52 protein-coding genes (2 of these 52 only partly in view) are annotated in these 55,521 nt (G+C 71.0%); 25 read left to right on the top strand and 27 right to left on the bottom strand.

The window, feature by feature from the left end; genetic code table 11:
• Positions 1–714 carry the 3' portion of a hypothetical protein gene (locus ICW72_RS21060; RefSeq protein ID WP_191082701.1) on the top strand. 480 nt of this gene lie to the left of the window's left edge, so the window shows 714 of its 1,194 coding nt (coding positions 481–1,194); the start codon falls outside the window, past its left edge; it ends in the stop codon at positions 712–714.
• A gap of 82 nt (positions 715–796) precedes the next feature.
• Here ICW72_RS21060 and ICW72_RS10725 read toward each other — a convergent pair whose 3' ends face one another.
• The 6 genes from ICW72_RS10725 to ICW72_RS10705 all read right to left on the bottom strand — a co-directional run bounded on the left by ICW72_RS10725 (position 797) and on the right by ICW72_RS10705 (position 6,746).
• Positions 797–1,594, bottom strand: a complete 798-nt coding sequence (locus ICW72_RS10725) for a sulfotransferase family protein (RefSeq protein ID WP_191082700.1) — start codon at positions 1,592–1,594, stop codon at positions 797–799.
• Entirely contained in the window at positions 1,594–2,526 is a 933-nt protein-coding gene (locus tag ICW72_RS10720) for a sulfotransferase family protein (protein WP_191082699.1), read from the bottom strand. Before ICW72_RS10720 ends, ICW72_RS10725 begins: the two co-directional genes overlap by 1 nt.
• Before the next feature lie 41 nt (positions 2,527–2,567).
• Positions 2,568–2,690, bottom strand: coding sequence for a hypothetical protein (locus ICW72_RS21055; protein WP_269749813.1), 123 nt, complete (start codon positions 2,688–2,690; stop codon positions 2,568–2,570).
• A gap of 693 nt (positions 2,691–3,383) precedes the next feature.
• Entirely contained in the window at positions 3,384–4,139 is a 756-nt protein-coding gene (locus ICW72_RS10715; RefSeq protein WP_191082698.1) for an ABC transporter ATP-binding protein, read from the bottom strand.
• Positions 4,140–4,156: 17 nt separating this feature from the next.
• A complete protein-coding gene (locus ICW72_RS10710) occupies positions 4,157–4,942 on the bottom strand; it encodes an ABC transporter permease (RefSeq protein ID WP_191082697.1) in 786 nt (261 codons plus the stop codon).
• 250 nt (positions 4,943–5,192) lie between these two features.
• A complete protein-coding gene (locus ICW72_RS10705; RefSeq protein ID WP_191082696.1) occupies positions 5,193–6,746 on the bottom strand; it encodes an ABC transporter substrate-binding protein in 1,554 nt (517 codons plus the stop codon).
• An 81-nt stretch (positions 6,747–6,827) separates the two neighbouring features.
• Here ICW72_RS10705 and ICW72_RS10700 point away from each other — a divergent pair, with 81 nt between their 5' ends.
• The 9 genes from ICW72_RS10700 (at position 6,828) to ICW72_RS10660 (ending at position 16,759) form a co-directional block, all read left to right on the top strand.
• Complete coding sequence (locus ICW72_RS10700) at positions 6,828–9,116, top strand: penicillin acylase family protein (RefSeq protein ID WP_191082695.1); 2,289 nt, start codon at positions 6,828–6,830, stop codon at positions 9,114–9,116.
• Positions 9,117–9,121: 5 nt separating this feature from the next.
• Positions 9,122–9,799: a GntR family transcriptional regulator gene (locus ICW72_RS10695; protein WP_191086226.1), complete on the top strand. Its 678-nt coding sequence runs from the start codon at positions 9,122–9,124 to the stop codon at positions 9,797–9,799.
• Positions 9,800–9,845: 46 nt separating this feature from the next.
• The gene (locus ICW72_RS10690) at positions 9,846–11,075 is read left to right on the top strand and encodes an aminotransferase class III-fold pyridoxal phosphate-dependent enzyme (protein ID WP_191082694.1); all 1,230 of its coding nucleotides are present in this window, start codon (positions 9,846–9,848) and stop codon (positions 11,073–11,075) included.
• A gap of 25 nt (positions 11,076–11,100) precedes the next feature.
• Positions 11,101–12,693 carry an ABC transporter substrate-binding protein gene (locus tag ICW72_RS10685; RefSeq protein ID WP_223880526.1) on the top strand — a complete coding sequence of 531 codons (1,593 nt, stop codon included), beginning with the start codon at positions 11,101–11,103 and terminating at the stop codon, positions 12,691–12,693.
• A gap of 1 nt (position 12,694) precedes the next feature.
• Positions 12,695–13,702 (top strand): ABC transporter permease, encoded by a 1,008-nt coding sequence (locus tag ICW72_RS10680; RefSeq protein WP_223880525.1) that lies wholly within the window; start codon positions 12,695–12,697, stop codon positions 13,700–13,702.
• A gap of 3 nt (positions 13,703–13,705) precedes the next feature.
• Complete coding sequence (locus tag ICW72_RS10675; protein ID WP_191082693.1) at positions 13,706–14,509, top strand: ABC transporter permease; 804 nt, start codon at positions 13,706–13,708, stop codon at positions 14,507–14,509.
• A gap of 46 nt (positions 14,510–14,555) precedes the next feature.
• Positions 14,556–15,242 carry an extensin-like domain-containing protein gene (locus ICW72_RS10670; protein ID WP_191082692.1) on the top strand — a complete coding sequence of 229 codons (687 nt, stop codon included), beginning with the start codon at positions 14,556–14,558 and terminating at the stop codon, positions 15,240–15,242.
• Between the two features lie 73 nt (positions 15,243–15,315).
• Positions 15,316–16,182, top strand: coding sequence for an isocitrate lyase/PEP mutase family protein (locus tag ICW72_RS10665; protein ID WP_191082691.1), 867 nt, complete (start codon positions 15,316–15,318; stop codon positions 16,180–16,182).
• A gap of 88 nt (positions 16,183–16,270) precedes the next feature.
• A complete protein-coding gene (locus ICW72_RS10660) occupies positions 16,271–16,759 on the top strand; it encodes a DUF6525 family protein (RefSeq protein ID WP_191082690.1) in 489 nt (162 codons plus the stop codon).
• Positions 16,760–16,804: 45 nt separating this feature from the next.
• Here the strand turns inward: ICW72_RS10660 and ICW72_RS10655 are convergent, their stop codons facing one another.
• Positions 16,805–18,418 carry an ABC transporter substrate-binding protein gene (locus ICW72_RS10655; protein ID WP_191082689.1) on the bottom strand — a complete coding sequence of 538 codons (1,614 nt, stop codon included), beginning with the start codon at positions 18,416–18,418 and terminating at the stop codon, positions 16,805–16,807.
• 228 nt (positions 18,419–18,646) lie between these two features.
• Between ICW72_RS10655 and ICW72_RS10650 the strand changes: the two genes are divergently transcribed.
• The gene (locus ICW72_RS10650) at positions 18,647–20,236 is read left to right on the top strand and encodes a Na/Pi cotransporter family protein (protein WP_191082688.1); all 1,590 of its coding nucleotides are present in this window, start codon (positions 18,647–18,649) and stop codon (positions 20,234–20,236) included.
• 44 nt (positions 20,237–20,280) lie between these two features.
• Entirely contained in the window at positions 20,281–20,523 is a 243-nt protein-coding gene (locus ICW72_RS10645) for a DUF1289 domain-containing protein (protein ID WP_223880524.1), read from the top strand.
• Positions 20,524–20,577: 54 nt separating this feature from the next.
• Here the strand turns inward: ICW72_RS10645 and ICW72_RS10640 are convergent, their stop codons facing one another.
• The 4 genes from ICW72_RS10640 to ICW72_RS10625 all read right to left on the bottom strand — a co-directional run bounded on the left by ICW72_RS10640 (position 20,578) and on the right by ICW72_RS10625 (position 23,273).
• A complete protein-coding gene (locus tag ICW72_RS10640; RefSeq protein WP_191082687.1) occupies positions 20,578–21,369 on the bottom strand; it encodes an efflux RND transporter permease subunit in 792 nt (263 codons plus the stop codon).
• Positions 21,366–22,007: a TetR/AcrR family transcriptional regulator gene (locus tag ICW72_RS10635; protein WP_191082686.1), complete on the bottom strand. Its 642-nt coding sequence runs from the start codon at positions 22,005–22,007 to the stop codon at positions 21,366–21,368. The genes ICW72_RS10640 and ICW72_RS10635 overlap by 4 nt, the downstream gene beginning before the upstream one ends.
• A gap of 64 nt (positions 22,008–22,071) precedes the next feature.
• Entirely contained in the window at positions 22,072–22,860 is a 789-nt protein-coding gene (locus ICW72_RS10630) for an SDR family NAD(P)-dependent oxidoreductase (RefSeq protein ID WP_191082685.1), read from the bottom strand.
• The gene (locus tag ICW72_RS10625; protein WP_191082684.1) at positions 22,857–23,273 is read right to left on the bottom strand and encodes a DUF2141 domain-containing protein; all 417 of its coding nucleotides are present in this window, start codon (positions 23,271–23,273) and stop codon (positions 22,857–22,859) included. Before ICW72_RS10625 ends, ICW72_RS10630 begins: the two co-directional genes overlap by 4 nt.
• Positions 23,274–23,431: 158 nt before the next feature.
• Here ICW72_RS10625 and ICW72_RS10620 point away from each other — a divergent pair, with 158 nt between their 5' ends.
• The 4 genes from ICW72_RS10620 to egtD all read left to right on the top strand — a co-directional run bounded on the left by ICW72_RS10620 (position 23,432) and on the right by egtD (position 26,851).
• Positions 23,432–24,352 (top strand): MBL fold metallo-hydrolase, encoded by a 921-nt coding sequence (locus ICW72_RS10620; RefSeq protein ID WP_191082683.1) that lies wholly within the window; start codon positions 23,432–23,434, stop codon positions 24,350–24,352.
• Positions 24,353–24,445: 93 nt separating this feature from the next.
• The gene (locus tag ICW72_RS10615) at positions 24,446–24,577 is read left to right on the top strand and encodes a CDGSH iron-sulfur domain-containing protein (RefSeq protein ID WP_191082682.1); all 132 of its coding nucleotides are present in this window, start codon (positions 24,446–24,448) and stop codon (positions 24,575–24,577) included.
• Positions 24,578–24,680: 103 nt separating this feature from the next.
• Positions 24,681–25,880, top strand: coding sequence for an ergothioneine biosynthesis protein EgtB (egtB, locus tag ICW72_RS10610; RefSeq protein ID WP_191082681.1), 1,200 nt, complete (start codon positions 24,681–24,683; stop codon positions 25,878–25,880).
• Positions 25,877–26,851, top strand: a complete 975-nt coding sequence (gene egtD / locus ICW72_RS10605) for an L-histidine N(alpha)-methyltransferase (RefSeq protein ID WP_191082680.1) — start codon at positions 25,877–25,879, stop codon at positions 26,849–26,851. Before egtB ends, egtD begins: the two co-directional genes overlap by 4 nt.
• A 66-nt stretch (positions 26,852–26,917) precedes the next feature.
• Here the strand turns inward: egtD and ICW72_RS10600 are convergent, their stop codons facing one another.
• From ICW72_RS10600 to katG, 3 genes are all read right to left on the bottom strand, one after another.
• On the bottom strand, positions 26,918–29,338 hold the full coding sequence (locus ICW72_RS10600) for a pyrroloquinoline quinone-dependent dehydrogenase (RefSeq protein WP_191082679.1): 2,421 nt from the start codon (positions 29,336–29,338) through the stop codon (positions 26,918–26,920).
• Between the two features lie 57 nt (positions 29,339–29,395).
• A complete protein-coding gene (locus ICW72_RS10595) occupies positions 29,396–29,833 on the bottom strand; it encodes a helix-turn-helix domain-containing protein (RefSeq protein ID WP_191082678.1) in 438 nt (145 codons plus the stop codon).
• Between the two features lie 134 nt (positions 29,834–29,967).
• Complete coding sequence (gene katG, locus ICW72_RS10590; RefSeq protein ID WP_191082677.1) at positions 29,968–32,172, bottom strand: catalase/peroxidase HPI; 2,205 nt, start codon at positions 32,170–32,172, stop codon at positions 29,968–29,970.
• 189 nt (positions 32,173–32,361) lie between these two features.
• On the opposite strand from katG, the gene ICW72_RS10585 reads away from it, so the two are divergent.
• The 3 genes from ICW72_RS10585 to ICW72_RS10575 are packed head-to-tail and all read left to right on the top strand — an operon-like array spanning position 32,362 to position 35,722.
• Entirely contained in the window at positions 32,362–33,267 is a 906-nt protein-coding gene (locus ICW72_RS10585) for a LysR substrate-binding domain-containing protein (protein ID WP_191082676.1), read from the top strand.
• Positions 33,268–33,302: 35 nt separating this feature from the next.
• Positions 33,303–34,871, top strand: a complete 1,569-nt coding sequence (locus tag ICW72_RS10580; RefSeq protein WP_191082675.1) for a GMC family oxidoreductase — start codon at positions 33,303–33,305, stop codon at positions 34,869–34,871.
• Entirely contained in the window at positions 34,868–35,722 is an 855-nt protein-coding gene (locus ICW72_RS10575) for an alpha/beta fold hydrolase (RefSeq protein ID WP_191082674.1), read from the top strand. Before ICW72_RS10580 ends, ICW72_RS10575 begins: the two co-directional genes overlap by 4 nt.
• A 7-nt stretch (positions 35,723–35,729) precedes the next feature.
• Here the strand turns inward: ICW72_RS10575 and ICW72_RS10570 are convergent, their stop codons facing one another.
• The 5 genes from ICW72_RS10570 to ICW72_RS10550 form a co-directional block, all read right to left on the bottom strand.
• On the bottom strand, positions 35,730–37,349 hold the full coding sequence (locus ICW72_RS10570; RefSeq protein WP_191082673.1) for an ABC-F family ATP-binding cassette domain-containing protein: 1,620 nt from the start codon (positions 37,347–37,349) through the stop codon (positions 35,730–35,732).
• A gap of 54 nt (positions 37,350–37,403) precedes the next feature.
• On the bottom strand, positions 37,404–40,247 hold the full coding sequence (locus ICW72_RS10565) for a PAS domain S-box protein (RefSeq protein WP_223880523.1): 2,844 nt from the start codon (positions 40,245–40,247) through the stop codon (positions 37,404–37,406).
• Positions 40,244–40,633, bottom strand: a complete 390-nt coding sequence (locus ICW72_RS10560) for a hypothetical protein (protein WP_191082671.1) — start codon at positions 40,631–40,633, stop codon at positions 40,244–40,246. Before ICW72_RS10560 ends, ICW72_RS10565 begins: the two co-directional genes overlap by 4 nt.
• 271 nt (positions 40,634–40,904) lie before the next feature.
• The gene (locus ICW72_RS10555) at positions 40,905–41,615 is read right to left on the bottom strand and encodes a response regulator (protein WP_191082670.1); all 711 of its coding nucleotides are present in this window, start codon (positions 41,613–41,615) and stop codon (positions 40,905–40,907) included.
• Positions 41,612–42,631, bottom strand: a complete 1,020-nt coding sequence (locus tag ICW72_RS10550) for a PAS domain S-box protein (RefSeq protein ID WP_191082669.1) — start codon at positions 42,629–42,631, stop codon at positions 41,612–41,614. Before ICW72_RS10550 ends, ICW72_RS10555 begins: the two co-directional genes overlap by 4 nt.
• Positions 42,632–42,760: 129 nt before the next feature.
• Here ICW72_RS10550 and ICW72_RS10545 point away from each other — a divergent pair, with 129 nt between their 5' ends.
• Positions 42,761–43,717 carry an allantoinase PuuE gene (locus ICW72_RS10545; protein WP_191082668.1) on the top strand — a complete coding sequence of 319 codons (957 nt, stop codon included), beginning with the start codon at positions 42,761–42,763 and terminating at the stop codon, positions 43,715–43,717.
• Here the strand turns inward: ICW72_RS10545 and ureG are convergent.
• From ureG to ICW72_RS10510, 7 genes are read right to left on the bottom strand one after another with little or no spacing between them, the layout of a single operon-like run.
• The gene (gene ureG, locus ICW72_RS10540) at positions 43,704–44,330 is read right to left on the bottom strand and encodes an urease accessory protein UreG (protein ID WP_191082667.1); all 627 of its coding nucleotides are present in this window, start codon (positions 44,328–44,330) and stop codon (positions 43,704–43,706) included. The genes ICW72_RS10545 and ureG overlap by 14 nt on opposite strands.
• A complete protein-coding gene (locus tag ICW72_RS10535) occupies positions 44,327–45,067 on the bottom strand; it encodes an urease accessory protein UreF (RefSeq protein WP_191082666.1) in 741 nt (246 codons plus the stop codon). Before ICW72_RS10535 ends, ureG begins: the two co-directional genes overlap by 4 nt.
• Positions 45,012–45,536, bottom strand: a complete 525-nt coding sequence (locus ICW72_RS10530; protein WP_191082665.1) for an urease accessory protein UreE — start codon at positions 45,534–45,536, stop codon at positions 45,012–45,014. Before ICW72_RS10530 ends, ICW72_RS10535 begins: the two co-directional genes overlap by 56 nt.
• Positions 45,537–45,547: 11 nt before the next feature.
• Positions 45,548–47,257 carry an urease subunit alpha gene (gene ureC, locus ICW72_RS10525; RefSeq protein WP_191082664.1) on the bottom strand — a complete coding sequence of 570 codons (1,710 nt, stop codon included), beginning with the start codon at positions 47,255–47,257 and terminating at the stop codon, positions 45,548–45,550.
• Positions 47,254–47,559: an urease subunit beta gene (locus ICW72_RS10520; RefSeq protein WP_191082663.1), complete on the bottom strand. Its 306-nt coding sequence runs from the start codon at positions 47,557–47,559 to the stop codon at positions 47,254–47,256. Before ICW72_RS10520 ends, ureC begins: the two co-directional genes overlap by 4 nt.
• Before the next feature lie 11 nt (positions 47,560–47,570).
• Positions 47,571–47,873: an urease subunit gamma gene (locus ICW72_RS10515; protein ID WP_191082662.1), complete on the bottom strand. Its 303-nt coding sequence runs from the start codon at positions 47,871–47,873 to the stop codon at positions 47,571–47,573.
• Positions 47,874–47,897: 24 nt separating this feature from the next.
• Positions 47,898–48,701, bottom strand: a complete 804-nt coding sequence (locus tag ICW72_RS10510) for an urease accessory protein UreD (RefSeq protein WP_191082661.1) — start codon at positions 48,699–48,701, stop codon at positions 47,898–47,900.
• Positions 48,702–48,746: 45 nt separating this feature from the next.
• On the opposite strand from ICW72_RS10510, the gene ICW72_RS10505 reads away from it, so the two are divergent.
• Positions 48,747–49,580, top strand: a complete 834-nt coding sequence (locus ICW72_RS10505) for an NHL repeat-containing protein (protein WP_191082660.1) — start codon at positions 48,747–48,749, stop codon at positions 49,578–49,580.
• Between the two features lie 13 nt (positions 49,581–49,593).
• On the opposite strand, the gene ICW72_RS10500 is transcribed toward ICW72_RS10505, so the two are convergent.
• Complete coding sequence (locus tag ICW72_RS10500) at positions 49,594–50,334, bottom strand: hypothetical protein (RefSeq protein WP_191082659.1); 741 nt, start codon at positions 50,332–50,334, stop codon at positions 49,594–49,596.
• 265 nt (positions 50,335–50,599) lie between these two features.
• Here ICW72_RS10500 and typA point away from each other — a divergent pair, with 265 nt between their 5' ends.
• The 4 genes from typA to ICW72_RS10480 form a co-directional block, all read left to right on the top strand.
• The gene (typA, locus tag ICW72_RS10495) at positions 50,600–52,447 is read left to right on the top strand and encodes a translational GTPase TypA (RefSeq protein WP_191082658.1); all 1,848 of its coding nucleotides are present in this window, start codon (positions 50,600–50,602) and stop codon (positions 52,445–52,447) included.
• Positions 52,448–52,549: 102 nt separating this feature from the next.
• The gene (locus ICW72_RS10490) at positions 52,550–53,527 is read left to right on the top strand and encodes a Bug family tripartite tricarboxylate transporter substrate binding protein (RefSeq protein ID WP_191082657.1); all 978 of its coding nucleotides are present in this window, start codon (positions 52,550–52,552) and stop codon (positions 53,525–53,527) included.
• A gap of 126 nt (positions 53,528–53,653) precedes the next feature.
• The gene (locus ICW72_RS10485; RefSeq protein ID WP_191082656.1) at positions 53,654–54,712 is read left to right on the top strand and encodes a patatin-like phospholipase family protein; all 1,059 of its coding nucleotides are present in this window, start codon (positions 53,654–53,656) and stop codon (positions 54,710–54,712) included.
• Positions 54,709–55,521: the 5' portion of a GntP family permease gene (locus ICW72_RS10480; protein ID WP_191082655.1), read on the top strand. Its footprint extends 633 nt past the window's final position; 813 of the gene's 1,446 nt are visible here — the first part of the coding sequence; its start codon is at positions 54,709–54,711; the stop codon falls past the right edge of the window. The genes ICW72_RS10485 and ICW72_RS10480 overlap by 4 nt, the downstream gene beginning before the upstream one ends.

Here is a 55,521-nt window from a genome sequence, read left to right as displayed (position 1 = left end):
GCGGGCATCCGCCTCGCGGCGACGCAGCCCCTGGGAAACGGCGTCACCTTCGCCCTGACGGCGCTGCGGCAGTATGACATGGTGGGGATGGTCGCCCATGGCGCGCCGCCCTTCAGGGGCGCGGAGGCCGATACGCCGGAGGCGGCGCGGGTGGCCGCCGATTTCCGCCGGCTCTACGAGGCGAGCCGGCTCGACCGGGTGAAGGCGGCGCCGGAGGTCATCGCCTATTTCGCCCAGGCCGGCGGTGACAGCGGGCAATGGTGGCAGATGGTGCGGGACAATCCCGGCGCATGGCTCGCCCATCGGGCGGCGGTGTTCCGCTGGATGGTGCTGCCGCCCGACATCCGTGAATGCCTGCCGGTCTGGATCGGCGTGGAGGGGCCCGCCGGGCCGATCACCTCCTTGGGCCTCACCCGCGGTTCCCGCCCGCAGGACAGCGCGCTCTATGCCTATGCGACCCGATGGTTCGGCACGCCCCTGTTCCTGAACGGCGCCTGGGCGCTTCTGGCCGTGGGGCTCGGCGCCCTGCTGCTGCGGCGCCGCGCGACGGGCGATGCGACGATGGTCGGGCTTCTCGCGGCCGCGCTCGCCTTCGCCGGCAGCTTCGCCCTCATCGGCATCGCCTGCGATGTGCGCTACCTTTTCCTGCTGCCTGTCGCCTGCTGCGGCGCCCTCGCCCATCTCGCCGCGGCGCCGAAGCGGGCTGTCGCCTAGAGCATGCCGCGTTCACATGCGTTCACGCAGCCTGCTCCAACCTTTGTGGAGCGCGGGATTCAGCGTGTTCGGTGATTCCACCTCAACGCATCCCGCTCCAGGACATAGTGCTGCTTTCAAGGGTCGGTCCGTCCTGCAAGGTGGGCCAGTGGCTGGCCTCGATGCCGGCGAGTTGCACCGCCTCTCGCGCATCCTCGGCGAACACTCCCCGCAAATAGGCGATGTCGGCCGGCGACGGCCCGTCCTGCGGATAGGGGTTGGAATTGGCCCGGATGTGGGGCACCCGCGGGAAGGGGGCGATATTGGCGAAATCGGCGATCCGTCGCAGCGCGCCCGCCACATCGCGGAACAGGGTCGCGTGGTCGAGCAGCAGCACCTGCTTGTCGGAGAACAGCATCAGCGCCCGGCGGAGCTGGGCCGCGTACATGCCCCGTTCCACATAGGAGAACAGGCGCCAGGCGGATTCCGGCGCGCCGGCTTCCAGGCGCCGCCGGCCCTCCCTGATCGCCTCCGCGAAGGCCAGGGGCTCCGTCCCATGGTGCCGCTGCATGCACCATTGGGACCAGGCCCGCTCAATGGGATCCCGCAGGATGATGACGATCCGCGCGTGTGGATTGTAGCGCCGGACCCGTGCCAGGGCGGGGGGCCAGAAACTGGTGATGGGGGTTGCCTCGAACCGGAGTTCATCCCGCCGCGCGGGCGGATAGAAGGCATGCAGCCGCTCATCCGGCGGCTGGCTCCAGTCCAGCGTCTCGTCGTCGAAGACGTGGGTTTCCTTGACCGAGGGGCCGATGAGGCCGGGGTGGAGGCGCAGATAGGCGTCGAGGCTGGTGGTGCCCGCCTTCTGCACGCCGGCGATGAACAGGCCGACCCGTTCCATCACACGCCGAGGCCCCCGGGCAGCGACCTGTTGAGGCGCTCGAAAAGCGCCGCCAGCGCCGCGCCGTCCCGCAGGGGATCATCGGATTTCCAGGCCGGATGCTCCGCCGTGAGGCGGTGATGGAGGAATTCCATCTCGGTGGAGAGCGAAAATCCCGCCGCGCAGGAGAGGACCGCCTCCGCCGCCGCATCCACCTCCGCCTGCCCGGCCGCGTCATCCGTCTCCGCAAGGCGCGAGAGAGTGGCATGGAGGCGGTCGAGCCGCGTGCCGATGGCAGGACCGAACACGTCGCTGGACCGAAGCGCGTGATGGTGGCGCAGCGACGGCTTCACGGGCGCCACCTCCGGGTCTTCGGCGTGCCAGGGGCCTGGCAGGGTGCGAATGCGGGCAGCGGTTCCCCGCCAGTCCGCAAGCATGTCTTCATAGCGCACGGTGATGCGCGGCAGGTCGCGGCTGTCCCGTTCCGCGGCGATCATGTGCCGCGCCCAGAGCAGGCCGGCATAGCTGGCCGACATCTGGTTCCGCACCGCGAGCGAAGTGGCCACTTCCGCCGGATGGCGCAGGGCCATCACCACGCAGGCCTCCCGCCCCGCCAACCCGAGGATCCGCCGGAACAGGGGAAAGAAGCGGCACATCCTCGGGTCCTTGATGACCGGCAGCGCGGCATCGGAAAACTCCGCGGCCACGGCCTCCACCAACTCGCCGATCAGGGCCTCGGCAACCTCGGGTGGCGCCGCGGCGAGGGAAAATGGCCTTACATCGAACCAGACGGAGCCCGCGGCGGACAGCAGGCGCTCGTGCAGGACCACCAGCGCGGACGGTTCGAAATAACCTTCGGGATTGTCCGGCCCCGGAGGGCTCAGCCGCAGCGGCAGGTTCGCCCCGAGGCAGGCGAGCAGATGGGTGAGCGCGGATGTGCCGCTGCGATGCATGCCAAGGACGATACAGGCATGCCCGGACAAGGGGGGTGGCGTCATCGGTCCAGACCGCCGCCGACAGGCGGCATGCCGCCCTGGCCATCGGCGATGCCCCGAAGGAAATTGCCGTCTGCGGCTTTTGCGGGCAGGTCGTTCAATGACACGTTATCGTCCAACATGGAGTCCTGGATCGGTCAGAGTTGGGGCTTCGTCGCTCCATGCCCACCATCAGGTCGGCCGGCCAAGCAAGCCCTGCACGCCCGTCGAAGCCGGCGTGTCCGCCACCTTCGCCGACGCCACCCGATCCCAGGCGGAGAGGAGATCAATGGAGGGGGGCGCTGGATGGCCTATCGCATTTATCACCTGCCCCGCAATCCAGTTCCATAGGCCTGCTGGCGCGGACGCCGCAGGATGCACGATAGGTGGCGCGCTCCGATCAGGATGATGTCTGGCTGCCCCCAAAGCCGGAGCGCATATGCGCCGCGTTGTCCAGGGTGGCAGAAGGCGTTCCCGCACTCTCCTGCCCTCGCCAACGGATCGTTGACCGAAACCTCAAACCTGTCGGGTTGAGTGCCGAGACCCTTGCATGGGGCGAAGGCCATGCAGCCGCGAGTTCGCGCCTGAGGCGGTGACGCTGGTCGGGGATCGCGGGGCTGCCGTGCCTCAGGCCTGTCGCGCCCGCTGTCCTGCCGATGCTCGGCGCTGGATGTATCGCGCGCCGGTTTCCATGTCCGGCTGGCCCGAAAGGCGCGTCCGCCCCGATGGCCGCCATGCTTTCTAGAGCATGCCGCGTTCACATGCGGTCACGCAGCCTGCTCTCACCTTTGTGGAGAGCGGGATTCAGCGTTCTCAGTGATTCCACCGCATCCCGCTCAGGGCGCCGCGCGTCTGGCGGCATACCACTCGAGGGCATCCTGCACGGCGCCGTCGAACATCAGCCTGCCGTGCTCCATCACGATGCCGCGTGTGCAAAACCGAATAACGGCCTCCGCGGAATGCGACGCGAGGACAAGTATACCGGATCTCGCAACGAGTTCGTCCAATCGCCGCGCGGCGCGCTCCATGAAGGCGGCATCTCCGGCGGCGATCTGCTCATCCAGCAGGAGGATGTCCGGTTGGATGCTGGTGGACACGGCGAAGGCCAGCCTGGCCCGCATGCCCTCCGAATATGTTCGGAGCGGCATGGACAGGAAGGAGCCCAGTCCTGCAAAGGCCTCGATGTCGGGCAGACGTGCTTCAACCTCCCGCTTGGTCATGCCGAGGTAAAGGCTGCGGAGGCGTATGTTCTCATAGCCGGTCGCATCAGGGTCCATCCCGAAACCGGTGTCGAACAGTGGCGCCACGCTTCCGGACAGCCTCACATCCCCCGTCTGCGGGATGTAGATTCCGGCAATTACACGAAGCAGCGTGGTCTTGCCGGCGCCATTATGGCCGATCAGCGCAACGCGTTCGCCATGTCCGATATGGAGCGACAGATTATCAATGGCGCTGATCACGATACGCCCGTTGCTTGCGGGTTTCACACGACCACCGGTGCCCGCCTCAAGCACACGATATTTGAGGGAGCGGTTCGCGCCATCGTAGATCGGAAAGCTGACGCAGATGTCTTTCAAGAAAATGTCTGACAAGCTCCGGTCCTTTGCCGTCAGAGCCAATACGCGATGCGCGCCCTGAAGCGTGCAAACAAGAAAAACGCGCCGAGGATGGCCAATAAGGTGCAGCTCAAGGCAAATACCCAATAGAGCAAGGGTGGCGGCGTTCCGAGAAGCGGGTCCCGGAATGTTGAAAGGATGTAGTGAAGCGGATTGAGGTAGGCTACGAGCGCACGCGTCGGAGGTAAGTCATCAGCGCGCCATATAATGGGTGTCACAAAGAAGACAAGCGTCACCAAATTCGTTATCATCAGTGGAATATCGCGGAAGCGGGCGCTGAGTATGCCAAATCCGAACGAAAGGGCCGCGCCAAATATTGCTAAATTAACGAGGGCAGGTATGACGAGAAGTGTACTCACTCCAATCGGAACGCCAAAGGCTATGATAAGAAGCAAAATAACGACGCCATGATGCGCCGATATGATGAGGTTTCGCCATACTGTTCTAAAAACATGAACGCTCAGCGGTATCGCTACTTGCTTTATTGCGCCCTCAGCTGAAGTAAATGCCATGCAGCCCTCATTGATGAGTGCGGCGATGAGCATCCATCCAATCAGCCCAATTCCCACATACGGCAAATATTCTGACAGCGGCTGTCCAAAAAGGCTGCCATAAACCAGTCCGAGTCCAAGCACAAATGCCGCAACACTCAAGGTGATCCAAAATGGACCCAGAACAGACCGGCGATATCGTTGCTTCACATCGAGCCACCCGATCGCCATCCAAAGACCTGGGTGACGTAGGGCCTTCAGCAGGTCCGTTGCGGCCGCGCGTGCCATGCCGGGGTCAACGCCGAAGGCGCGCAAAGGGGCTGTATTGGGCCGGCCCATGTTCTCAACTCAAAAAGGGTGAAAAGGCAAACCCAAGCCAGCGCCTTGCCGAACCTGATGAAAGCGGTCGGACCATGGGTGGCGCGCAAGTTACGCCCCTGGGTGGGGTTGGGCAACCGCACGGCCCGCGGCCATGGGCGCGCGAGGTTCGGCGCCCGGACGCTCGATCATGTGATGCGGCGGAAGCCGCCCCCGCGTCTCAGATCCGCGCGCCCCAGAACATCGGGTAGGCCGCGCGCGGCAGGTCGCGCAGCCGGTCACGGTAGCCGGCCGGGATGGTGAACTGGCCCCACATCAGCGAAGGCACATGCTCCACCACCCGCGCCTGGATGCGCGCCGCGATGGCGCGCCGCCCGGCCGGGTCGGCGGTGGCGGCGAATTCGCGCAGCGCGGCCTCGATCTCGCGGTCGCAATCCCAGCCCGTGAAGTCGGCGCAGGTGTTGGACACGTAGAAATGCGTGAGCGGCGAGAACATGTCCGTGCCGTTCGCGTAGACGGAGAACATGTGCCACCCCTCGCGCCGCGCCCGCCGCGCCAGCAGGGTGCCCCAGTCCATCACCTGCTCCTCGACGCGGAAACCCGCCTGCTGCATGGCCTGGATGGTCACCTGCGCCGCCGTCTGGCTGATGCCGCCTGCCACCGTCAGGAAGGTCAGCGGCTGGCCGCGGTAATTCGTCGCCGCCAGCATCCGCCGCGCCTCCGCCACGTCGAAGCCCATGCGTTCCGCGCCCAGCCGGCTTTCCATCGGGCCTTCGCACAGGAAGGCCGAGGGGCAGGGGGGCGAGCGGTAGCGTTCCGGCACGCCGATGGCGGTGAGGATCGCGGTCTGGTCCACGCAGCGCCAGAGCACCTGGCGGATGGCCGGGTCGTTGAAGGGCTCGGCCGCGTGGTTGATGCGGAAATTGCCCTGGAACTGGTGGATGCCGCCGAAGCCCTGGGTGCGGACGCCGCGCGCGCGCTCGATGCGCGGCAGCAGGTCGAAGGGCAGGTACTGCATGTAGTCGATCTCGCCCTGGATGAGGGCGGAGGCGCCGGTCGCCTGGTCGGGCATCACGCGCAGGTTCAGCCGGTCGATATGGGCGCGCTTGCTGCCGGCCAGGAAGTCCTGCGGTTCCTCGCGCGGGACATAGCCCTCGAAGCGCTCCAGCACCATGAGGTCGCCGGGCCGCCAGTCGGCGGCGCGGAAGCGGAAGGGGCCGCTGCCCAGCGGCTCGCGCAGGCGCTGCTCCACCGGCACGGCGGCGAGGCGCGCGGGCATCATGACGGGCAGGGGCGCGTTGGGCTTGCCCAGCACGTCCAGCACCAGCGGGAAGGGGCGGCTGAGGGTCAGGCGGAAGCTGCGCGCATCGGTGGCCACGAGTTCCGCCTTGGCGGCCCAGAGCATGCGGCCCAGCGCGTCCCGCGGCGCCCAGCGCTCCAGGCTCGCCACGCAATCGGCGGCGGTGACGGGCGTGTTGTCATGCCACATGAGGCCGGGGCGCAGGCGGAAGCTCCAGGTCAGGCCGTCGCCGCTGGTCTCCCAGGCCTCCACCATCTGCGGGCGGATGACGCCTTCTCCGTCCATGGCGAAGAGCGTGTCGAAGACATGGGTGGCGAAGCTGCGGGTGATGGCGGCGGTGGTCGCGTGCGGGTCGAGGATGACCACCTCGCTCTCCAGGACGATGTTCGCCACCGTGCTGGCGCGGGCCGTGCCCGCCAGCATCGGAAGGGCAAGCCCGGCCCCCAGCACGCCGCGTCGCGAGAGACTGCCCATTCCCCGTTCCTCCTGATGATATATTCTCCACAGGCTAGGTGGCCGCCGGAAGCGCGGTCAAGCGAAACGGTTGGGGGATGCATGGACGCGGAAGAGTTGCGGGCGGCGGCACGGGCGGCGCTGCCGCCGCTGGAGGGCAGCGTCACGGTCGCCGGCCTGCATGGCCCCGCCACCATCCGGCGCGACGCCGATGGCGTGCCCCATGTGCGGGCCGGGACGGCGCGAGACGCCTTCTTCGCCCAGGGCTTCGCCCATGCCCAGGACCGGCTGTTCCAGCTGGAACTGAACCGCCGCCGCGCGCTGGGGCGCAGCGCGGAATGGCTGGGGCCCGCCGCCTTCGCGGCGGATGCGCTGGCGCGGCGCCTGGGCATCGAGGCCGCGAGCCGGCGCGACGCGGCGGCGCTGGACGCGCCTGCGCGGGACATGATCGCCGCCTATGCCGCGGGGGTGAACGCCTTCCTGGCCAGCGGCGCCCCGCTGCCCATCGAATATACCCTGCTGGGCGCCACGCCCGAGCCCTGGGAGGGCTGGCAATGCATCGCGGTGATGCGCCGCCTCGGGCTGCTGATGGGCTCGGTCTGGTTCAAGCTCTGGCGCGCCGCGGCGCTGCCGGTGGCGGGCGAGGCCACCACCAGCCTGCGCTATGATGATGGCGGCGCGGACGCCTTCATCCTGCCCCCGGGCGCGGAGGGGGAGCGCTGGCGCGCGGCCCTGTCGGACCTCGCCCCCGCCGTGGCTTCCCTGCTGGAGGCGGCCGAGGCCGACGCCACCGGCGGCGGCAGCAACAACTGGGTGGTGTCGGGCCGCCTGACGGACACCGGCCGCCCCGTCCTGGCGGGCGATCCGCACCGCGTCTTCGAACTCCCCAACATGTATGTGCAGACGGGGCTGAGCTGCCCGGAATTCGACGTGATCGGCCTGACGGTGCCGGGCGTGCCGGGCTTCCCGCACTTCGCGCACAATGGCCAGGTGGCCTGGTGCGTGACGCATACCTTCGCGGACATCCACGACCTCTATCTGGAACGCTTCGACGCCGAGGGCGCGCGCACGGAATTCCGCGGCGGGTGGCTGCCCGTGCGCCGCCGCGTCGAGATTGTGGCGGTGCGGGGCGAGGCGCCGCGCGAGGTGGAGATCATCGAGACCCATCACGGCCCCGTGATCTGCGGCGAGCCCTCGCGCGGCACCGCGCTCGCGCTGAAATCCGTGCAGTTCGCCGAGACCGACCGCAGCTTCGACTGCCTGCCGCGCCTGCTGACGGCGCCGAGCGTGGCCGCGCTGTTCGAGGCCACGCGCGGCTGGGGGCTGATCGACCACAATCTGGTGGCCGCCGATACGGCAGGCGGCACCGGCTTCCTGCTGCGCGCCCGCGTGCCACGCCGCAGCCGCGAGAATGGCTGGCTGCCCGTGCCCGGCTGGACCGGCGCGCATGAGTGGCAGGGCTGGATCGCGCATGAGGAGATGCCCCAGGTTCTGGACCCCGCGCCGGGCCTGCTCGTCACCGCGAACAACCGCGTCGTGCCCGACGACCACCCGGATTACCTCTGCACCGACTGCCACCCACCCTATCGCGCCGCCCGCATCCAGGAACTTTTGCAGGACCCCGCGCGGCGCAGCGTGGAGGGCGCGGCCGGCGTCCATGCCGACACGCTCTCGCCCATCGCGCGCCTGTTCCAGGAGCGGCTGGCGCGGCTGCCAACGCCATCGCCCGCCGCCGCCCGGCTGCGCGAGGCGCTGCTGGCCTGGGATGGGCGCATGGAGGCCGGTTCGGAAGCCGCCAGCGCCTATATCGCGCTGCGCCTGGCGCTCACGCGGCGCCTCGCCGAGGCCAGCGGGCTGGGCGGCCTGGCCGGGCATGCATGGTTGAGCCCCGCCCCGGGCGTCGCGCCGCTGACCCAGCTCTGGTGGTGCCTGCCGCGCCTGCTGCGGGAGGATGATGCGCGGCTGCTGGGCGGCCTCTCCTGGGAGGCGGCGCTGGCCGAGGCGCTGGAACAGGTGGCGGCCGCCCCGCCCGCCGCGAACTGGGGCGAGGCGCACCGCCCGCGCTTCACCCACCCGCTCTCGCCGGCCTTTCCCTGGGCGGCGGCGGTGCTGGACCCGCCGGCGCAGCCGCTCGCCGGCGATGGGGACACGGTGCAGGCCAATGGGCTGGTCGCGCCGCTCGGCCCGGCGGCCGCCTATGGGGCGCTGGCGCGCTATGCCTTCGATGTGGGCGATTGGGAGAACAGCCGCTGGGTGGTGTTCCTCGGCGCCTCGGGCCATCCGGCCAGCCCGCATTACGCCGACCAGCACGCCGACTGGGCGGCCTGCCGGATGCGGCCCATGCGCCGCCACCCGCAGGCGGGCCCCTGCACGACCCTGCTGCCGGCGTGAACAGGATGGCCCCCGACCCCCGCGACAGCCTGACCAGCCGCGTCCATGCGGAGCTGCGCGCGGGGCTGCTGCACGGAAGGCTGCGGCCCGGCCAGCGCCTCAAGATCCGGGAGCTGGCTTCCGCCATGGGCGTGAGCGAGACGCCCGTGCGCGAGGCGGTGATGCAGCTGGTCCGCGAGGGCGGGCTGGAGCTGCGCCCCGCCTCCGCCATCCGCGTGGTGCGCCTCAGCCTGTCCGACTACCTGGAGCTACGGCGCATCCGCATGCTGCTGGAGGGCCTGGCGGCCGAGGAGGCGGCCCGCCGCGCCACGCCCCCCGCCGTGGCGGCCCTGGCCGAGGACCATGCGGCGCTGGAGGCGGCCGAGGCATCCGGCGAATGGCAGCCGGCCATCGAGGCCAATTTCCGCTTCCACCACGGGCTGTGGCGGCTGGCGGGGATGCCCAATTTGCTGGGCATCCTGGAGGGGATCTGGCTGCGGAACGGGCCGCTGCTGAACCTGCTCTACCCGGATGCGAAGCCCAGCTACCTCGGGCGGCACCGCCATCTCGACATCCTGGACGGGCTGCGCGCGCGCGATGCCGAGCACACGCGGGCCGCCATGCACGCGGACCTGGTGGAGGGCGGGCGCGGCCTGCTGCGGCGGCTGGAGGAGTTGGAGGCCACCGAATCCCGTTGCGCGTGAGTTTTCGGGGTGTTTTGATATATCCTCCATAATTGGAAGGCCCTCCATGCCCCGCGCCCCCGCCTCCGACGCCACCCTGCGCGAACGGGCGCTGCGCGTGGTGCCGGGCGGCATGTGGGGCCATCTGCACGCGCAGCGCCTGCCGCAGGGCTACCCGCAATTCTTCGCCCGCGCGGAGGCCGGCCATATCTGGGACGCGGATGGCCGCGAATATGTGGATTTGATGTGCAGCTGGGGGCCCATCGTGCTGGGCCACCACGACCCGGTGGTGGACGCCGCCGCCGCCCGCCAGGCCGCGCTGGGCGACTGCCTGAACGGCCCTGCCCCCGTGATGGTGGAGCTGGCCGAACGCCTGGTGGACCGCATCCCGCACGCGGACTGGGCCATGTTCCAGAAGAACGGCACCGACGCGACCACCGCCTGCGTCACCATCGCCCGCGCCGCCACGGGCAGGCGCGTGATCCTGGTGGCACAGGGCAGCTATCACGGCGCGGCGCCCTGGTGCACGCCCGTCCCCGCCGGCACCACCGACACGGACCGCGCCCACCAGCTGCGCTTCCGCTACAATGACGTGGCGAGCCTGGAGGCGGCGGCCGATGCGGCGGGCGATGACCTGGCCGCCGTCATCGTCACCGCCTTCCGCCACGACAATGTGGTGGACCAGGAAATGCCCACGCCCGAATTCGCCCTGGCCATGCGCCGCCTCTGCGACCGGCGGGGCGCGGCGCTGATCCTGGACGATGTGCGCGCCGGCTTCCGGCTGCACCGCGGCGGCAGCTGGGAGGGGCTGGGCGTGCGGCCCGACCTCTCGGCCTGGAGCAAGGCCATCGCGAACGGCCATGCGCTGGCCGCCGTGACCGGCAGCGACGCGCTGCGCGAGGCGGCTTCGCGCGTCTTCGTCACCGGCAGCTTCTGGTGCGCTGCCGTGCCGATGGCGGCGGCGCTGGCCACGCTGCAACGCCTCGATGAACTCGACGCGGTGGCGCACATGGAACGCCTGGGCCGGCGGCTGCGCGAGGGGCTCGCCGCGCTGGCCGCGCAGCACCGCGTGGGGCTGCGCCAGTCGGGGCCGGTGCAGATGCCGCTCTTCCTCTTCGACGGCGATGCGGAGTTCCGACAGGGCTCGGCCTTCTGCCGCGCCGCGCTGGAGGCGGGCGCCTATCTCCACCCGCGCCACAACATGTTCCTCTGCGCCGCCCACACCGATTCCGACATGGACCGGGTGCTGGACGCGGCCGATGCGGGTTTCCGCGCCGTGCGCCGGCTCGCGGCATGAACCATCACCATCCAGGAGCAGTGCAATGGGTAGCATGACGGGTTTCGCGCGCCGCTCGGTCGTGGCGGCGCTCATGGCGCTCGGCCTCGGCGGCCCGGCGCTCGCGCAGCAGGCGCCGTCCACGCTGGTGGTGGCGCGGAACATGGACGTGAACTCGCTCGATCCGCATCGCGGCTTCTGCGACACCTGCCAGATCGTCTTCGACGCGCTCTACGACACGCTCGTCACCATCGGGCCGGACAACCGCACGCCGGTGCCGCGGCTCGCCACGCGCTGGGAGGCCTCGTCCGACCTCACGCGCTGGACCTTCCACCTCGACCCGCGCGCGCGCTTCGCCTCGGGCCGCGCGGTGGAGGCGGCGGATGTCGCCTGGTCCTTCCGGCGGCTGGCCGCGACGCGCGCCAGCAGCAGCTTCCTGGCGGGCGACATCGAGCGCATCGAGACGCCCGATGCGCACACGGTCGTCGTCCACCTGAAGGCGGCGAATTCCGAGTTCATCGGCATCGCGGCCGCGCCCTACATGGCCGTGGTGGACCGCGTGGTGGCCGAGGCGGCGGGCATCCGCGCCGAGGGCGAGGTGGCGCAGGATGGCGGCGACCGCTGGTTCGGCGAGAACTCCGCCGGCAGCGGCCCCTTCACCCTGGCCCGCTACCGCCCGAATGACGAGCTGCGCCTCGCGCGCAACGCGAATTACTGGCGCGACGCCCCCGCCTTCGCCGAGGTCGTGATCCGCCAGGCGGCGGGCGCCGCGGTGCAGGGGCAGCTGCTGGCCTCGGGCGGGGCCGACATCGCGCTGCAGCTCGACACCGAGACGGCGCGTGCCCTGCCGCGCGACCGGGCCACGGTGCAGGTGCTGCCCTCGCCCAACTTCATCTACCTCGCCATCGCGCCCGGGGCGCCGGCGGCGCAGGGGCGCTTCACGCCGGAGGTGCGCGAGGCCATCTCGCTCGCTGTGGACCGCGCGGCGATGATCGAGTTCGTGCTGGGCGGCGCGGGCAAGCCGCAGGCCAGCCCCATCCCCAACGGCTTCCCCGGTAGCGCGGGGCTGGAGGTGCCGGGCACCGACCTGGCGCGGGCGCGGCAGATGCTCGCCGCCGCCGGCCATGGGCGCGGCTTCGACGTGGATTTCACCTTCCCCGCCATCAACAGCTATGGCGCGGACATGTCGCTGGTCGCGCAGCGGCTCCAGCAGGATCTGGGCCGGGTGGGCATCCGGCTGCGGCTGCAGCCCGCCACCTTCCCGGTCTGGGTGCAGCAGATGCGCGCCGCCCAGCTGCCCATGACCATCGGCTACTACGCGCCCGACTATTTCGGCTCGGCGCAATATGTGAACTTCTTCGGCATCATGGAGGGCACGCCCTGGTTCACGCGCGCAGGCGGCGGCAACCTGCCCTCCATCGCGAACGGGGAATTGCGCGGCCTGCTGACCCGCGCCCTCGCCGCGCCGGAAGCGGAGCGCGAGTCCGCCTTCCAGGCCGTCGCGCGGTCCATGATGGGGGACCGGATCATCCTGCCGCTGCTCTCGCCGGACCTTGTCATCGCGCACCGTCCGGGCTTGCAGGGCGTGCGCTACAGCACCTGCTGCAACCTGCCGCTGGCCGAGATCCGCCCCCGCTGACGTGGTCCTGATCCAGCGCCTGCTGCTGCTGCCCGTCCTGCTGCTGGGCATCGCGGCGGTCAGCTTCGGCCTGTCGCGCGCCACCGGCGTGGACCCCGTGATCGCCATCGTGGGCGAGCGTGCCATGGAGGACCCCGCCGTGGTCGCCGCCGCCCGCGCGCAATGGGGGCTGGACCGGCCGGTGGTGGTGCAGTTCCTGCGCCATGTGGCCAATGCGGCGCAGGGCGATTTCGGCACCTCCTTCCGCACCCGCCGGCCGGTGGGCACGGATCTGGCGGAGCGCCTGCCGGCCACGCTCGAACTGGTGCTGGCGGCCACGCTGCTGGGCACGCTGCTGGGTGGCGCCCTGGCGCTGCTGAGCGCGCGCTGGCCGCATGGGCTGCTGGACCAAGCGGTGCGCGGCTTCGCCTCGGCCGGCGTGTCCATTCCGGTCTTCCTGGCGGGGCTGCTGTTCCTATGGCTGTTCGCCACCTGGCTCGACTGGCTGCCGGGGCCGGGGCGGCTGGATGCGCGGCTGACGCCGCCGCCCGTGTGGACGGGGCTGCTGCTGGTGGACGCGGCCTGGGCGATGGACTGGGCGGTGTGGCGGGATGCCGCGCGGCGCCTGGTGCTGCCGGCCGCCGCCCTGGGCTGGGGCATCGCGGCGCTGGTCGCGCGGCTGCTGCGCGCGACCCTGATCGAGGAGCTCGCGCGCTTCCACATCGTCGCCGCGCGCTCCCGCGGGTTGAGTGAGGGGCGGCTGCTGCTGGACCACGCTCTGCCCAACGCGATGGTGCCGGCGCTGACCTTGATCAGCCTTTCCTTCGCCACGCTGGTGGCCGGGGCGGTGCTGACCGAGACGGTCTTCGCATGGCCCGGCGTCGGCGCCTATGCGCTGGAATCCGCGCGCACCCTGGACTACCCGGCGATCATGGCGGTGACCATGCTGGGCGGCGTGGCGCTGGCGCTCAGCGGCGTGGTGGCCGATGCGGGCCAGGCCTGGCTCGACCCGCGCCTGCGGGACCGTTGAGGGGTGTGGCGCCGCGCCCTGGCCTCGCCGGCCGCCATCCTTGCCCTGGTGGTGCTGGGCTTCTGGGTGGTGACGGCCATCACCGTGCCCTGGTGGGGCCTGCCCGACCCGACCGAGAGCGTGGGCCGCCGCTTCCAGCCGCCCGGCGGCGCCTTCCCGCTGGGCACGGACGCGCTGGGCCGCTGCGTGTTCTCGCGCACCCTGCACGGCGCGCGGCTGTCGCTGCCGCTGGCCTTCTGCGTGGTGCTGGGGGCCGCGGCGCTCGGCGTGCTGCTGGGCGCCATCGCGGGCTTCCTGGGCGGGGCGGCGGACTGGCTGCTGTCGCGGGCCGCCGACATCGCGCTTGCCTTCCCGCCCGTGCTGCTGGCGCTGGCGGTGGCGGCCACGCTGGGGCCGGGGCTGCTCAATGCGGGGCTGGCGATGCTGGCGGTATGGTGGCCCATCTACCTGCGGCTCATGCGGGCGCAGGTGCGGGGCGTGATGCGGATGGAGCATGTCCAGGCGGCGGTGACGGTGGGCTCCACGCCGGCCGCCATCCTGCGCCGGCATGTGGTGCCGCTGTGCACGACGCCCATCCTGGTCGCGCTGCCGCTGGACCTCGGGCAGGTGATCCTGCTGGGGGCGGGGCTGAGCTTCGTGGGCCTGGGCGCGCCGCCGCCCGCGCCGGAATGGGGGCTGATGGTGGCCGAGGGGGCGACGGCGCTGCACCGCTGGTGGCTGGTGGCCGGGCCGGGGGGCGCCATCCTTTCCGTCGTGCTGGCCTGCACCCTGCTGGGCGACCGGCTTCGGGAGCAAGGGCGGGGCTGAGGCGCGGGGGTGTGCGGTCGCCCCGCGCGTTCCCACATGCCGGTGAATGCGCCTGTTGCTTGCCCTTCTTTTTCTCGCCGCCCTTGCCGGGGCCGTCTTCCTGGCGCTCCGGCATCTTCCGCCCGAATGGGACCCGCGCGAGCCGCTGGACCTGCGCGCCGCGCCAGGCTGGATGACCGACCTGAAGCTGCGGCGCCTTGCGCGGGAGCCGGAGGCCTGCTTCGCCGCCTTCGCCGCCTCCGGCATGACGCCGCGGCGCGTGCCCGACCGCCCCTCCGACACCGGCTGCGCGATCGAGAACGCCATGCTGCTGCCCGGCGAAGCGCGGCTGCAGCCGGCCAACCCGGTGGTGACCTGCCGCATGGCCGCCGCCTGGGTGCTGTTCGAGCGGCACAGCCTGCAACCCGCCGCCCGCGCGCATCTGGGCACGGAGGTCAGCGGCGTGCGTCACCTCGGCACCTACAATTGCCGCAACGTGAACCATGCCCGGGCCGGCCGGCGCAGCCAGCACGCGACGGCGAACGCGATCGACATCGCCGCCTTCACGCTGCGCGACGGGCGAGAGGTGCGGCTGCTGCGCGACTGGGGCGGCGCGGGGCCGGAAGCCGCCTTCCTGCGCGGCGTGCGTGATGGCGCCTGCCGCTGGTTCCGCGCCGTGCTCGGCCCGGACTACAACGCCGCGCATGCCGACCACTTCCACTTCGACATGGGGCCCTGGCGCAGTTGCCGCTGAGCGGCGCCGCGGGGGGCCTCTTCCAAGCCGGGCCGGTCTCTGTCTCCATGACCGCACCGCACAGGAGGAACACATGCCCCGAACGCCACTGAAGCCCCTTCTCGCCCGGGGCAAATGCCTCATCGCCCCCGGCGTCTTCGACCTGATCTCGACGCACATGCTGAACCAGCACGGCGCGGAAGCCACCTACATGACCGGCTTCGGCGTGGTGGCCTCGGCGCTGGGCCTGCCCGATGCGGGGCTCGCGACCTATACCGAGATGCTGGACCGCGCGCAGAAGATCGCCGCCTTCTCGAAGGCGCCGGTCATCGCCGATGCGGACACCGGCTATGGCGGGCTGCTGAACGTGCGCCACACGGTGCGCGGCTATGAGGCGGCCGGCATCGCGGCCATCCAGCTCGAGGACCAGGAATTCCCGAAGAAGTGCGGCCACACGCCCGGCCGGCGCGTGATCCCGCTGGCGGACATGGTCCGCAAGATCGAGGTGGCGGCGGACAGCCGTTCCTCGGCGGATTTCCTCATCATCGCGCGCACCGATGCGCGCACCTCGCTGGGCCTGGATGAGGCGCTGCGCCGCGCGGAGGCCTTCGCGAAGGCCGGCGCCGACATCCTTTTCGTGGAAAGCCCCGAGAGCGAGGCGGAGATGGAGGCCATCGGCCGCGCCTTCCACCAGCCGCTGCTCGCCAACATCGTGGAGGGGGGCAAGACGCCGGTGCTGCCGCGCGCGCGCCTGGCGGAGCTGGGCTTCCAGGTCGCGATCTATCCGGCCGCGGGCTTCCTCTCCACCGCCGCGGTGCTGGACGGGATGTACCGCCACCTGACCACGACGGGCAGCAGCCTCGACGCGCCGGTGCCCGTGTTCGACTTCAAGAAGTTGACGGAGATCATGGGCTTCCCCGACGTTCATGCCTTCGAGCGGCGCTGGGCGGAGACGGGCTGAACCGCGCCGCAGGGGTGCCGCGCGGCGCGCGGCTGATCCACGCCTTCGGCGCTTCCACCCGGGCCGGATGCTGCTCTAGAAGCCGGCCATGGACAACAGCATGGCCACCAAGCCCTACAGCAAGCTGAAGGGCGACCCCTACCGGGCCTATGAGGAGCTGCCCCGCGAGGTGCGCCGTGCCTTGCAGGAAGCCCTGGTGGACTGGTGCCCGTTGCGCGCGCGCGAATGGCACCTGCACCTGCTGCGCCAGCAGCGGTTGAAGCCCGCGCAGGCGGTGTCGCTGCTGGTCCAGACCATCCGTCGCCAGGACCAGGCCGAGGTCACCTCCTTCGCGCGGACATGGCCGAAGGGTGCCAGTGCCTATCCGCACCTCGCCGCCGGCGCGACGCTCCAGCGCTATGCCGGGCCGGAGGGCATGCCCGCGCTGCTGCCTCTTCCGCCCGCCGCGTCCCCGCAGCGGGCCAAGGCCCCGCCGCCCCAGCGGCCGGAGGCCCCGCCGCCGCGGCGGTCCAAGGCCCCGACCAAGCGGGCCAAGGCCCCGGCCAAGCGCAAGGCGGCCCGCCGCGCCCGGCGCTGAACCGGGACGCCCGCCCTTGGTGAGGCCACCAAGGGCGGTCAACCGCTACGCCCGCCGGATATTCCAGAACAGCGGCGGCTGGCCCTTCAGCATGCCCGTCAGGCTGCGGCGGAAGGCCGTGGGCTGGTAGTACATGCCGGTCGGCACATAGGGCACCTCGTCGAAGGCGATGCGCTGCATCTCCGTCGTCGCCGCCAGCGCCGCCGCGTCATTGGGCGCGTCGAACCAGGCGTCGCGCTGCGCCTCCATGGCGGGGATCTCCGGCCAGCCCGGCCAGGCATTGGCGCCATGCCCGCGGATGGAGGCGTGGCTCGCGGGGTTCCAATGGTCCACGCCGGACCAGAAGGTGAAGAAGCCGCTCCAGCCGCCCTGGTCCAGCGGGTTGCGGCTGGCGCGGCGGGCCACCAGCGTGCCCCAGTCGGTGGAGACGAGATCCACGTTGAAGCCCATCCGCCGGAACAGGTCCGCGCCCACCAGCGTGGCGGCGTTGATGGAGGAAAGGTCCGTCGCGTTCAGCAGCACGAGGCGCGCGCCCATGGCGCCGGCCGCCTGCAACTCGGTGCGCGCGGCCTCCACGCTCTTGCGCAGGCGGTCGAGGCCGACCGTGGAGGCGGAGGGGGATTCCGGCGCGAAATAGCCGATGCCCTCGCGCCGCAGGTCCGGCCGGCCCTCGATGCCCGTCTGGCCGATCACCGCCGTCATGAAGTCCATCTGGTTGATGGCGGTCAGCACCGCGCGGCGCACGGCGGGGTTGTTGAAAGGCTCGGTCGCGTGGTTGGGGCGGAAGATGCCGATGAGGCCCGTGTTGTTGATGATGTCCACGCCGATGTTGCGGGCCGCGGCGCCGCGCAGGAAGAGCGGGAATAGGTCGGCGGTCGGCTGCTCCCACCAATCAATTTCGCCCGATTGCAGGGCGGCGGCGGCGGTGGAGTGGTCGGGGATGATGCGCCATTCCACCCGGTCGAAATGCGCCACCTTGGGCCCGGCCGTCATGGACGGCGTGCCGTTGGGCACGGGCACATAATCCGGGTTGCGCGTGTAGGCGAGCGAGGAGCCCGGCACCCATTCATTCTGCACGAAGCGATAGGGGCCGCTGCCCACCGCCTCGGTGATGTTGGTGAAGGGGTCCACATTCGCCAGCCGCTCGGGCAGGACGAAGAGGCAGCTCGTCGTCACCTTGGAGAAGGCTTCGAGCATCTTGGGGAAGGGCTTTTCCAGCCGGATGGAGAAGACGCGGTCGCTCTCCTCCGTCATCTCGGCCACGCGGGACATCAGCACCTGGCCGAAGGCGTCGCGGCGGCCCCAGCGGCGGATGGAGGCGATGCAGTCGCGCCCGCGCACGGCGGAACCGTCATGGAACTTCAGCCCCTCGCGCAGGGTGAAGCGCCAGAGCAGGCCGTCATTTTCGACCACATGGCCCTGGACCATCTGCGGCTGCGGGCGGAACTGCTCGTCCATGCCGTAGAGCTGGTCATAGACCAGCATGGCGTGGTCGCGCGCCACGAAGGCGGTGTTGGTGAAGGGGTCTATGTTGCCGGGGTTGGCGTGGGGCACATAGCGCAGCACGCGGTTGCGGGCCGGCTGGGCGATGGCGAAGCGCGGGAGGGCGGCAGCGGCCGCCAGGCCAGCGCCGCCCGCCAGGATGTCGCGACGAAGCATTCTTGGAGTCTCCAGGGGTGAATTGCCGCGAGGCTAGCGGGCCGGGGCCGCGCCGCTCAAGTCTCTGTTTCGGGACGAGGATGGGGGTGGCCGGTGAATGAGCCCGGCCAGCCCATCCCTGTTCCCCGGCCTCCCGCGCGGCCATAATCGCGGCCATAACGAGGCGTCTGCATGTTCCATGCCGGCGCAATCCATCGGGGACGGGGCCCAGCCACAGTGATCTTCGCCTTGCTTGCGGGCCTCGGCCTGATCTTCGTCGGCACCCACTTCCTCACCGTCAACATGAAGGAACTGGCCGGGCCCCGGCTGCGCCGCCTGGTGCGCGCGGTCACGCGCCACCCCGTCCAGGCGGCGATGGTGGGGGTGGGGTCCGGCGCGCTGGTGCAGAGCACCAATGCCGTCACCTTCATCGTGGTGGGGCTGGTCTCCGCGGGCGCCATCACGGTGCAGGCCGGAATGCCCATCGTCACCTGGGCCTATGCCGGGACCACGCTGCGCCTGCTGCTGATCTCGCTCGACAGCAGCACCCTGACCTATGCGCTGCTGAGCCTGGTGGGCGCGGCCTATCTGTTCGAGATGCACAAATCCCCCCGCCACGGCTTCCTGGTGAACGCGGCGATGGGCCTTGGTCTTCTGATGCTGGGCGTGCAGCTCACGGTCATGGGCGCGCGGCCGCTGGGGGATTCCGCCACGGTCCGCGCGGTGATGGCCTTCGCCAGCCAGTTCTACTTCTGGGGCTTCATCGTCGGCACCCTGCTCGCGACGGTGATGCAGGGCATGACCGTCTCCGTCATCGCCATCGCGCTGGTCAGCGGCGGGCTGCTCGGCCTCGACCAGACCATGCTCATCGTGGTGGGGGCCAATCTCGGCTCGGGGCTGATGAGCTGGATCCAGGCCAGCACCTTGAAGGGCACGGAACGGCAACTCTCGGTCTATCAGGTCATCCTGAAGGTGATCGGCTGCCTGGTGCTGCTGCCGCTGCTCTCGCTTGAGCACTTTTTCGGCGTTCCCACCATCGTGGCGCTGACAGGTGCCATCACCACCGATGTCGCGCTGCAGGTCACGCTGGTGCATTGGCTGTTCCAGCTGGTGGCGGCGCTGGTGGCGAGCCCGCTGAACGGCCCGATCTACCGGCTTGTGGCCCGCCTCAGCCCGCCCTCGGCCGAGGAGGTGCTGGAGCGGCCCGCCCATCTCTACAACCCGCGCCCGACGGGTGCGGCCGAAGCCATCCGCCAGGTGGAGCAGGAGCAGGACCGGCTGATGCTGCGCCTTCCCCTCTTCCTGCACGGCGTCCGCCCCGGGGAGGAGGGGCCCAAGCCCCCCAGCCTCGCGGTGCTGCAACGCTCCGGCCGGGCGCTGGGCGCCACCATCCGCGAATTCACGCTGGACGCGGTGGCGCAGGCCGGGCCAGGCGCCGAAAGCGACCGCCTGCTGCGGCTGGCGGACGCGAACCAGGTGCTGGCGGAATTGCAGGCCAATGTCGCGCAATTCGTGGCCGCCGCCGCGACGCGCGGCGAGGGCGGCGCCACGGATGGCATGACGCGCAGCTTGGTCGAGGGGCTGCACGCGCTGCTCGAGATCGTGGCCGCCGACCTCGGCGATGCGGAGAGCGACCCGGAATTCCTGGTCAAGCTCGTGGCCGATCGCAGCGTGGCGCTGCTGGCGGTGCGGGAGCGCGTCTCCGGCGACGCGGCGCCCACCAGGCCGGAGGAGCGCCTGGCCCTGTGGCGCTCCATTGACCTGTTCGAACAGATCATCCTGCTGCTGCGGCAATATGTCTGGAGCCGCAGCGCGATTCCGGCCATGGCCATCCGCTGAGGCTGGCAGCGAGCTGAAAGGGCAGGTGGGTTGCGTTTTCCGGCATGGTCACGCTGGCGGACCATGCCCATCTGCCCGACATGGCGAGCCCCTGCATTGACGTCTGCCGCTTCGACGAGGCCACCGGCTGGTGCCTTGGCTGCGGCATGGCCAAGCCCGAGAAGAAGCGCTGGAAGAAGGACCGTGACGCGCGGCCCGCCGTGCGCGACGCCCTGCCGGCGCGGCTGGCCGCCCTGGAACGGGCGGGCCACCGCACCGGCAAGGCGGCGAAGCGGAAGAAGGGATAGCGTCTGATCGTCCTTGGCGAAGCCAAGGGCGTGAATCAGCCGCTCAAAGGCGCCCTACGGAAACGGCCGCCCCGCCAGCGCGCCGCGATAGAAGACCCACGTCATCACGGCCCAGAACAGCGCCGCCGCCCAGGCCATCGCCACCGCCCAGGCCGGCGGCAGCGCGCGGTCCGCCGCCCAGCCCAGCGCCGGCACCGCCTGCATCATGTGGGTGGCGAAGAAATGCGGCGCGCGCAGGTCGCCCACCTCGCGCGACCAGCCCACCAGCGGCCAGCGCGCCTCCGGGCTCATGGGTGTGCCGATGTGGTGCGCCATGCGCCCGCCCATGTCGAAGGCGATGATCAGCGTCAGCACCGTGCCGCCCATCAGGCCCAGCGCCACGGCGTGGCGCAGCCCGGGGCCGAGCCGCGCCTGCCCGTCCAGCAGCGCCACCACGCCCAGCACGGCGGCGGCCGAGGTCAGCACCACCGCGCCCGTCGCCATCAGCGAATACATGGTGGCGTGGAAGCGCGTGGAGAGGTTGAAGTGCGAGCTTTGCTGGATGGCCCCCTGGAAGGTGATGTAGGCCACCTCCAGCACCGCCATCAGCACGGCCAGCAGCAGCACCGCCTGCACCACCCAGCCCATACGCCATGTCTCGCCGAGCCGCCCCGCCACCCAGGCGAGCGTCGCCAGGTGCAGCGCCACCGAGAGCTGGAACTTCATGGGCTTCACCCAGACGCCCACGCCGCCCAACTGCCGCGAATCCACGCGGTCCAGCCCTGCCGTCACGAGAAACACCAGCAGGAACCCCAGGACCGCGAGCCAGGCCAGCGGCAGCGCCGCGCCCGCCTCGCGCGCCATCATGTCCGTCGGCCGCGGCGGGGTTGCGGCAGGGCGGCGCGCAGCCCTTCCTCCATGCGGGCCATGGCGTGGGCGTGCATGGAGGTCATGACCGCGCGCGGTAGGCGGAGCGATTGCAAAGCGCAGCATTGGCCGATGCTGGCCAGGCCATGCAGCATGGACCAGACCAGCAGCGCGTCCTGGCGCGGATCGGCGGGGCGGGCGGCTTCGGGCCGCGCCGCGTCCAGCGCCGCGATGGCGGACTTGAGCAGGCCGAAGGCGTGGCGGCCATCGCCCATCATGTCGGGATGCGCCTCCGCGTCGGGCAGGGGCGTGCCGAACATCAGCCGGTATTGCAGCGGGTGGCGCAGCGCGTAGTCGAGATAGGCGCGGCCCATGGCGTGCAGATCGTCGAAGGGGTCCTTCGCGCGCGGGCGTGCGTCCAGATGGGCGGCGAAGGCGGCGAAGGCGCGGCGCACCACCTCGGCCAGCAGATGGTCACGGCTGGGGTAGTGCTTGTAGGGCGCCTGGTGCGAGACGCCGAGGCGACGCGCGACTTCGCGCAGGCTCAACGCCTCGACGCCGTCGCGCTCGATGACGGCGAGAGCCTCGGCGATGCAGGCCTCGCGCAGGTCGCGCGGGGGTTCGGGCTTGCGGGGCATGCGGGGCCTTGTGGCGAAGGTGCTGGCCAGACTAGCCAAATCGCCGCCAGGGACCAAGCGGGGCTCAAGCCACATGGCGCGCCATCCCGGACATGACGCGGCCCATCATCCAGACACGGCCGCGGCGCGGCAGCGGGGTGAGCGCGAATTCCAGCGCCTTGGACAGCATGCCCGGCCGCACCACCGCCCGGCGGCCGAGGGCCGCGACCAGCCCTTCGGCCACCGTGGCGGGGCTGTCGGTCGCGCCCATGCGCATGCCGGCGCGCGCCGCGAAGCCGCTGCGGACGGGGCCGGGCGCCACGGCCAGCACGTCCACGCCGCGCGCGCGCAGTTCGGGCGCGATGCCTTCGGCCAGCGACTGCACGAAGGCCTTGGTCGCCGCATAGGTGGCCGCGTGCGGCACGCCCTGGAAGGCGACCAGCGAGCTGAACAGCACGATGCCGCCACGGCCGCGCGCGGCGAAGCGGTTGCCGAATTCATGCGTGAGCGTCAGCACCGCGCGGCAGTTCACGTCGAGCATGGCCAGTTCCTCGTCGAGCGGCGCGGCGAGGAAGGGACCCGAGGTGCCAAAGCCCGCCGCCGCCACCAGCAGGCCGATGTCATGCGCCGCGCTTTCGTGGCGCAGCGTGGCGAGTCCGGCCTCGGTGCCGAGATCCAGTGCCAGGCATTGCACCGTGACCCCATGCGCCGCGCGCAATTCGGCGGCGAGTATGGCCAGCCGATCGGCCCGCCGCGCCACCAGCAAAAGGGAAACACCCTGTGCGGCCAAGCGCTGCGCCGTGGCCTGGCCGATCCCGTCGGAAGCACCGGTGACCAGCGCCCAGGGGCCGTAGCGATCGAGACGCGCGCTCATCGGCCGAGCCTGATCTCGATGCGCGTGGCGGGGCCCTCGGGCACCTCCACCGCGGCCTCGCTGAAGCGCGGCGCGCGCAAGGTGGGGCGGATGTTGTTGGACACGCCCCAATCCTCGGTGGGGATGCCGAGGAAGTTCGTGTCGGTGCGGCGGTTGCCGTTCAGGTCGTGCGAGACGGCCACCGCGTAGCGCCCGGGGCGCAGACCCTCGAAGCGGCAGGTGACGCCCTCCGGCCGGGCGGGCTGCCAGAGCTGGGTGGCGGGCGCGGCATCGGTGGGGAAGCCCGCTTCGGTGGCGTAGAGGGCGCAGCCCACCTCGCCCGTGGCGCCGCGCGCGCCAGTGACCGTGACGTCCAGCCCCGAAGCGGCGGCGGGTGTCGCGAGGAGGAGGAGCAGGAAGGGCAGGGGACGCATGGCGGGACCTCTTGAGTTGACAGCGTCAACTTCATCGCGCACTTAAGTTGACGGCGTCAACACAATTCGATGTGACAATCCGATGACGCACCGCATTTCAGTTGACGGCGACAACTCATGAAGTTGACAGTGTCCCCGTCACGCAAGGATGCCACCCCATGGTCACCCGCCGCAGCCTCGGCCGCGCCACCGGCGCGCTTTCCGTCCTCGCCCTTTCGCCAGCCGGGGCCTACACGCCCGGGGCGGGGCTGGAGGTCGCGAAATATGACCGGCCGGGCCAGGGATCGGTGAACTCCTTCCTGCTGATCGGCCCGCGTTCGGTCGTCATCGTGGATTGCCAGCGCACCTCGGTGGAGGCCGCGCAGGTGGTCGCCCATGCCCGCGGCACCGGCCTGCCGGTGGAGGCCATCTTCCTCTCGCACGAGCACGCGGACCATGTGACGGGCCTCGACGTGGTGCACCGCGCCTTCCCCGACGCGCCCATCCTCGCCAGCGAGATCACGCGCGACTATGCGGCGCGCAGCGGCCGCGAGCTGATCGGGATGATGCAGGGCTTCTTCCCCGGCCGCGTGCCCGACACCCTGCCGGTGCCCACGCGCGTGCTGCGCCCCGATGAACGCATCACGCTCGCTGGCGCCGAATGGCGCGTGGACCAGCTGGGCCGCGGCGAGGCGAGCGGCATGACGCTGCTCCATTCCGAAGCCAATGACCTGCTGGTGACGGCCGACCTGGCCGGCAACCGCGCCACGCCCTGGCTGCTGGACGGCCACACCCTCGAATGGATCGCGCAGCTTGAAGCCGCCCTGCCGCGCTATGAGGGCGTGGGCACCGCGCTGCCTGGCCATGGCGCCGCCGCGCCGGCCGGCGTGCTGATCCGCGAGCAGCTGGACTATCTCCGCACCATGGAGCGCCTGGTGCGCGCGGAACTCGCCACCGCCACACCGCTCTCGACGGAGGCGGCGGGGCGCATCCGCACGGCGATGGATGCGCGCTTCCCAGGCTTCCCGCGCGTGGCGCCCATGCCCAACCTGATCGAGCTGAACGCCGGCGCGTTGGCCCGCGAGATCGCGGCGCGGTGAGGGGAGTGCACGCCATGCGCCGCCGCGACATTTCCCGCCGCCCGTGAACCTGGTGCAACCCCGCGAGGACGGGCCGCTCTCCGTCGCGGGCCCATGGAAGTCTTCAGCGGCACGGGGCGCACGCTGCTGAAGGCGGAGGCGGCGCTGCTGTGCCGCTGCGGGCAGTCGCGCAGCAAGCCCTTCTGCGATGGGTCGCATACGGCGGCGGGGTTCCAGGCGGACTGACGCGCAACCTCAGGCCCCGCCGCGCGTTCACCCCCTCAAGCCATCGGCCGGGCCGGACCCTCCGCGCTCCGGATCGGCGGCCCTGCGCGAAGGGGAGAGAGACATGGACCAGCACGCCAGGCTGGAGGCGGAAACCTCGCTGGCCGACCGCTACGCGGCATTGCGCGCCGGCACCGAGCGGCTGGCCGAACCGCTCTCGCCCGAGGATCAATGCGTGCAATCCATGCCCGATGCCTCGCCGGCCAAGTGGCACCGCGCGCACACCACCTGGTTCTTCGAAACCTTCGTGCTGAAGCCGCATGTCGAGGGCTATGAGGGCTTCGACCCGGACTTCGCCTATCTGTTCAACTCCTACTACCTGGCCGCCGGGCCCCGCCATGCGCGGCCCCGGCGCGGCATGCTGACGCGCCCCGCGACCGCGCGTGTCACCGCCTATCGCGCGCATGTGGACCGGGCGATGGCGGCGCTGCTGGCCGGGCCGCTCTCGCCCGAGGTGGCGACGCTGGTGGAACTGGGGTTGCGGCATGAGGAACAGCACCAGGAATTGCTGCTCACCGACGCGCTGCATTTGATGGCGCAAAACCCGCTCAACCCGGCGATGGACCCCGCCTGGCGCGAGGCCACGCCGCCGCCCGCCATGCTGCGCTGGCTGGACGGGCCCTCGGGCATGATGGCAGTGGGCCATGACGGCGAGGGCTTCGCCTTCGACAACGAGGCCCCGCGCCACCGCGTCTTCCTGGAACCCTTCGCCATCGCGGACCGTCCGGTGTCCAACGCCGAATGGATGGAATTCATCGCGGATGGCGGCTACCGCACCGCCTCCCTCTGGATGAGCGAGGGCTGGGCGCAATGCGAGGCCGAGGGCTGGCAGGCGCCGGAACACTGGGAGCCGCGCGACGGCAACTGGCTGGGCTTCACGCCGGGCGGGCTGGGCACGCTCCATCCCGACGCGCCCGTGCGGCACATCAGCTGGTATGAGGCGGATGCCTATGCCCGCTGGGCCGGCTGCCGCCTGCCGACCGAGCAGGAGTGGGAGGTGTCCAGCGCCCTGCCGGGCTTCCTCGCCGCCGAGGGCCATGTCTGGCAATGGACCGGCAGCGCCTATCGCCCCTATCCGGGCTTTCGCCCCTGGGCGGGCGCCGTCGGCGAGTACAATGGCAAGTTCATGATTGGCCAGATGGTGCTGCGCGGCGGCTCGCGCGCCACGCCGCCGGGCCATGCGCGGCCGACCTACCGCAACTTCTTCCCGCCCGGGGCGCGATGGCAGTTCACGGGGCTGCGCCTCGCGAAGGACGTGGCATGAGCCGCGCGGAGAACCGGTATGACCCGGAGGCCGAGGCCCGCGCGCAACGCGCCGCCCTGCTGGCCGACGCCGTGGCGGGCCTGACCGCCGAGCGCAAGACGCTGCCCTGCAAATGGCTCTATGACGCCGAGGGCGCGCGGCTCTTCGAGGAGATCATCCGCCTGCCCGAATACTACCCGACGCGCACCGAGACCGCGATCCTGCTCGATTGCGCGGCCGAGGTGGCCGCACTGGCGGGGCCGGGCGCCGCGGTGGTCGAATTCGGCTCGGGCAGCGCGGAGAAGGTCGGTCTGCTGCTGGACGCGATGGAACGCCCCGCCGCCTATGTGCCCGTGGACATCGCGCCCGAATGGCTGGAGGAGGGCGCGGCGCGCGTCGCCGCCGCGCATCCGGGCCTGACGGTGCTGCCTGTGGTCGCGGATTTCACACGGCCCTTCCCGCTGCCCCGCCTGCCGCGGGGCACGAATTTGCTGGGCTTCTTCCCGGGCTCCACCATCGGCAATTTCACGCCCGATGCGGCGCGGGAGTTTCTCCGCATGGCGGGCCGCATCCTGGGGCCTGGCGCGCGGCTGCTGATCGGCGCCGACCGCGTGAAGGACCAGGCCGTGCTGGAGGCCGCCTATGACGACGCGGCGGGCGTCACCGCCGCCTTCAACATGAACCTGCTGGCGCGGCTGAACCGGGAAGTGGGGGCGGATTTCGACCTCTCCGCCTTCCGCCACGAGGCGCGCTGGAACGCGGAGAAGGAGCGGATCGAGATGCACCTCGTCTCGCTCCGCCCGCAGCTGGTGCGGATGGCCGGGCGGCGCCTGCGCTTCGCCGGCGGCGAGACCATCCACACCGAGAACAGCCACAAATACCGCCCCGAACGCTTCACCGCCCTCTGTGCCGAGGCGGGCTGGAGGGCGGAGCGGCATTGGGGCGATGCGGACGGGCTGTTCTCCGTCTGGCTGCTGAAGCAGGGCGGCTGAGGCCCCCTCCTTCACTGGCGCGTGAGGACGGTGGCTCGCCCGCATGATGCGGGCGAGCCTTTCGCATCACTCCTCCAGGGCGAAGACCACCAGGTAGTCGCCCGTGCGGGTTTCCAGCCGCTGGTGCCCGGCGGCCCCGATGGCCACGTATTGCCGCCCCTCATGCATGTAGGTCATGGGGCTGGCCTGGCCGCCCGCGGGCAGGCGGCCGGACCACAGCAGGCGGCCCGTCTCCGTCTCGAAAGCGCGCAGCCAGTCATCCTGCGCGGCGGCGATGAAGGTGAGGCCGGACGCCGTCACCAGCGGCCCGCCGATATTGGGCGTGCCGGTCGGGATGCGCAGGAAGGTCGGCATCAGCAGCGGGCCGGTGTCGAAGCCCGTGCCCAGCGGCTGCGACCACAGCAATTTGCCGGTCGCCATGTCCGTCGCCGCGAGATACCCCCAGGGCGGCGCGATGCAGGGCACGTCCAGCGGCGAGAGCCACATGGGCCGCCGCACGCCATAGGGGGTGCCGGCCTGCGGCGCCGTCTCCTGGTCCGGCCGCGCGCCGCCATCGCCCACCGCCAGGTCCGTCACCTCCGCCTGCGGCACCATCAGGACCTGGTTGGGCAGGCGGCTGTGGTTGGTGATGGCGATGCGCCGCGCCTGGTCCACGCCCAGCCCGCCCCAGTTGATGCCGCCGATGGTGCCGGGGAAGAGCAGCATGCCGCGCCCCTCGGTGGTGGGGGGCGTGAAGATGCCCTCGTAGCGCATCTGGTGGAACTGGATGCGGCACCAGGCGGCGTCCAGCGGCGTCACGCCGAAGGTGTGGCGCGCGTCAATGACCTCGGGCACCGGGCCCGGATGGCCCGCGAAGTTCGGGTAGAAGACCGAATGCGGCTGGTCGGGCGAAATGCGCTCACCCGACAGCAGCGGGCCCTGCGGGGAGGGGCGGCGCTCGATGGGCCGCAGCGCCTCGCCCGTCGCGGCGTCGAAGACGAAGAGCGAGCCGGTCTTGGTGCCCTGCACCACCACGCGGCGCATCGCCCCCTCGATCTCCAGGTCCATCACCACCGGTTGCGCGCCGATGTCGTAGTCCCAGAGGTCATGGTCCACGGTGGCGAAGGACCAGCGCGTGGCGCCGGTGGCGAGTTCCACGGCCACGACGGCGGAGGTGAAGCGGTCCTCCTCGGCCGTGCGGTCGCCGCCCCAGTGGTCCGCGCCGGAATTGCCGGTGCCGAGGAAGACGAGGCCGAGTTCCTCATCGGCCGTGATCAACGTCCAGACATTGGGCGTGCCGCGGGGGAAGATTTCACCCGGCGCCAAGGGGGCCTGCGCGTCCGGCCGGTGCGCGTCCCAGGCCCAGAGCAGCGCGCCGGAGCGCGCGTCATAGGCGCGGACCACGCCGGAGGGCGCATCGCGGCGCTGGTTGTCGCTGACCTGCTGCCCGATGATGATGGTGTCACCCACCACGGCGGGGCCGGAGGTGTTTGAGGCGAAGCCGGGCTCGCGGATGCCCATGCCTTCCGTCAGGTCCACGATGCCGTTGTTGCCGAAATCGGCGCAGGGCGTGCCGGTGCGGGCGTCCAGCGCGAACATGCGGCCATCGGCGGTGGTGGAGAAGATGCGCTCGCCGCAGGCCTCCGCACCCGGCGTCCCGTGATGGCCCACGGCGCGGCAGGCCACGCTGAACAGGCTTTCCATCACGGCGGGCGAGGTCTGCGGGTCGAAATGCCAACGCTCCTGCCCAGTCGCGGGGTCGAGGGCGAAGACCTGGCCGCTGGCGCTGCAGGTGTAGAGGCTGCCGCCGACCACCAGCGGGGTGTTCTGCGCGGAGTAGTAGACGCGGTCATTGGGCGGCAGGTCGCGGGTGCGGTGGCGCCAGACCTCACGCAGGCGGGAGACGTTGGCGGGCGTGACCTGCGCCGCGGGCGAATAGCCCTGGCCGAGATGCGACCCGCCATGGGCGCGCCAGGTGGCGGCGTCATTGCCGCCCGCCGGAACCACCTGCGAGGCGATGGCCGCGCCGGTGGCGGGCTGCATCGGCCGTTCCCAGAAGAAGGCGACGAGGCCCGCGCTGGCCAGGATGCCCACGCCCGCCGCTCCGCCCACGGCCAGGCCCGAGCGCGGCACCCGCGCCAGGATGGAGGCCGCGAAGGCGAAGGCCAGCAGCGCGAAGACGATGCCCACGCGGCCGGCCAGGTCGAAGCCCCAGGCCGGCATCCAGCCCTTGCCCGCGATCTCGACCAGCGCCCAGGCGAGCGCCACGCCGAAGGCGACCAGCATGGCCAGGCCCTCGGCCGCGCCGGGGCGGCGCCAGCCCAGGAAGGCCGCGATGACCAGCAGCAGGCCGCAGACGAGGTGCATGGGCGTGCCGCCCACCGCGACCAGCCAGCCGCCCAGACCCGCCTGGGCCAGGCCCAGCAGCCCCACCAGCAGCAACAGCAACAGGTGCACGACGCGCCACCCCCGTGACACGAAGAACCGGTCGCTGTGTGGCATGGCCATGGATGTCCCTCCCGCGTGAAGGACACGAAACGCGCGGCAAGCGTCAGCGTTGCAGCGTCAGGCGCGGCGGGGGTCTGGGGATGCCGGGCGGCGCAGGCGGACCATCACCTCCACCTCGCCCGGGCGTTCGGCCAGGGCCTGGCGCAGCAGGGCCAGCAGCGTCTCGGGCGAGACGTGCAGGTCCACCGTCTGCGCCGTCTCTTCATAGACCAGGTGGGAATGCGGCTCGGGCACGGTGTCGAAGACGGCCTCGCCGCCCGGGCTGGGCAGGCGGCCCAGGAGGCCGTGGTCGGCCAGGGTGTCGAGCAGGCGCGCCACCTCGGCCGGCGGGGCCGCGATGCCGGCGGCGGCGGCCATGCGCGCGGCGGCGGTGGGGGTGAAATGCGTCTCGGCGTCGCCGCGCAACAGGGCCAGCAGCCGCGCCATCTGGCCCTGCGCGGGCAGGCCGGCGCGGCGCAGCGCCTCGCGCAGCGTGGCGTCCACGGCATGGGGCATGCGTGATCCTCCCGGGGCGCCCTTGCTGGGCGGATTGCCCTGCCCTCTCGGCGGGGAGGCCGGGCCTGCGCAACGACAGGCCCGGCCGGATTTCCGGCTTCGGTGTTGTCACCGAAGCCGATCGGAAGCCCGCCTCAGACCAGGTCGAAGCGGTCCGCGTTCATGACCTTGGTCCAGGCCGCCACGAAATCCTTCACGAACTTCGCGTGCCCGTCGGACTGGCCATAGACCTCGGCCAGGGCGCGCAGCTGCGAGTTGGAGCCAAACACCAGGTCCACCCGCGTGCCCGTCCACTTCACCTGGCCGCTCGCGCGGTCCCGGCCCACATAGGTGCCGGGATTGTCTGCGGACGGCGCCCAGGCGGTGTTCATGTCGAGCAGGTTGACGAAGAAGTCGTTCGTCAGCACGCCCGGCCGCTGGGTGAAGACGCCATGGCGGGAACCGCCCGCATTGGCGTCCAGCGCGCGCAGCCCGCCCACCAGCGCCGTCATTTCCGGCGCGGTGAGACCCAGGAGCTGGGCCTTGTCCACCAGCATCTCCTCCGGCGCCACGGTGAAGTCGCGCTTCTGGTAGTTGCGGAAGCCATCGGCCTCCGGCTCCAGCGGCGCGAAGCTGTCCACGTCGGTCTGCTCCTGCGTGGCGTCGGTGCGGCCGGGGGCGAAGGGCACCTCGATGGCGACACCCGCGGCCTTCGCCGCCTGCTCCACCGCGGCGCAGCCGCCGAGCACGATCAGGTCCGCGAGCGAGACCTTCTTGCCGCCCGCGGCCTTGGCGTTGAAGGCGGCCTGGATGGCTTCCAGCTTGCCCAGCACCATCGCGAGCTGGGCGGGGTTGTTGGCCTCCCAGTCCTTCTGGGGGGCGAGGCGGATGCGCGCGCCATTGGCGCCACCCCGCTTGTCCGAACCCCGGAAGGTCGAGGCCGAGGCCCAGGCGGTCGCCACCAGCTGCTGCGTGGTCAGGCCCGAGGCCAGGATCTCCGCCTTCAGCGCCGCGATGTCCGCCGCATCCACCAGCGCATGGTCCACCTTGGGCACCGGGTCCTGCCAGATCAGATCCTCGGCGGGCACGTCCGGGCCGAGGTAACGGATCTTCGGCCCCATGTCGCGGTGGGTCAGCTTGAACCAGGCGCGGGCGAAGGCATCGGCGAACTGGTCGGGGTTCTTGTGGAACCGCTCGCTGATGGCGCGATAGGCCGGGTCCATCTTCATGGCCATGTCCGCCGTGGTCATCATGGGCGGGTGGCGGCGCGAGGGGTCATGCGCGTCGCGCACCAGCGTCCAGGCGGCCTTGTCGGTCGGGTGCCACTGCCAGGCGCCGGCGGGCGACTTGTGCAGCTCCCACTCGAAGCCCAGCAGCATGTCGAAGTAGCCATTGTCCCACTTCGTCGGCTCGGGGGTCCAGGCGCCCTCGATGCCGGAGGTGATGGTGTCCACGCCCATGCCGCTGCCATGGCTGCTGAGCCAGCCCAGGCCCTGCAGCTCGATCGGCGCGGCCTCGGGCTCGCGGCCCACCAGGGCGGCGTCGCCCGCGCCATGGCATTTGCCGAAGGTGTGGCCGCCGGCCACCAGGGCCACCGTCTCCTCATCGTTCATGGCCATGCGCGAGAAGGTCTCGCGGATGTCGCGGCCGGAGGCGAGGGGGTCGGGCTGGCCGTTCGGGCCTTCCGGGTTCACGTAGATCAGGCCCATCTGCACGGCGGCGAGCGGGTTCTCCAGCTCACGGTCGCCGGAGTAGCGCTTGTCGCCCAGCCAGGTGTCCTCGGTGCCCCAGTAGATGTCCTCCTCGGGCTCCCAGATGTCCACGCGGCCGCCGCCGAAGCCGAAGGGCTTCAGGCCCATGGACTCGATGGCGCAATTGCCGGTGAGGACGAAGAGGTCGGCCCAGGAAATCTTGTTCCCGTACTTCTGCTTGATGGGCCACAGCAGGCGCCGCGCCTTGTCGAGGTTGGCGTTGTCGGGCCAGGAATTCTCGGGCGCGAAGCGGTGCGCGCCATTGCCCGCGCCGCCACGGCCATCGCCCGTGCGATAGGTGCCGGCGGCGTGCCAGGCCATGCGGATGAAGAAGGGGCCGTAATGCCCATAATCCGCCGGCCACCAGGGCTGGCTGACCGTCATCAGCGCCATGATGTCGCGCTTCAGCGCCTCGAGGTCGAGCTTCTTGAATTCCTCGGCGTAGTTGAAGGCCTCGCCCATCGGGTTGGACTTGGCGGAATGCTGGCTGAGGATGCGCAGGTTCAGCGCATTGGGCCACCAGTCGCGGTTCGAGCGGCCGGCGAAGGTGGTGTGGCGGGGTGTGGCCCCGTGCATGACCGGGCACTTGCCCGCGGTATTTCCGTCCATGTGTCGCCTCCGTGCTGGCTTCTGCGGTTGATCCGTCGTTGGGACGCGCGCCGCCCGGGTTGGGACCGTTGCGGCCCGCCCCCCTGCTGCGGTCTTGCCACAGGCTAGAGGCATCACGAGTATGAAGGGAACCACTTAATCTCAACTGTCGTCATAGATGCCATCTATGGCGCTTGCCATGGTCCCCGCATGAATCTCCGTGACCTCCGCTACATCCTCGCGATCGCCGAACACGGGCAATTCAGCCGCGCGGCCGAGGCCTGCGGCATCAGCCAGCCCACCCTGTCCGTGCAGGTCCGCAAGCTGGAGGAGGCGCTGGGCGTCACCCTCTTCGAGCGCGGCGCCAAGAGCGTGGTGCCCACCGATGCCTGCGACCGGCTGCTGGGCCATGTGCGCGGCGCGGTGGCCGAGGCGGACGCCATCCTGGCCGTGGCGCGGGACCTGCGCGACCCGCTGGCGGGGCGGTTCCGGCTGGGCATCATTCCCACCCTGGCGCCCTATTTGCTGCCGCTGATCTTCGCGCCGCTGCGGGAATCCCTCCCCGCGCTGGAGATCGAGCCCTGGGAGGACCAGACGGCGGCCCTGCTCGAGCGGCTGCGGACCCACCAGCTCGACGCCGCCCTCCTGGCGACTGAGGAGGACGGGCCGGACCTGGTGGGCGACCCCCTCTTCGAGGAGCCCTTCCTGGCTGCCCTGCCGCCCGAGCATCGGCTCGCCGGCCGGGAGGTGGTGGACGAGGCCGAGCTTGCCCAGGACATCCTGGTGCTGGCCGACGGGCATTGCCTGCGCGACCAGGCGCTGGCGGCCTGCGGCCAGGCGGGGGTGCTGGGCAGCACGCTGCGCTCGGCCAGCCTCTCCACGCTGCTGAACATGGTGGCGGCCGGCTATGGCACGACGCTGATCCCCGGCCTGGCGGCGGGGGCGGCGCAGGATGCGGGGCTGGTGCTGCGGCCGCTCTCGGCGCGGGCGGGCCGCTGCATCCGCATCGTGTGGCGGGCGGGTTTCCCGCGCCGCGCGGCGGTGGAGGCGGTGGGCCAGGTCATCGCCACCCGGCTGCGCCCCTTCGCCCAGGGGGCTGCCGCCGGCGCGGTGTAGGGGTAGCCTTCGCCCCTCACAGGGAGTGACGGCGCATGTGGGATGTGATCGTGGTGGGCGCGGGCTCGGCCGGGGCGGCGCTGGCCGCGCGGCTTTCGGAAGACCCGCGCCGCCGCGTGCTGCTGCTGGAAGCGGGGCGCGACTGGCGCCCCGAGAGCGCCCCGCACGCCCTGCGCAGCGCCAACATCATCCCCTTCATGCACGACCCGGCGCACCAGGCGGAATGGCAATGGCCGGGGCTGATGACGCGCCGCACCCGCGCCCAGGCGCCGAAATACTACTGGCGGGGGAAGGCCATGGGCGGCTCCTCCACGGTGAACGCGCAGATCGCGATCCGCGGCGTGGCGGCGGCCTTCGACGCCTGGGCGGAGGCGGGCTGCGAGGGCTGGGCGGCCGCCGACGTGCTGCCGCTCTTCGACCGCATCGAGGATGACGCGGAGTTCGGCCGGCAGGGCGGCCCGCTGCCCGTCTTCCGCATGCCGGAGGCCGAGTGGGGCGCGGTGGATCTGGGCTTCCGCGATGCCGCGCTGGCCGAGGGCTATCCCTGGATGGCCAACCTCAACGCGCCCGAGGGCGAGGGCGTGGCCTGCAACCCCATCAACCTGCGCGACGGCCAGCGCGTCACCACCCATGACGGCTATATCGAGCCCGCGCGCGGCCGCCCGAACCTGAGCGTTCGCGGCGAGGCGATGGTGGACCGCGTGCTCTTCGACGGCGCCCGCGCGCGCGGCGTGCGGGTGCGCTTCGGCGGCGGCGCATGGGAGGAGGTGGCGGGGCGCGAGGTGGTGCTGTGTGCCGGCGCCATCCACAGCCCGGGCCTGCTGATGCGCAGCGGCATCGGGCCGGCGGAGGCGCTGCGCGCGCTGGGCATTCCGGTGCTGCGCGACAACGCGGCGGTCGGGCAGCACTTCATGGACCACCCGGTGCTGCGGGCGAACCTAGCGCTGAAGCCCGAGCACCGCGCGGCAGGCCTGGACGCGCGGCACACCAATGCCTGCCTGACCTATTCCAGCCATCTCGGCGGCGGCGGCGTGCGGGACATGATCATGGTGGCCTACAACCATCGCGGCCTGGATGCGTCCGGCATCGGGCCGATGGGCGCGGTGGCGGTGGGGCTCTACGACGCCTTCTCGCGCGGGGAGGTGCGGCTTGTTTCGGCCGACCCGGAGGCGCAGCCGGAGGTGGAGGAGAACATGCTCGACCACCCCGCCGACCGGTTGCGGATGCGCGACGGCATCAGGCGGCTGGCGCGGCTTTGCGCCCAGCCGGGGCTGGCGGGGCTGGCGGAGGGCATCACCTTCAGCGAGACGCGCCTCTCCATGGACGAGGCCGCCGCCTTGCCCGATGACGCGCTGGACGCGCTGATGCTGGAACATGCGAGCGACATCCAGCATGCCGCCGGGACCTGCCGCATGACGGCGCACGAGGACCCGCGCGGCGTGGTGGACCCCGATCTGCGCGTGCGCGGCGTGGAGGGACTGCGCGTGGCGGACGCTTCCATCATGCCCACGGATTGCCGCGCGAACCTGCACTTCACCTGCGTCATGATCGGCGAGATGGCGGCGCGGCGCATCGCACAAGACAAGGGAAGGACAACGCCATGATCGAGGACCGGAAGATCACGCTGGGCCCGGGGCTCGTCTTCGACGTGTTCCTGGCGGGACCCGAGGACGGGCCGCTGGTGCTGCTGCTGCACGGCTTCGCCGTCTCGCGCCACCTCTTCGACAAGCAGCTGCCCGCGTTGGCCGAAGCGGGCTATCGCGCCGCCGCCCCCGGCCAGCGCGGCTACTCGCCGGGCGCGCGGCCGGACACCACGCTGCACGCGAATTACGACATCGAGAAGCTGGTGGGCGATGCCATCGCGATGGCCGAGGCGCTGGCGCCGGGCCGGCGTTTCCACTTGGTGGGCCATGACTGGGGCGGCAGCCTGGCCTGGGACATCGCGACGCGCGTGCCGGAGCGGCTGGCCTCGCTGACCATGCTCTCGCGCCCGCATCCCGGCGCCTTCGCCCGCGCCATGCGCGAGGACCCGGACCAGCCCCATCGCTCGCGCCACCACAAGGCCTTCCAGGAGGCGGATGCGGTGCCGAAGCTGCTGGCCGACAATGCCGCCTGGCTGCGCACCCGCCACGCCGCCCAGGGCATCCCGCCCGAGGCGACGGAGAAACACCTGGCCGTGATCGGCAACACGGAGACGCTGGAGGCGGCGCTGGCCTGGTATCGCGCGCGCGGGCGTGTCTATCGCGACATCGGGAAGGTGCGTGTGCCCACGATGTTCATGTGGGGCGATGCGGATGACACGGTGGGGCGCATGGCGGCGGAAGGCACGGCGGAATTCGTGGACGCGCCCTATCGCTTCGAGGTGCTGCCAGGCGGCGGCCACTACGCGCCGGACCAGATGCCCGAGCGCGTGACGGCGCTGCTGCTGGAACACCTGCGCGCCCACCCCGTCTGACGCGGGGCTAGCTCCGCAGCCCCGGCGCTTCCTGCCCCGTGCGCGCCACGTATTCCGTGTAGCCGCCGCCATAGTCGTGCACGCCATCCGGCGTCACTTCCAGGATGCGGTTGGACAGCGCCGCCAGGAAGCGCCGGTCGTGCGAGACGAAGAGCATGGTGCCTTCGTAATTCGCCAGCGCCGCGATCAGCATCTCCTTGGTCGCCATGTCCAGGTGGTTCGTCGGCTCATCCAGCACGATGAAGTTGGGCGGGTCGAACAGCATGCGCGCCATCACGAGGCGCGCCTTCTCGCCACCTGACAGCACGCGGCAGCGCTTGTCCACGTCGTCGCCCGGAAAGCCGAAGGCGCCGGCCACGCCGCGTAGCGCGGCCTGGTTCGCGCGGGGGAATTCGTCTTCCAGCGATTGCAGCACGGTGCGCTCGCCATCCAGCAATTCCATGGCGTGCTGCGCGAAATAGGCCATCTTCACGCTGCCGCCGAGCGCCACGCTGCCCGTGTCCGGCGCCAGGTGCCCCGTGGCCAGCTTCAGCAGCGTGGACTTGCCCGCGCCATTGGTGCCCAGCACCGCGCAGCGCTCGCGCCGGCGCAGCAGGAAGTCGAGCCCCTCATAGATCACGCGCGAGCCATAGCGCTTGTGCACGCCCTTGAGGTTCACGACATCATCGCCCGAGCGCGGCGCGGGCTGGAATTCGAAGCTGATGGCCTGGCGGCGGCGCGGCGGCTCCACGCGCTCGATCTTGTCGAGCTTCTTCACCCGGCTCTGCACCTGCGCGGCGTGCGAGGCGCGGGCCTTGAAGCGCTCGATGAACTTGATCTCCTTGGCCAGCATCGCCTGCTGGCGCTCGAACTGCGCCTGCTGCTGGCGCTCGGCCATGGCGCGCTGGGCTTCGTAGAATTCGTAGTCGCCGGAATAGCTGGTCAGGCTGCCGCCATCGATCTCGATGATCTTGTTGACGACGCGGTTCATGAACTCGCGGTCGTGCGAGGTCATCAGCAGCGCGCCGTCATAGCCGCCGAGGAAATTCTCCAGCCAGATCAGGCTTTCCAGGTCCAGGTGGTTGGAGGGCTCGTCCAGCAGCATCACGTCGGGCCGCATCAGCAGGATGCGGGCCAGCGCCACGCGCATCTTCCATCCGCCGGAGAGCTTGCCGACATCGCCCTCCATCATCTCCTGGCTGAAGCCGAGCCCGTCCAGCACCTCCCGCGCGCGGCCCTCCAGCGCATAGCCGCCCAGCTCCTCGAAGCGGGCCTGCACCTCGCCGAAGCGTTCCAGCACGGCGTCGAAATCCGTCTGGTCGGGGTCGGCGAGGGCAGCTTCCAGCCCGCGCAGCTCGGCCGCCACGGCGCTCACATCGCCCGCGCCCTCCATCACCTCGGCCACCGCGCTGCGGCCCGCCATCTCGCCCACATCCTGGCTGAAGAAGCCGATGGTGACGCCGCGATCCACCAGCACCAGCCCCTCATCGGGCGGCTCCTCGCCGGTGATCATGCGGAACAGCGTGGTCTTGCCGGCGCCATTGGGGCCGACCAGGCCGATCTTCTCGCCGCGCTGCAGGGCGGCGGAGGTCTCGATGAACAGCAGCTGCCGTCCGTTCTGCTTGCTGATGTTGTCGAGGCGGATCATGTTGTGGCGCGCGGCTCCGGCAATGGCGGGCCGCTTATGGCATGGCGCGCCGGCTCAGGCGACCGAGCCCCCGTGCCAGCGCAGATGGAGGGCGGGCAGCTCCATCTCCGCCCGCAGACCCTCCGGCAGCCAATCCAGGTGCATCTCGCCGCCGAGCTGCCGGCGCATGGTGGCCTCGATCAGCGTGGCGCCGAAGCCGCGCCGCTTGGGCGGCCCGGCCACGGGCGGCCCACCCCGTTCGGCCCAGGTCAGCAGCAGGCCGCCCGACGGGCTGCGCCGCCATTCCACATCCACCTCGCCGCCGGGCACCGAGAGCGCCCCGTGCTTGGCGGCATTGGTCGTCAGCTCGTGCAGCGTCATGGCCAGCGGCTGCACGGCGGCCGGCGCCAGCTCCACCTCCGGCCCCGCCAGATGGATCCGCCCGCGCAGGCCGCTCTCCGCCTTGTCCTGATAGGGCGCCAGCTCGGCCTCCAGCACGACGGAGAGGGAGGCGCCCTTCCAGCTTTCGCGCGCCAGCAGCGTGTGGGCGCGGGCCAGCGCCGTGATGCGGCCGGACACCGCGGCGCGGAACGCCGCGGGGTCCTCCGCGCGGGTCAGCGCCACGACCGATTGCGCGACGGCCAGCGCGTTCTTGGCGCGGTGGTCCACCTCATGCGCCAGCAGGGCCTGGCGCTCCTCGCCCTCCTTGCGGGCCGTGATGTCGATGACCACGCCGGGGAAGCGTGCGGGCTTCCCCGAGAGGTCATGGTAGCAGCGGCCGCGCGCCACCACCCAGCGGATGCGCCCCTGGGCGTCCACCACCCGGTGTTCGGCCGCGTAGTCGCCATGGGAGTTGGGGCGAATGGCCTCGTCCAGCAGGGCATGGACGCGCGCCTGGTCGTCGGGATGGATGCCGGCCAGGAATTCCTCCACCGGCACCCCCTCGGCCGCGCGCGTCGGCGGGACGCCGAAGAGGCTGGCATAGCCCGCATCGGCGATCATGTTGCCATTGGGCACGTCCCAGTCCCAGGTGCCGATGCCGCCGGCCGCCTGCAGGGCGAAGCGGAAGCGCTCCTCGCTGGCGCGCAGCGCCTCCTCCGCCTCCCGCCGCGCGGTCACGTCGCGCGAGGTGCCGGCCGCGCGCAGCGGCGCGCCGGTCTCGGGGTCGGTCTCGACCAGCACGCCATAGCTTTCCATGTGCAGCCAGCCCTGGCCGTCGGGCCGGCGCACGCGGTATTCCATGCGGTATCGGGTGGTGTGCCCGGTGGCGAGGAGGTTGAAGGTCTCGCGCACACGGCCCGCATCCTCGGGATGCACCACCTTGGAGAAGAATTCCTCCACCGTGTATCCCGCGAGCGGCAGGCCGGGCCGGGGCGGGATCACGCGGCCCTCGCGCGACATGGTGCCGGTGCGCAGATCCACCTCCCAGCTGCCCAGCCCCGCGACCTCCATCGCCATGCGCAGCCGGGCCTCGCTGGTCGCCAGCGCGGCTTCGGTCTTGCGCTGCTCGGTCACGTCCAGCGCGATGGCATAGAGCAGCGGCCGTCCGTCCAGTTCCAGCGGCACCGTCGTCACCAGCACGTCGCGCATGCTGCCGTCGCGGTGCCGGTGGCGCGTCTCGCGCGGGCCGCCGGCACCACGCGGGCGGGGCGTGCCGGGGCGCGGGCCGGCATCGAGATCGGTGAGGAACATGCCCCGCAGCGTCTCCGGCGGGTGGCCCAGCATGGCCGTCGCGGTGGCGTTGCAGTCCAGGATGCGGCGCGTGACGGCGTCCGCGAGGTAGGCGGCCACGGGCGCCGACTGGAACAGCGCGCGGGAACGCGCCTCGGCCGAGGCCAGCGCCTCCGCCGCCGCGCGGGCCGCGCCCACATCGGTGAAGGCGCAGACCGCGAAGGCGATCTCGCCCGCCGCGTCGCGGATCGGGGCGGCACTGACCTCAAGCCAGGTCATCTCGCCATTGCCGCGCTCGTAGCGCAGGTGCTGGCCGTCCACGCACTCGCCGAAGAGCAGCGCCCGGAGGATGGGGAAATCCTCCGGCTGGTAAGGTGTGCCGTCGGGGTGCGCGGCGGGATACTGCCGGTAGGCGTCCAGTTCCGGCGTTTCGGCCAGCGCGTGGCCCAGGATGCGCTCGGCCCGGGCGTTGTGGAACATCAGGCGGCCCGTGGGCGCCTCGGCGATGCTGATGCCCACGGGCAACTGCTCCAGCACCTGGCGCAGCCTTTGCTCGCTCTGCTGGCGGACCTGGAGCAGGGCGGCCGCATCCTCGGCGCGGCGGCGCAGCGCGGCCTCCGCGCCGGCGAAGCCCAGGCGCAGCTCCTCAAGCTCCCGGATGGCGGTGGGGACCAGGGCCGGAGGGGCAGGGAACGGCCCTTCCGGCCCCGGGGGCATGGTCTCGCGCGCGATGGCGCGGGCATGGGCGGCCAGCGCGCGCGCGGGGCCCAGCAATTGCCGGCCCAGCAGCCAGGCCAGCAGCCCGGTGAGTGCGGCCGCGACCAGCCCGCCCACCGCCAGCCATCTGGCGGGAGACCGCAGCATGGCCAGGTGGGCATCGAGCGGCACGCCCAGCGTCAGCGTCCAGCCCGGCAGGCCCGGGATGCCGGTGACGCCCAGAAGCCAGGGCGCGCCATCGGCGTCCCTGGTGGAGAACGCCGTCGCTCCGCCCTCCTGCCATGTGGCGTCGGCGGGACGCGTGATTCCCGCGGCGACGCCCCCGGCCTCGGCCACCGGCCGGCCCGCCGCATCCGCGACGAGGATGAAACCCCCGGTCGGGACCATATGGGCGCCGACACGCTCGCGCAGCGCGTTGGGCGGCAGGGTGGCGCCCAGGAGGCCGAACGGCCGCCCCTCCTCTCCCACCAGCGGCAGGAAGAAGGCGAGCCGCGACGCCTCCGGCCGGTCCGCGAAGAGCAGGTCGCTCACCACGGCGGCGTTGGTCGCCAGCGCGCGGGACGCGGCCGCGGGCGCCGCCTCGTGGGGGGGACCTCGCCGGGCGCGGCGTTCACGCGCACCCATTCACGCCCGTCCGGGCCGGTGATGGTGAGGAAGGCGCCGAGCCGCCCCGCAAGCCGCTCGGCATGGGCAACGATATGGTCCAGCTGTTCGGGATCAGGGTCGGTGCCCGGTGGCATGGAGAGGAGAGGGTCGGTCGTGATGCCCTCCAGCACCGTGCGGGTCAGCGCGATATCCTGTTCCACCGCCATGGCGAAGGTGTGGGCGACACGCCCGACGCGGTCATCGAGGCCTGCGCGCACCCCTTCGGCCGCGATCCAGGCCGCCGCGACCGTCAGCATCACGACGGGCAGCACGGCCGCCAGGACGAGGCCCAGCAGCCATGTGCCGACGCCGACCTGCAGGCGCGCGGAAGGGGGCTCGGCCCGCGGCGCGGCCGCGCCGGGTGGGAGGTCGGGCGGCGTCAGCGGCAGGGCGCGCGTCCGGGCGGAAGGCGGATCGGCGCAGATATCATGGAAGGTTCGACGAAAAGCCTGGCGTCATGCTTGGCCACCTCCCCTGGGCTTGCTGGCAGTATTCACCGACCGGGCATCTTGGGAAATGGTGGGTTGGCGCGGAAAGGGAAGGTCAAACCTCCGGCAGGGGGAAGATCGCGCCGGACGCGCCATTCCCCTCGGCGCCCGCCGTCCCGCGCATCACAAGGGCGCGCGGCCCCTCGGGCGTGACAAGGCGGAACCGCACGTCACGTGCGACTGTCTCCGCGCAGGCGGCGCGCAGCCCGGCGCGCAGCCCCGCCTGATCCTCCTCATGCACCCGTGCCAGCAGGGTGGCGAGGGTGGTCTGGCCCTCGGGCATGCCCAGCAGGGACTGCGCCCCGGCATCCAGGCGCAGCGCGTCGCGCTTGCGGTTGAAGCTCCAGAGGCCGATGCCCGCGGCTGCCAGCGCCGCCTCCGTCGGGAAGGGCAGGCTGGCCGGCATGGGCAGCAGGGCCGAAAGGGCATCCGCCAGCTCGGGCGCCGAATGCGGCTTCTGCACGGAGGGGTGGTGGCGGTAACCCTCCTCGATGCTGTCGGCGCTGTAGGCGGTGGAGAAGACGAAGGGCAGGCCGCGCCGCACCAGCGCATCGGCCACCGGATAGCACTTCTCGCGGTTGAGGTTCACGTCGAGCACCGCGGCGTCGATTCCCTCGCGGCCGATGAGGTCCAGCGCCTCGGCCACGCCCGCCGCCGGGCCCACCACCTGGCAGCCATAGGAGGTGAGCATGTCCTGCAACGCCCAGGCCAGTATCACCTCGTCCTCGACGATGAGGATGCGTTGCCCCGCGAGGCGCTCGGTCATGAAGTCCTCCCATCCACCCGCAGAGGCAGGGTGATGTCGCACACAAGACCCGTGGCCTCCAGGCTGAGCGTCGCGGTGCCGCCCAGCCCGTGCTGCACGCCACCCTCGATGAGCCGCATGCCGAAGCCCTTTTCGTAGAGCGGCTTCATGCGGGGGCCGCCCGCCTCCCGCCAGCGCAGGGCCAGCACTCCGCCGCGCGGCGGCGAGCGTACCGACCATTGGATGCGAACAACGCCATCATCTCCTGATAACGCCCCGTGGCGCACCGCGTTGACCGCAAGTTCGTGCAAGGCCATGGCGGTGGTCAGCGCGACATTGGTGGGCAGGCGCACATCCTCGCCCTCCAGCACCAGCCGTTCGGAGAGGTCGCGCGGGATGGTGGGCGGCTGGAGCGCCACGCCCAGCACCTGGCGCAGGGTGATGTGGCCGTCCATCTCGTCGCGCAGCATGGCCTGCGCGCGGGAGAAGGCGAGCACGCGCCCCGTCAGCGTCTCCACCACCGCGGAGAACATGTTCTGCGTGCGGTGGTTCATCTCCACCAGCAGCAGGCGCATCCGGTCCATGTCCTGATGCTGCGACGTGACGTCGTGCATGGCCAGCACGCGGTGGCCTGGCGTGCCCTCGGCGCCCGGCAGGCTGGTGATGGACAGCGCGGCCCAGAAGGTGGTCCCGTCCTTGCGGCGGAAGCAGTATTCCGTGGGGCCGCCGGGCATGCCGGTATCGGCGAGCGTCAGCCCTTCCTCCAGGCTGGTATCGCCCTTGCGGCCGAGCAGGCCACAGAGCGCGCGGCCCTCCAGCTCGGCCGGGGTGAAGCCGCTCAGCGCGCCGAAGGCCGCGTTGGCGAAGAGGATGCTGGCGCCGGCCCCGCCTTGCAGCACCACAACGGGCAGGCGCAGCCCCTCGGTCGCGCCGCGCAGGAGCTCGGGCGTGGCGCATGGCGCGGGGGGCGGGGGCCGTCCCTGACGCTTGGCACGCTCCTGCATGACCTCTCCCACCGGAATGGTCGCCGCCGTCATGATGCGTCGCGGGATGCGCCACAAGATGCGACTGGGCGACGCGAGTTGACCAAAAGAGTTACAATGTCAACCATAGGACATGCCCCGGTATGGGATGCAAGACAGATCATATAGGGGGAGCAAGGCGGCATGAGCATTCACGGCAACCCCGCCTTCGCGCGGGACCTGATCGGCTATGGAGCGAAGCCGCCACACCCGCGCTGGCCGGGCGGTGCGCGCATCGCCGTCAACTTCGTGATGAATTACGAGGAGGGTTCCGAACCCTCCTTCATGGACAATGACGGCCGGTCGGAGGTGGGGCTGACCGAGATGGCGGCCTCGCCCGTGCCGGCGGGCCAGCGCGACCTCGCGGCCGAGGGCATGTTCGAATACGGCGTGCGCGTGGGCTTCTGGCGGGTGATGCGCCTCTTCGCCGAGCGCGGCCTGCCCATGACCATCTTCGCCTGCGCCCTGGCCCTGGAACGCCACCCGCCCGCCGCCGCCGCGATCCGGGAAGCCGGGCATGACATCTGCTGCCATGGCTGGCGCTGGATCGAGCATTTCAAGCTGACGCGGGAGGAGGAGCGCGAGCATATCCGCCTCGCCGTGGAGAGCCTCGCGCGCACCATCGGCAACCGCCCGCTGGGCTGGTATTGCCGCTACGGACCCAGCGTGAACACCCGCGCGCTGCTGGCCGAGGAAGGGGGCTTCCTCTACGACAGCGACGCCTACAATGACGAGCTGCCCTATTGGGTGCTGCAGGACGGCAAGCCCGTGCTGGTCGTGCCCTATTCGCTGGTGACCAATGACGCGAAGTTCGGGCGCGGGCCGTTCAGCACGGCCGATGACTACTTCACCTTCCTGCGCGACCAGTTCGACATGCTCTACGCCGAGGGCGCCACGCAGCCAAAGATGATGTCCTGCGGGCTGCACCTGCGCCTGATCGGCCACCCCGCGCGCGCCGTGGGGCTGGCGCGCTTCCTGGATTACATCCGTGGCCATGAGGGCGTGTGGGTGGCGCGGCGCATCGAGATCGCGGAGCATTGGCGCCGCACCTTCCCCTACAGCCCGGGGATGGAGCAGATGGTTCGGATCAGCGCGGCCTGAGGCCGCCCTGTTCCAGGATGAAATCCGCGATCTCGGCCACGCCGTGATCCACCTTGAGGTTCGTGAAGATGAAGGGCCGCGCGCCGCGCATCTTGCGCGCGTCGTGGTCCATCACCGACAGGTCCGCGCCCACCAGCGGGGCGAGATCTATCTTGTTGATGACCAGCAAATCCGAGCGCGTGATGCCGGGGCCGCCCTTGCGCGGGATCTTGTCGCCGGCGCTGACGTCGATGACGTAGATGGTCAGGTCCGCGAGTTCCGGGCTGAAGGTGGCGGCCAGGTTGTCGCCGCCGCTTTCGATGAACAGCACTTCCAGCAGCGGGAAGCGCGCGTTCATGTCCTCCACCGCCGCGAGGTTGATGGAGGCGTCCTCCCGGATGGCGGTGTGCGGGCAGCCGCCGGTCTCGACGCCCATGATGCGTTCGGGCGCGAGCGCCCCGGCGCGCGTGAGGAACTCGGCGTCCTCCTTGGTGTAGATGTCGTTGGTGATGGCGGCCACGTCATGCGTCTTCGACAGCAGGCGGCAGAGGCGCTCCACCAGCGCCGTCTTGCCGGAGCCCACCGGGCCGCCCACGCCCACGCGCAGCGGGCCATTCGTGGTTCCTTGGGTCATGAGCGGAAGAGCCTTGTGTATTGGGTTTCGTGGCGCATGGAGAGGATGTCCAGCAGCGGCGCGGAGGTGGCGAGCGCCTCGCGGTCGGTGGCTTGGGCGCTGTCCGCGGCGGCGGCGATGACGGGGCCGAGCGCGGCCGTAACGCGCTGCCCATCCGTCTGGCCGAGCGGCACCAGGCGCACGCCCGCGCTGACGAGGTTCGCCGCGAAGCCGTGCAGATAGGCCAGCAAAGCCGGGCGCCGCGCCAGCCCCGCGAAGCCCGCCGCCGCGCCGAAGGCCACCGCATGGGTCAGTCGCCCGCGATGCCGCGCGGCGAAGCTGGCGAAACGCGCATCAGGCCAGGTGGTGGCGGTGACGGAGGCGAAGCTGCCGCCCTGCTGCGTGGCCTCCAGCGCGTGCTCCGCCGTGCCGCGCCAGGCGAAACCTTCCTCCGCGACTTCGTCCAGCGCTGCGTCATCGCCCGCCGCCGCATGGGCGGCGCAGAGCATCACCCCATCCACATGCCCCGCGCCGCGCATCAGCACGGTGGTGATGTAGGCGGTGAGGGCATGCGCGTTCGGGATGCGCCCTTCCTCCACCGCCATCTCGATGCCATGGCTGTAGCTGAACCCGCCCACCGGATAGGCGGGCGAGGTCCAGGCGAGGAGGCGGAAGAAATCGCCCTCCGGCAGTTCCATGCGGTCAGTCGTGGTGATGATGGTGGTGGCCTTCACCATGGTGGTGGTGGTGGTCGCCATGCCCATGGTGGTGCTGATGGGCGCTGCGGTTGTGCTCGCCATAGGCGCCGCCCTCGGGGTTGAAGGGCGCGCGCACGCGGGCGATGACCGCGCCCATGCCGCGCAGCATGTCCTCGATGACATGGTCCTCGCGGATCAGGATGCGGTCCTGGTGCAGTTCGGCGGGAAGGTGCCGGTTGCCGAGATGCCAGGCGATGCGCATCAGCGGCATGGAGGTGCCGGCGCGCACCTCCACCAGCGGCTCGTCCGCCGCGCGGACCAGGATGACGCGGCCATCCTCCAGCTCCAGCCCATCGCCATCGCGCAGCACCTGGGCTTCGTTCAGGTCCAGGATGAAGGCGATCCCGCCCGCTGTCTCATAGCGCTTGCGGCGGCGGAAGCGGTCGTCGAAGTCGAGGCGCACCTCGCCATCGGGGGTGAAGCTGCCGGCGGGCTTCACGCCGCGGGCGCGCGGGAGCATGTCGTGCATGGCGTCTTCCTTCAGAACAGGAAATAGCGCTGCGCCATGGGCAGCACCTTGGCAGGCTCGCAGATCAGCAATTCGCCATCGGCGCGGACCTCATAGGTCTCGGGGTTCACCTCCATCCGGGGTGTCGCGCCATTCAGCACCATGTCGCGCTTGGAAATGCCACCGCGCGTGTTGCCCACGGCCAGCAGCGGGCGCTGCAAACCCAGCGCGCGGCCCACATCGGCGTCCAGCGCGGCGCCCGAGACGAAGGTGACGGAGCCCAGCGTCATCGCCCGGCCGAAGCTGCCGAACATCGGCCGGTAATGCACGGGCTGCGGCGTGGGGATGGAGGCGTTGGGGTCGCCCATCGGTGCCATGGCGATGCTGCCGCCCTTGATCACCATGTCGGGCTTCACGCCGAAGAAGGCGGGCGACCAGAGCACGAGGTCCGCGAGCTTGCCCACCTCCACGCTGCCCACATGCTGCGCGATGCCCTGCGCGAGCGCCGGGTTGATGGTGTATTTCGCGATGTAGCGGCGGGCGCGGAAATTGTCGTTCTCGCCCGTCTCCTCCGGCAGGCGGCCGCGCTGCACCTTCATCTTGTGGGCGGTCTGCCAGGTGCGGATGATGACCTCGCCCACGCGGCCCATCGCCTGGCTGTCGGAGGACATCATGGAGATGGCGCCGATGTCGTGCAGGATGTCCTCGGCCGCGATGGTCTCGCGCCGGATGCGGGATTCGGCGAAGGCCACATCCTCCGGGATGCGCGCGTCGAGGTGATGGCAGACCATGAGCATGTCCAGATGCTCATCCACCGTGTTCACCGTGTAGGGCATGGTGGGGTTGGTGCTGGAGGGCAGCACATTGGCCTCGCCCACCAGGCGGAGGATGTCCGGCGCGTGGCCGCCGCCCGCGCCCTCGGTGTGGAAGGCGTGGATGGTGCGGCCCTCGAAGGCGGCGATGGTGTCATCCACGAAGCCGCTTTCGTTCAGCGTGTCGGTGTGGATGGCCACCTGCACGTCGAAGCGGTCCGCGACGGAAAGGCAGTTGCGGATGGCCTGGGGGGTGGTGCCCCAATCCTCATGCAGCTTGAAGCCGGCGGCGCCCGCGCGGACCTGTTCCTCCAGCCCCGCCGGCAAAGCCGCGTTGCCCTTGCCGAGGAAACCCAAGTTCATCGGAAAGGCCTCCGCCGCCTGGAGCATACGGCCGATATGCCAGGGGCCCGGCGTGACGGTGGTGGCCAAAGTGCCATGGGCGGGGCCCGTGCCGCCGCCGAACATGGTGGTGACGCCGGAAGCCAGCGCCTCCTCGATCTGCTGCGGGCAGATGAAGTGGATATGCGCGTCCATCCCGCCCGCGGTCAGGATCTTGCCCTCGCCCGCGATGATCTCGGTGCCCGGGCCGATCACGATGTCCACGCCCGGCTGCGTGTCCGGGTTGCCCGCCTTGCCGATGGCGCTGATGCGCCCGTCGCGCAGCGCCACATCGGCCTTCACCACGCCCCAATGGTCGAGGATGAGGGCGTTGGTGATGACGGTGTCGGCCGCCCCCTGTTCGCGCGTGCGCTGGGACTGGCCCATGCCGTCGCGGATCACCTTGCCGCCGCCGAACTTCACCTCCTCGCCATGGGTGGTGAAGTCCTTCTCCACCTCGATGAAGAGGTCCGTATCGGCCAGCCGCACGCGGTCGCCCACCGTCGGGCCATACATGCCGGCATAGGCGCTGCGCGACAGGCGGCTCACAGCGCGCCCTCCACATCGCCGCGGAAGCCATGGACCACGCGGGCGCCGCGCAGGGGCACGAGCTTCACGCGGCGGCTCTGGCCGGGCTCGAAGCGCACCGCGGTCCCGGCCGGGATGTCCAGGCGCTGGCCGCGCGCGGCGGCGCGGTCGAAATCCAGTGCGGGGTTGGTCTCGAAGAAATGGTAGTGGCTGCCGACCTGAATGGGACGGTCGCCTGTGTTCGCCACGTCGAGTTCCGTCACGGGCTGGCCCGCATTCAGCTCGATCTCGCCGGGGGCGCAGATCACCTCGCCTGGAATCATGCGCCTGGCCCTTATCGGATCGGGTTGTGGACGGTGACGAGCTTGGTGCCGTCGGGGAAGGTGGCTTCCACCTGGATGTCGTGGATCATCTCCGCCACACCCTCCATGCATTGGTCGCGCCGCAGCACCTCGCCGCCGGCGGCCATGAGGTCGGCCACGGAACGCCCATCCCGCGCGCCCTCCACCACGAAATCCGTGATGAGGGCGATGGCCTCGGGGTGGTTGAGCTTCACGCCGCGTTCCAGCCGCCTTCGGGCCACCTGGGCGGCCATGGCGATGAGCAGCTTGTCCTTTTCGCGGGGCGTCAGTTGCATCGCAGCATCATGGAACGTTCGGTGTCAGCACGTCCACAGTCTCGGCAGGGTGGCGGGGCGGCCGAGGGCGGCCGAGCGCAGGGCCGGGATGGCGGCGGTGATGCCGGCCCGCACGGCACCAGCCGTGCCCAGGAAGCGCAGCAGCAGCAGGCCGGGGCGGGGCAGGCTGGCCTGGCCCTGGGTCAGCTCGCGCGCCAGGTCGCGGTGGCGCGCGGCGTCGGGGTGGGCCAGCAGCATCAGCCCCAGCGCCTCGGCGCCGTCCAGCGCGTGGGGCGCGTCGCGGGCGGCCTCGTCCAGGGCCAGGGCATCGGCCCAGGCCAGGCGGCCATCCAGATGCAGGCGCCAGGACTCGCGCGCCGTGCCGCGCCGCCAGGCCTCGCCGCGGGCGATGCGGCCCAGCACGAGGGATTCGCAGGCCAGCAGCGTGGCGCCGGGGGCCACATGGGCCTCGGTGCGGCGGTCCAGCCGAGCGCCATCGAACAGGATGGCCTCTTGCGGCAGGTATTCCAGCGCGGCGCCCTCACCGACCTCGATGTGGGTCCGCAGCAAGGCCACGGGGCCCAGGCTGGTGTAGAGCTTCTCCGCCGCCGGGGTCGTGACCAGGGCCTGGGCGCCAGCGGCCAGCGTCACCGCCGCCCGCACCGCATCGCCCCCCGCCAGCCCGCCCGCCGTGTTCACCAGCGCGGCCTGCAGCGGCTCGCCGGGTTCGGGCGTGGGGAAGAGCAGGCGCAGCGGCGCCTTCTGGTAGAGGCGCGTGATCCCGCCCGGCCCGACCTCCAGCCGCGCCTCGCCCTCGGCCCTCTGATGGCGCGCATCCGATTCCCGCATGGGTCCAGCGTGGCCGTGGGCGCGCGGGCATGGCAACATGGGCGGATGCTCTATGTGACGCTTGGCGCGCAGCGCTACCGCATCGAACGCCCCTGGGGCGACCTTCCCACCGACATGGGCGGCGTGACCGATGTCGCGACCGATGCCGATGGCCGCATCTATGTGGGCCTGCGGCGGGATTCCTACACCTCTGGCCCTGGCCCCACGGTCATCGTGCTGGACGCCACGGGTGGGCGCATCGGCGCCTTCGGCGAGGAGGTGGCGGACCTGCACATGCTGGACGTGGCCCCCGACGGCCTGATCCATGTGGTGGACCGCGACGCGCATGAGATCATCGCCTTCGACCGCGAGGGCGTGGTCCGCCGGCGCCTCGGCACCCGCCACCAGGCCGGCCAGCCCTTCAACTCCCCCTGCGACATCGGCTTCGCGCCCGACGGCACGGCCTATGTGGCCGATGGCTACGCGGCCTCCCGCGTGCATGTCTTCGCGCCCGACGGCACGCCGCAGGGCGGCTGGGGCACGCCCGGCCAGCGGGCGGGCGAGTTTTCCACCCCCCATTCCGTCCGCGTGGGCATGGAGGGCGAGGTGGCGGTGGCCGACCGCGAGAACAACCGCGTGCAGATCTTCAACGCCGAGGGCCGGTTCCTCCGTTCCCTCTATTTGCTGCACAAGCCCATGGCGGTGACGGCCGATGCCGAGGGCAACTGGTGGGTGACCGACCAGGTGCCCAGCCTCTCGGTGTTTTCCCGCCAGGGGGTGCTGATGTCCAAGGCGCGGGCGGTGCTGAACGGGGCGCATGGCATGGCCCTGCACCCCGATGGCAGCGTGCTGCTGGCGGAGATGACGCCCTCACGCCTGACGCGGCTGGCGCCGGAGTGAGGGCGCAACCCGCTCAATAACCGATCGGCTGGCCCCGCACCGGCGGCGCCGGGGTGCCGGGCGCGCCCTTGCCCGACGGGCCGCCCGGTGCCGGCGCGGAGGGCCCGGGCGCGGAGAAGGGCTGCGTGGGCTGGTTGGGCTGGTTCGGCTGGGCCGGCGGCGTCGGGCTGCCGCCGAAGGGCTGGGACGGCTCTCCGCCATGGGCGCGGATGCAGGTCACCATGCGGGCCATCGCCTCGGAGGAGCCATTGAGGCTGACGGCCCAGTCGGGCTCGCTGCCATCCGGGAAGGAGAGAATGAGGCGGCTGCCGTTGCGGAACTCCGTCTCGAAGCGCGGAATCCCGGTGCTCATGGTCCATTGCATCGAGTTGCGCTGGCCCCTCGCCTGGGGCGCGGCCCAGGCCGCCCCCTGGTCGATCCGCATGCTGATGGCCATGCGGGTGCCCGGCGGGATGCGCCAGCTGGCCTTGAAGGCCTGGAACAGGAGGTAGTTGCCGCCGCGCACATGCTGGACGTGCACCCGGCGCCCTTCGCTGCCCTGGGCGACCATGCCGCACACGTCGCGGCCGGCGGGGGTCACCATGGAATAGACGGACCAGGCGCCGTAGCGGCCGAGGGGGGTGCTCTGGGCCCGGGCTTGGGGCTGGGTCTGGGTCTGGGTCGGGGCCTGGGCCTGGGCGGGTTGCGCCAGCAAAAGGCTCGCCAGGCCGCACAGACCCAGCAGGCGGAGGGTAGGGGCAAGAACTCGCTTCATCGCATTCGCTTCCCGGCTATGGTTGCAGCGCCGGGGCGGCGTTCCGTCTGGGCAAAACCAGCTGCTCCCCGGCTGACCTGCGGCCTATGCCTCGCGCAATTCCGGTGGCGGGGCCCTGCCATAACATTTGAACGCGGCAAAAGGTGCGAGTTGCACTGGCTATTTCTCACCTGACCCCCTAGATACCGCGCCACAAGCCCAAAATCCGTTTCCCCGCCGCCTGGGCAATTCGCGCCCGGGCCTGCCCATGCCCGGAGCCTGCCCCATGCCGATGCGCAACCTCGCCATCATCGCGCACGTCGACCACGGCAAGACCACGCTGGTGGACCAACTGCTCAAGCAGGCCGGCACCTTCCGTGAAAACCAGCAGGTCGCCGAGCGGGCGATGGACCGGAACGACCTCGAAAAGGAACGCGGCATCACCATCCTGGCCAAGTGCACGGCCGTGGAATGGGAGGGCACCAAGCTCAACATCGTGGACACCCCCGGCCACGCCGATTTCGGCGGCGAGGTGGAGCGCATCCTCTCCATGGTGGACGGCGCCATCCTGCTGGTGGACGCGGCCGAGGGCGTGCTGCCCCAGACCAAGTTCGTCCTCGGCAAGGCGCTGGCGCGCGGCATCCGCCCCATCGTGGTGGTGAACAAGGTGGACCGCCAGGACGCCCGCCCGCATGAGGTGCATGACGAGGTGTTCGACCTCTTCGCCAACCTCGGCGCCTCCGACGAGCAGCTGGACTTCCCCATGCTCTTCGCCTCCGGCCGCCAGGGCTGGGCCGATGAGAGCATGGAAGGCCCGCGCGAGAACCTGGACGCGCTGTTCAACCTGGTGGTGCGCCATGTGCCGGAGCCGAAGGTGGACGCGGCCGCGCCCTTCGCGATGAACGCCTCCATCCTGGAATATGACAACTTCCTGGGCCGCATCCTCACGGGCCGCATCGAGCAGGGCGTGGCCCGCGTGAACATGCCGGTGAAGGTGCTGCGCGCCGATGGCACCCAGGTCGAGACCGGCCGGCTGACCAAGCTGCTGACCTTCCGTGGCCTGGAGCGCGTGCCGGTGGACGAGGCGCAGGCGGGTGACATCATCGCCATCGCCGGCCTGTCGGACACCACCATCCCCGACACCATCTGCGCGCCCGAGCAGAATGTGGCCCTGCCCTCCGTGCCGGTGGACCCGCCGACGCTCGCCATGACCTTCCGCGTGAATGACGGCCCGCTGGGCGGCCGCGAGGGCAAGAAGGTGACCTCGCGCCAGATCCGCGACCGCCTCTTCCGCGAGACGGAAAGCAACGTCGCCATCCAGATCCGCGACAGCGAGGAGACGGACGCCTTCGAGGTGGCCGGGCGCGGTGAACTCCAGCTCGGCGTCCTCATCGAGCAGATGCGCCGCGAGGGCTTCGAACTGACCATCGGCCGCCCCCGCGTGCTGGTGCGCGAGAACCCCGAGACCGGCGCGCGCGAGGAGCCCTACGAGGAAGTGCTGGTGGACGTGGACGAGGCCTATTCCGGCGTCGTCGTCGAGAAGCTGTCGGTCCGCAAGGGCCAGATGCAGGACATGCGGCCCTCGGGCGGCGGCAAGACGCGGCTGACCTTCCACATGCCTTCGCGCGGCCTCATCGGCTACCACTCGGAATTCCTGACCGACACGCGCGGCACCGGCATCATGAACCGGCTGTTCCTGGGCTACCAGGAATGGGCGGGCGTGATCGAGGGGCGGCGCAATGGCAGCCTGATCTCCAACGTGGATGGCGAGACGACGCAGTATGCGCTCTTCGCCCTGCAGGAGCGTGGCGCGCTGTTCGTGGGCGCCGGCGCCAAGGTCTATGTGGGCATGATCATCGGCGAGAATTCGCGCGATGACGACCTGGAGGTGAACCCGGTCAAGGAGAAGAAGCTGACCAACATCCGCGCCGCCGGCAAGGATGACGCGCTGCTGCTGATCCCGCCCCGGCGCATGAGCCTGGAGCAGGCCATCGCCTACATCGAGGATGACGAGCTGGTGGAGGTGACGCCCAGCGCCGTGCGCCTGCGCAAGCGCTACCTCGACCCCAATGAGCGCAAGCGCGCCCAGCGCCGCGCCGATGGCATGGCCGTGAAGGGCGACCCGGTCGGCTAAGTCCGGCGCGACCGCGAAGTCGCCCTGACTTGCCGCGCGCCCGCGCGGCATGGCATCTCACCCCTTCAACGACGCTGTTCCGATGTCGTGGAGGGGAGACGTATGCTCAAGAATATCAATCGCCGCCCGCTGTTGCTGGGCGGTGCCGGCCTGATCGCCAGCCCGGCCATCGTCCAGGCGCAGAACTGGCCCTCCGGCCCCATCCGCCTCGTCGTTCCCTTCGCCCCTGGCGGAACGACCGACCTGGTGGCGCGGCTGGTGGCGGACCAGCTGGCCCTCCGCCTTAACACCCCCTTCGTCGTCGAGAACCGCGCCGGCGCCACCGCCACCACGGGCAGCCAGCTGGTGGCCGATGCCGCGCCCGACGGCCAGACGCTGCTGATGAGCAACATCGCGAGCCACGCCATCGGCCCCTCGCTCTACCGCAATCTGCGCTATGACGCGGTGCGCAGCTTCACGCACATCGCCATGGTCATCACCAACCCCTCGGTCTGGGTGGTGAACAAGAACACGCCCATCCAGAACCTGGCGGACATCGTGCGCCTGGCCCGCGCGCAGCCGGGCGGGATGAACATGGCAAGCTCCGGCGCCGGCTCCTCCAACCACCTGATGATCGTGCAGTTCGCGCGGCTGATGGGCATCGAATACACCCATGTGCCCTTCCGCGGCGCGGGCCCGGCCATGGCGGCCGTCATCGCGGGGCAGGTGCCGATGATGTCGGACAGCCTGCCCTCGGCGGCGGCGCATATCCGCGCCGACGTGGTGCGGCCCATCGCCATGTCCAGCGCGCAGCGCCACCCCTCCTTCCCCAACGTTCCCACCTTCCGCGAGCAGGATGTGGATCTGGTGAGCACGACCTGGTTCTCGCTCTCCGGCCCCGCCGGCATGCCGCCTGCCATCACCGAGCGCCTGCACCGCGAGACCATGGCCATCATCACCGCCCCCGCCATGCGCGCCCGCTTCGCGGAGCTGGGCGGCGACCCGGGCGACATGACGCCCGAGCAGTTCACGCAATTCGTGGCGACGGAGCTGGAGCGCTGGCGGCCCATCGTGCAGGCCTCCGGCGCGACTGTGGATTAGCGCGCCTGGATTAACCCGCCGTCAGAAAATTTGCTGCACCGCAGCATCGTTTGGTAAGCTCATGCGCTGAACAGGTCTGGACGCCTCCGGTGGCAACACCGGGGGCGACACTGGCAGGAGGCGCGCATGACCGGCGACAAGAAGATCGAACTGGCCCTGCAGGGCGGGGGCGCGCACGGCGCCTATAGCTGGGGCGTGCTCGACCGCCTGCTGGAGGATGGCCAGCTCGACATCGAGGCCATCAGCGGCACCAGCGCCGGCGCCATGAACGCCGTGGTGCTGGCCGATGGCATGGTGCGCGGCGGCCGCGAAGGCGCGCGCGAGGCATTGGAAAAATTCTGGCGCGCGGTCAGCGACGCCGCGCGCTTCAGCCCCATCCAGCGCAGCCCGATAGACCGGCTGATGGGGCGATGGAGCCTGGACACCTCGCCCGGCTACATCGCGATGGACCTGCTGTCGCGCCTCGCCTCGCCCTATGAGCTGAACCTGTTCGACCTGAACCCGCTGCGCGACGTGCTCGAAGCCTCGGTGGATTTCGACAACGTCAATGCGTGCCAGTCGGTGAAGCTGTTCGTGACGGCCACCAATGTCCGCACCGGCCTGCCGCGCACCTTCCGCCGCGGCGAGCTGACGGTGGATGCGGTGATGGCCTCGGCCTGCCTGCCCACCCTCTACAAGGCCGTGGAGATTGACGGCGAGCCCTATTGGGATGGCGGCTACATGGGCAACCCCGCCCTCTACCCGCTGGTGGATGAGAGTGATTGCCGCGACCTGATGATCGTGCAGATCAACCCCATCCGCAGCGACGAACTGCCCACCACCGCGGCCGAAATCCAGAACCGCCTGAACGAGATCACCTTCAACGCGGCCCTCATCAAGGAACTCCGCGCCATCACCCTGCTGCGCCGCCTGATCAAGGCGGAGGGGCTGGAGAATGAGCGCTACCGCGACATGCGGCTGCACCGCATCGGCGGGCATGGGCTGGAGCATCTCTCCGCCTCCTCCAAGCTCAATGCCGAATGGGATTTCCTGACGCATCTGCGCGACCATGGCCGCGCCGCGGCCGATGCCTGGCTGGCGCAGCACCGCGACGATATCGGCCAGCGCTCCACCTTCGACCCCGAGACGCTGTTCCTGGGCACGCTGCGCGAACCCGGCAAGGCGCCCAAGGGGTCCGCCGAATGATCGGGCTGGCGGGTGTCCTGCTGGCGCTGGGGCTGCTGATCTTCCTGGCCTATCGCGGCATCTCGGTGCTGCTGCTGGCGCCGGCCATGGCGCTGCTGGCGGCGGTGTTCGCGGGCGCGCCGCTGCTGGGCCTCTACACCCAGGTCTTCATGACCTCGGCCGGCGGCTTCGTCATCTCCTTCTTCCCGCTGTTCCTGCTGGGCGCCATCTTCGGCCGGCTGATGGATGACAGCGGGGCGGCGCGCGCCATCGCGCAGGGGCTGGTGGCGCGGCTGGGCGGGGGCCAAGCCATCCTGGCCGTGGTGCTGGCCTGCGCCATCCTGACCTATGGCGGCGTCTCGCTCTTCGTCGTGGCCTTCGCCATCTACCCCATCGCGGCCAGCCTGTTCCGCGAGGCCGACATCCCGAAGCGCCTGATCCCAGCCACCATCGCGCTCGGCGCCTTCACCTTCACCATGACGGCGCTGCCGGGCACGCCCGCCATCCAGAACGCCATCCCCATGCCCTTCTTCGGCACCACGCCCTTCGCCGCACCCGGCCTGGGCATCCTGGCCGCGCTGGTGATGTTCGGCGCGGGGCAATGGTGGCTGATGCGCCGCGCCGCCTCCGCCCGCGCCCGCGGCGAGGGCTATGGCGACCACCCCGACCACGCCCCCGCTCCCAACCCCGACATGCGCGAGCGCGCGGCGGGCGAGGGCTTCGATGTGGCCGAGATCGAACCCGCGCCCGCCCCCGCCCAGCCGCCCTTCCTGCTGGCCGTGCTGCCGGTGGTGGTGGTGATCCTGGCGAACCTCATCTTCTCCAGCTTC

The organism is Roseococcus microcysteis (genome assembly GCF_014764365.1).
GTDB lineage: Bacteria > Pseudomonadota > Alphaproteobacteria > Acetobacterales > Acetobacteraceae > Roseococcus > Roseococcus microcysteis.
Note: the sequence above shows the minus strand (reverse complement) of the source record. Positions and strands in the feature narration are given on the sequence as shown.

What these genes read in the sequence shown, in the direction of transcription:
- ICW72_RS10580 (WP_191082675.1), top strand. Translation starts at nt 33,303, where the DNA reads ATGTGGGATGTGATCGTGGTGGGCGCGGGCTCGGCCGGGGCGGCGCTG.
- ICW72_RS10615 (WP_191082682.1), top strand. Translation starts at nt 24,446, where the DNA reads ATGGAAGTCTTCAGCGGCACGGGGCGCACGCTGCTGAAGGCGGAGGCG.
- katG (WP_191082677.1), bottom strand. Translation starts at nt 32,172, where the DNA reads ATGGACGGAAATACCGCGGGCAAGTGCCCGGTCATGCACGGGGCCACA.
- ICW72_RS10710 (WP_191082697.1), bottom strand. Translation starts at nt 4,942, where the DNA reads ATGGCACGCGCGGCCGCAACGGACCTGCTGAAGGCCCTACGTCACCCA.
- ICW72_RS10530 (WP_191082665.1), bottom strand. Translation starts at nt 45,536, where the DNA reads ATGCACGACATGCTCCCGCGCGCCCGCGGCGTGAAGCCCGCCGGCAGC.
- ICW72_RS10670 (WP_191082692.1), top strand. Translation starts at nt 14,556, where the DNA reads ATGCGCCTGTTGCTTGCCCTTCTTTTTCTCGCCGCCCTTGCCGGGGCC.
- ICW72_RS10550 (WP_191082669.1), bottom strand. Translation starts at nt 42,631, where the DNA reads ATGACGGCGGCGACCATTCCGGTGGGAGAGGTCATGCAGGAGCGTGCC.
- ICW72_RS10600 (WP_191082679.1), bottom strand. Translation starts at nt 29,338, where the DNA reads ATGGCCATGCCACACAGCGACCGGTTCTTCGTGTCACGGGGGTGGCGC.
- ICW72_RS10570 (WP_191082673.1), bottom strand. Translation starts at nt 37,349, where the DNA reads ATGATCCGCCTCGACAACATCAGCAAGCAGAACGGACGGCAGCTGCTG.
- ICW72_RS10630 (WP_191082685.1), bottom strand. Translation starts at nt 22,860, where the DNA reads ATGAGCGCGCGTCTCGATCGCTACGGCCCCTGGGCGCTGGTCACCGGT.
- ICW72_RS10725 (WP_191082700.1), bottom strand. Translation starts at nt 1,594, where the DNA reads ATGGAACGGGTCGGCCTGTTCATCGCCGGCGTGCAGAAGGCGGGCACC.
- ICW72_RS10700 (WP_191082695.1), top strand. Translation starts at nt 6,828, where the DNA reads ATGGACGCGGAAGAGTTGCGGGCGGCGGCACGGGCGGCGCTGCCGCCG.
- ICW72_RS10535 (WP_191082666.1), bottom strand. Translation starts at nt 45,067, where the DNA reads ATGGCGACCACCACCACCACCATGGTGAAGGCCACCACCATCATCACC.
- ICW72_RS10545 (WP_191082668.1), top strand. Translation starts at nt 42,761, where the DNA reads ATGAGCATTCACGGCAACCCCGCCTTCGCGCGGGACCTGATCGGCTAT.
- ICW72_RS10520 (WP_191082663.1), bottom strand. Translation starts at nt 47,559, where the DNA reads ATGATTCCAGGCGAGGTGATCTGCGCCCCCGGCGAGATCGAGCTGAAT.
- ICW72_RS10655 (WP_191082689.1), bottom strand. Translation starts at nt 18,418, where the DNA reads ATGCTTCGTCGCGACATCCTGGCGGGCGGCGCTGGCCTGGCGGCCGCT.
- typA (WP_191082658.1), top strand. Translation starts at nt 50,600, where the DNA reads ATGCCGATGCGCAACCTCGCCATCATCGCGCACGTCGACCACGGCAAG.
- ICW72_RS10645 (WP_223880524.1), top strand. Translation starts at nt 20,281, where the DNA reads ATGGTCACGCTGGCGGACCATGCCCATCTGCCCGACATGGCGAGCCCC.
- ICW72_RS10660 (WP_191082690.1), top strand. Translation starts at nt 16,271, where the DNA reads ATGGACAACAGCATGGCCACCAAGCCCTACAGCAAGCTGAAGGGCGAC.
- ICW72_RS10515 (WP_191082662.1), bottom strand. Translation starts at nt 47,873, where the DNA reads ATGCAACTGACGCCCCGCGAAAAGGACAAGCTGCTCATCGCCATGGCC.
- ICW72_RS10485 (WP_191082656.1), top strand. Translation starts at nt 53,654, where the DNA reads ATGACCGGCGACAAGAAGATCGAACTGGCCCTGCAGGGCGGGGGCGCG.
- egtD (WP_191082680.1), top strand. Translation starts at nt 25,877, where the DNA reads ATGAGCCGCGCGGAGAACCGGTATGACCCGGAGGCCGAGGCCCGCGCG.
- ICW72_RS10695 (WP_191086226.1), top strand. Translation starts at nt 9,122, where the DNA reads ATGGCCCCCGACCCCCGCGACAGCCTGACCAGCCGCGTCCATGCGGAG.
- ICW72_RS10635 (WP_191082686.1), bottom strand. Translation starts at nt 22,007, where the DNA reads ATGCCCCGCAAGCCCGAACCCCCGCGCGACCTGCGCGAGGCCTGCATC.
- ICW72_RS10555 (WP_191082670.1), bottom strand. Translation starts at nt 41,615, where the DNA reads ATGACCGAGCGCCTCGCGGGGCAACGCATCCTCATCGTCGAGGACGAG.
- ICW72_RS10505 (WP_191082660.1), top strand. Translation starts at nt 48,747, where the DNA reads ATGCTCTATGTGACGCTTGGCGCGCAGCGCTACCGCATCGAACGCCCC.
- ICW72_RS10490 (WP_191082657.1), top strand. Translation starts at nt 52,550, where the DNA reads ATGCTCAAGAATATCAATCGCCGCCCGCTGTTGCTGGGCGGTGCCGGC.
- ICW72_RS10625 (WP_191082684.1), bottom strand. Translation starts at nt 23,273, where the DNA reads ATGCGTCCCCTGCCCTTCCTGCTCCTCCTCCTCGCGACACCCGCCGCC.
- ICW72_RS10510 (WP_191082661.1), bottom strand. Translation starts at nt 48,701, where the DNA reads ATGCGGGAATCGGATGCGCGCCATCAGAGGGCCGAGGGCGAGGCGCGG.
- ICW72_RS10705 (WP_191082696.1), bottom strand. Translation starts at nt 6,746, where the DNA reads ATGGGCAGTCTCTCGCGACGCGGCGTGCTGGGGGCCGGGCTTGCCCTT.
- ICW72_RS10575 (WP_191082674.1), top strand. Translation starts at nt 34,868, where the DNA reads ATGATCGAGGACCGGAAGATCACGCTGGGCCCGGGGCTCGTCTTCGAC.
- ICW72_RS10595 (WP_191082678.1), bottom strand. Translation starts at nt 29,833, where the DNA reads ATGCCCCATGCCGTGGACGCCACGCTGCGCGAGGCGCTGCGCCGCGCC.
- ICW72_RS21055 (WP_269749813.1), bottom strand. Translation starts at nt 2,690, where the DNA reads ATGTTGGACGATAACGTGTCATTGAACGACCTGCCCGCAAAAGCCGCA.
- ICW72_RS10585 (WP_191082676.1), top strand. Translation starts at nt 32,362, where the DNA reads ATGAATCTCCGTGACCTCCGCTACATCCTCGCGATCGCCGAACACGGG.
- ICW72_RS10665 (WP_191082691.1), top strand. Translation starts at nt 15,316, where the DNA reads ATGCCCCGAACGCCACTGAAGCCCCTTCTCGCCCGGGGCAAATGCCTC.
- ICW72_RS10640 (WP_191082687.1), bottom strand. Translation starts at nt 21,369, where the DNA reads ATGATGGCGCGCGAGGCGGGCGCGGCGCTGCCGCTGGCCTGGCTCGCG.
- egtB (WP_191082681.1), top strand. Translation starts at nt 24,681, where the DNA reads ATGGACCAGCACGCCAGGCTGGAGGCGGAAACCTCGCTGGCCGACCGC.
- ICW72_RS10720 (WP_191082699.1), bottom strand. Translation starts at nt 2,526, where the DNA reads ATGCATCGCAGCGGCACATCCGCGCTCACCCATCTGCTCGCCTGCCTC.
- ICW72_RS10620 (WP_191082683.1), top strand. Translation starts at nt 23,432, where the DNA reads ATGGTCACCCGCCGCAGCCTCGGCCGCGCCACCGGCGCGCTTTCCGTC.
- ICW72_RS10500 (WP_191082659.1), bottom strand. Translation starts at nt 50,334, where the DNA reads ATGAAGCGAGTTCTTGCCCCTACCCTCCGCCTGCTGGGTCTGTGCGGC.
- ICW72_RS10690 (WP_191082694.1), top strand. Translation starts at nt 9,846, where the DNA reads ATGCCCCGCGCCCCCGCCTCCGACGCCACCCTGCGCGAACGGGCGCTG.
- ICW72_RS10685 (WP_223880526.1), top strand. Translation starts at nt 11,101, where the DNA reads ATGGGTAGCATGACGGGTTTCGCGCGCCGCTCGGTCGTGGCGGCGCTC.
- ureG (WP_191082667.1), bottom strand. Translation starts at nt 44,330, where the DNA reads ATGACCCAAGGAACCACGAATGGCCCGCTGCGCGTGGGCGTGGGCGGC.